Source organism: Providencia sp. PROV209, from assembly GCF_028479485.1.
In the GTDB taxonomy this organism is placed as follows: domain Bacteria; phylum Pseudomonadota; class Gammaproteobacteria; order Enterobacterales; family Enterobacteriaceae; genus Providencia; species Providencia alcalifaciens.
Genome location: NZ_JAMPNR010000015.1, coordinates 173,015 through 219,682, shown reverse-complemented (window position 1 = coordinate 219,682; position 46,668 = coordinate 173,015). Strand labels below are relative to the sequence as shown.

The 46,668-nt window shown below is 41.6% G+C and carries 45 protein-coding genes (1 of these 45 running past the window's edge); 21 read left to right on the top strand and 24 right to left on the bottom strand.

What is annotated here, in order from left to right; genetic code table 11:
* Positions 1 to 122: 122 nt before the first annotated feature.
* On the bottom strand, positions 123 to 2,156 hold the full coding sequence (locus tag PR795_RS12060; RefSeq protein ID WP_272516854.1) for a M13 family metallopeptidase: 2,034 nt from the start codon (positions 2,154 to 2,156) through the stop codon (positions 123 to 125).
* 287 nt (positions 2,157 to 2,443) lie between these two features.
* On the opposite strand from PR795_RS12060, the gene cysB reads away from it, so the two are divergent.
* The 3 genes from cysB to PR795_RS12045 all read left to right on the top strand — a co-directional run bounded on the left by cysB (position 2,444) and on the right by PR795_RS12045 (position 6,820).
* Positions 2,444 to 3,418, top strand: coding sequence for an HTH-type transcriptional regulator CysB (cysB, locus tag PR795_RS12055; protein WP_006659759.1), 975 nt, complete (start codon positions 2,444 to 2,446; stop codon positions 3,416 to 3,418).
* A gap of 93 nt (positions 3,419 to 3,511) precedes the next feature.
* On the top strand, positions 3,512 to 6,184 hold the full coding sequence (acnA, locus tag PR795_RS12050) for an aconitate hydratase AcnA (RefSeq protein WP_272516853.1): 2,673 nt from the start codon (positions 3,512 to 3,514) through the stop codon (positions 6,182 to 6,184).
* A 186-nt stretch (positions 6,185 to 6,370) separates the two neighbouring features.
* Positions 6,371 to 6,820, top strand: coding sequence for a hypothetical protein (locus PR795_RS12045; RefSeq protein ID WP_006661698.1), 450 nt, complete (start codon positions 6,371 to 6,373; stop codon positions 6,818 to 6,820).
* A gap of 94 nt (positions 6,821 to 6,914) precedes the next feature.
* Here PR795_RS12045 and hemB read toward each other — a convergent pair whose 3' ends face one another.
* Both hemB and ribA read right to left on the bottom strand, forming a co-directional pair.
* Entirely contained in the window at positions 6,915 to 7,892 is a 978-nt protein-coding gene (gene hemB, locus PR795_RS12040) for a porphobilinogen synthase (protein WP_006661699.1), read from the bottom strand.
* A gap of 247 nt (positions 7,893 to 8,139) precedes the next feature.
* Complete coding sequence (ribA, locus tag PR795_RS12035) at positions 8,140 to 8,736, bottom strand: GTP cyclohydrolase II (protein ID WP_006661700.1); 597 nt, start codon at positions 8,734 to 8,736, stop codon at positions 8,140 to 8,142.
* 214 nt (positions 8,737 to 8,950) lie between these two features.
* On the opposite strand from ribA, the gene PR795_RS12030 reads away from it, so the two are divergent.
* The 5 genes from PR795_RS12030 (at position 8,951) to yciH (ending at position 12,418) form a co-directional block, all read left to right on the top strand.
* Positions 8,951 to 9,661, top strand: a complete 711-nt coding sequence (locus PR795_RS12030; protein ID WP_006659764.1) for a phosphatase PAP2 family protein — start codon at positions 8,951 to 8,953, stop codon at positions 9,659 to 9,661.
* Between the two features lie 154 nt (positions 9,662 to 9,815).
* The gene (locus PR795_RS12025; RefSeq protein WP_006659765.1) at positions 9,816 to 10,133 is read left to right on the top strand and encodes a LapA family protein; all 318 of its coding nucleotides are present in this window, start codon (positions 9,816 to 9,818) and stop codon (positions 10,131 to 10,133) included.
* A 6-nt stretch (positions 10,134 to 10,139) separates the two neighbouring features.
* Positions 10,140 to 11,312: a lipopolysaccharide assembly protein LapB gene (lapB, locus tag PR795_RS12020; RefSeq protein WP_006659766.1), complete on the top strand. Its 1,173-nt coding sequence runs from the start codon at positions 10,140 to 10,142 to the stop codon at positions 11,310 to 11,312.
* Positions 11,313 to 11,357: 45 nt separating this feature from the next.
* Positions 11,358 to 12,095, top strand: a complete 738-nt coding sequence (pyrF, locus tag PR795_RS12015) for an orotidine-5'-phosphate decarboxylase (protein ID WP_006659767.1) — start codon at positions 11,358 to 11,360, stop codon at positions 12,093 to 12,095.
* Positions 12,092 to 12,418: a stress response translation initiation inhibitor YciH gene (yciH, locus tag PR795_RS12010; RefSeq protein ID WP_006659768.1), complete on the top strand. Its 327-nt coding sequence runs from the start codon at positions 12,092 to 12,094 to the stop codon at positions 12,416 to 12,418. The genes pyrF and yciH overlap by 4 nt, the downstream gene beginning before the upstream one ends.
* A 55-nt stretch (positions 12,419 to 12,473) precedes the next feature.
* On the opposite strand, the gene osmB is transcribed toward yciH, so the two are convergent.
* The 10 genes from osmB to PR795_RS11960 form a co-directional block, all read right to left on the bottom strand.
* Complete coding sequence (gene osmB, locus PR795_RS12005; RefSeq protein ID WP_006659769.1) at positions 12,474 to 12,680, bottom strand: osmotically-inducible lipoprotein OsmB; 207 nt, start codon at positions 12,678 to 12,680, stop codon at positions 12,474 to 12,476.
* A gap of 228 nt (positions 12,681 to 12,908) precedes the next feature.
* The gene (locus PR795_RS12000) at positions 12,909 to 14,852 is read right to left on the bottom strand and encodes an exoribonuclease II (protein WP_006661702.1); all 1,944 of its coding nucleotides are present in this window, start codon (positions 14,850 to 14,852) and stop codon (positions 12,909 to 12,911) included.
* Positions 14,853 to 14,973: 121 nt separating this feature from the next.
* Positions 14,974 to 15,615 (bottom strand): endonuclease III, encoded by a 642-nt coding sequence (gene nth, locus PR795_RS11995; protein ID WP_006659771.1) that lies wholly within the window; start codon positions 15,613 to 15,615, stop codon positions 14,974 to 14,976.
* Between the two features lie 19 nt (positions 15,616 to 15,634).
* The gene (locus PR795_RS11990; RefSeq protein ID WP_181480872.1) at positions 15,635 to 16,351 is read right to left on the bottom strand and encodes an electron transport complex subunit E; all 717 of its coding nucleotides are present in this window, start codon (positions 16,349 to 16,351) and stop codon (positions 15,635 to 15,637) included.
* The gene (rsxG, locus tag PR795_RS11985; protein ID WP_006661704.1) at positions 16,351 to 16,980 is read right to left on the bottom strand and encodes an electron transport complex subunit RsxG; all 630 of its coding nucleotides are present in this window, start codon (positions 16,978 to 16,980) and stop codon (positions 16,351 to 16,353) included. The genes PR795_RS11990 and rsxG overlap by 1 nt, the downstream gene beginning before the upstream one ends.
* 9 nt (positions 16,981 to 16,989) lie before the next feature.
* Complete coding sequence (rsxD, locus tag PR795_RS11980) at positions 16,990 to 18,069, bottom strand: electron transport complex subunit RsxD (protein WP_272516852.1); 1,080 nt, start codon at positions 18,067 to 18,069, stop codon at positions 16,990 to 16,992.
* Positions 18,070 to 18,080: 11 nt separating this feature from the next.
* Positions 18,081 to 19,991: an electron transport complex subunit RsxC gene (gene rsxC, locus PR795_RS11975; RefSeq protein ID WP_181480870.1), complete on the bottom strand. Its 1,911-nt coding sequence runs from the start codon at positions 19,989 to 19,991 to the stop codon at positions 18,081 to 18,083.
* A complete protein-coding gene (rsxB, locus tag PR795_RS11970) occupies positions 19,984 to 20,586 on the bottom strand; it encodes an electron transport complex subunit RsxB (RefSeq protein ID WP_006659776.1) in 603 nt (200 codons plus the stop codon). The genes rsxC and rsxB overlap by 8 nt, the downstream gene beginning before the upstream one ends.
* Positions 20,586 to 21,167 carry an electron transport complex subunit RsxA gene (gene rsxA / locus PR795_RS11965; RefSeq protein WP_006659777.1) on the bottom strand — a complete coding sequence of 194 codons (582 nt, stop codon included), beginning with the start codon at positions 21,165 to 21,167 and terminating at the stop codon, positions 20,586 to 20,588. The genes rsxB and rsxA overlap by 1 nt, the downstream gene beginning before the upstream one ends.
* A gap of 87 nt (positions 21,168 to 21,254) precedes the next feature.
* Entirely contained in the window at positions 21,255 to 21,695 is a 441-nt protein-coding gene (locus PR795_RS11960) for a DUF2569 domain-containing protein (protein ID WP_006659778.1), read from the bottom strand.
* A 128-nt stretch (positions 21,696 to 21,823) separates the two neighbouring features.
* Here PR795_RS11960 and PR795_RS11955 point away from each other — a divergent pair, with 128 nt between their 5' ends.
* On the top strand, positions 21,824 to 22,867 hold the full coding sequence (locus PR795_RS11955) for an oxidoreductase (RefSeq protein ID WP_006659779.1): 1,044 nt from the start codon (positions 21,824 to 21,826) through the stop codon (positions 22,865 to 22,867).
* A gap of 59 nt (positions 22,868 to 22,926) precedes the next feature.
* Positions 22,927 to 23,904, top strand: coding sequence for a bile acid:sodium symporter family protein (locus tag PR795_RS11950; RefSeq protein WP_006659780.1), 978 nt, complete (start codon positions 22,927 to 22,929; stop codon positions 23,902 to 23,904).
* 178 nt (positions 23,905 to 24,082) lie between these two features.
* On the opposite strand, the gene add is transcribed toward PR795_RS11950, so the two are convergent.
* From add to manA, 3 genes are all read right to left on the bottom strand, one after another.
* Positions 24,083 to 25,084 (bottom strand): adenosine deaminase, encoded by a 1,002-nt coding sequence (gene add, locus PR795_RS11945; RefSeq protein WP_272516851.1) that lies wholly within the window; start codon positions 25,082 to 25,084, stop codon positions 24,083 to 24,085.
* A gap of 134 nt (positions 25,085 to 25,218) precedes the next feature.
* A complete protein-coding gene (locus PR795_RS11940; RefSeq protein ID WP_181480868.1) occupies positions 25,219 to 26,859 on the bottom strand; it encodes a YdgA family protein in 1,641 nt (546 codons plus the stop codon).
* Between the two features lie 109 nt (positions 26,860 to 26,968).
* A complete protein-coding gene (gene manA, locus PR795_RS11935) occupies positions 26,969 to 28,144 on the bottom strand; it encodes a mannose-6-phosphate isomerase (protein ID WP_181480913.1) in 1,176 nt (391 codons plus the stop codon).
* A 178-nt stretch (positions 28,145 to 28,322) separates the two neighbouring features.
* Here manA and fumC point away from each other — a divergent pair, with 178 nt between their 5' ends.
* Complete coding sequence (gene fumC / locus PR795_RS11930) at positions 28,323 to 29,720, top strand: class II fumarate hydratase (protein WP_006661708.1); 1,398 nt, start codon at positions 28,323 to 28,325, stop codon at positions 29,718 to 29,720.
* Positions 29,721 to 29,781: 61 nt separating this feature from the next.
* On the opposite strand, the gene tus is transcribed toward fumC, so the two are convergent.
* The 3 genes from tus to PR795_RS11915 all read right to left on the bottom strand — a co-directional run bounded on the left by tus (position 29,782) and on the right by PR795_RS11915 (position 32,792).
* Positions 29,782 to 30,687 carry a DNA replication terminus site-binding protein gene (gene tus / locus PR795_RS11925; RefSeq protein ID WP_181480867.1) on the bottom strand — a complete coding sequence of 302 codons (906 nt, stop codon included), beginning with the start codon at positions 30,685 to 30,687 and terminating at the stop codon, positions 29,782 to 29,784.
* 157 nt (positions 30,688 to 30,844) lie between these two features.
* Positions 30,845 to 31,414, bottom strand: a complete 570-nt coding sequence (locus PR795_RS11920) for a lytic polysaccharide monooxygenase (RefSeq protein ID WP_006659786.1) — start codon at positions 31,412 to 31,414, stop codon at positions 30,845 to 30,847.
* Positions 31,415 to 31,529: 115 nt separating this feature from the next.
* Positions 31,530 to 32,792, bottom strand: coding sequence for an MFS transporter (locus PR795_RS11915; RefSeq protein ID WP_181480866.1), 1,263 nt, complete (start codon positions 32,790 to 32,792; stop codon positions 31,530 to 31,532).
* A 112-nt stretch (positions 32,793 to 32,904) separates the two neighbouring features.
* Here PR795_RS11915 and PR795_RS11910 point away from each other — a divergent pair, with 112 nt between their 5' ends.
* The 3 genes from PR795_RS11910 to bioD all read left to right on the top strand — a co-directional run bounded on the left by PR795_RS11910 (position 32,905) and on the right by bioD (position 35,951).
* Entirely contained in the window at positions 32,905 to 33,810 is a 906-nt protein-coding gene (locus tag PR795_RS11910; RefSeq protein WP_006661711.1) for a LysR family transcriptional regulator, read from the top strand.
* Positions 33,811 to 33,920: 110 nt separating this feature from the next.
* Positions 33,921 to 35,132 carry an ROK family protein gene (locus PR795_RS11905; protein WP_181480865.1) on the top strand — a complete coding sequence of 404 codons (1,212 nt, stop codon included), beginning with the start codon at positions 33,921 to 33,923 and terminating at the stop codon, positions 35,130 to 35,132.
* Between the two features lie 141 nt (positions 35,133 to 35,273).
* A complete protein-coding gene (gene bioD / locus PR795_RS11900; protein WP_006659791.1) occupies positions 35,274 to 35,951 on the top strand; it encodes a dethiobiotin synthase in 678 nt (225 codons plus the stop codon).
* A 69-nt stretch (positions 35,952 to 36,020) separates the two neighbouring features.
* Here the strand turns inward: bioD and PR795_RS11895 are convergent, their stop codons facing one another.
* Together PR795_RS11895 and ydfG are read right to left on the bottom strand one after the other, a co-directional pair.
* On the bottom strand, positions 36,021 to 36,392 hold the full coding sequence (locus PR795_RS11895) for a DUF1283 family protein (protein WP_006659792.1): 372 nt from the start codon (positions 36,390 to 36,392) through the stop codon (positions 36,021 to 36,023).
* Positions 36,393 to 36,482: 90 nt separating this feature from the next.
* The gene (gene ydfG, locus PR795_RS11890) at positions 36,483 to 37,229 is read right to left on the bottom strand and encodes a bifunctional NADP-dependent 3-hydroxy acid dehydrogenase/3-hydroxypropionate dehydrogenase YdfG (RefSeq protein ID WP_006659793.1); all 747 of its coding nucleotides are present in this window, start codon (positions 37,227 to 37,229) and stop codon (positions 36,483 to 36,485) included.
* A 168-nt stretch (positions 37,230 to 37,397) separates the two neighbouring features.
* On the opposite strand from ydfG, the gene PR795_RS11885 reads away from it, so the two are divergent.
* Positions 37,398 to 38,381, top strand: coding sequence for an SGNH/GDSL hydrolase family protein (locus tag PR795_RS11885; RefSeq protein WP_181480864.1), 984 nt, complete (start codon positions 37,398 to 37,400; stop codon positions 38,379 to 38,381).
* A gap of 112 nt (positions 38,382 to 38,493) precedes the next feature.
* Here the strand turns inward: PR795_RS11885 and PR795_RS11880 are convergent, their stop codons facing one another.
* The gene (locus PR795_RS11880) at positions 38,494 to 40,119 is read right to left on the bottom strand and encodes a mucoidy inhibitor MuiA family protein (protein WP_232373823.1); all 1,626 of its coding nucleotides are present in this window, start codon (positions 40,117 to 40,119) and stop codon (positions 38,494 to 38,496) included.
* Positions 40,120 to 40,422: 303 nt separating this feature from the next.
* Positions 40,423 to 41,544, bottom strand: a complete 1,122-nt coding sequence (locus PR795_RS11875) for a ribosomal protein uL16 3-hydroxylase (RefSeq protein ID WP_181480862.1) — start codon at positions 41,542 to 41,544, stop codon at positions 40,423 to 40,425.
* A 495-nt stretch (positions 41,545 to 42,039) separates the two neighbouring features.
* Here PR795_RS11875 and PR795_RS11870 point away from each other — a divergent pair, with 495 nt between their 5' ends.
* A complete protein-coding gene (locus PR795_RS11870) occupies positions 42,040 to 42,318 on the top strand; it encodes a VF530 family DNA-binding protein (RefSeq protein WP_006659797.1) in 279 nt (92 codons plus the stop codon).
* Positions 42,319 to 42,345: 27 nt separating this feature from the next.
* Here PR795_RS11870 and PR795_RS11865 read toward each other — a convergent pair whose 3' ends face one another.
* On the bottom strand, positions 42,346 to 42,516 hold the full coding sequence (locus tag PR795_RS11865; RefSeq protein WP_006659798.1) for a hypothetical protein: 171 nt from the start codon (positions 42,514 to 42,516) through the stop codon (positions 42,346 to 42,348).
* 204 nt (positions 42,517 to 42,720) lie between these two features.
* Between PR795_RS11865 and PR795_RS11860 the strand changes: the two genes are divergently transcribed.
* The 5 genes from PR795_RS11860 to PR795_RS11840 form a co-directional block, all read left to right on the top strand.
* Positions 42,721 to 43,083 carry a GNAT family N-acetyltransferase gene (locus PR795_RS11860; protein WP_232373821.1) on the top strand — a complete coding sequence of 121 codons (363 nt, stop codon included), beginning with the start codon at positions 42,721 to 42,723 and terminating at the stop codon, positions 43,081 to 43,083.
* Positions 43,080 to 43,502, top strand: coding sequence for a MerR family transcriptional regulator (locus PR795_RS11855; protein WP_006659800.1), 423 nt, complete (start codon positions 43,080 to 43,082; stop codon positions 43,500 to 43,502). Before PR795_RS11860 ends, PR795_RS11855 begins: the two co-directional genes overlap by 4 nt.
* Before the next feature lie 87 nt (positions 43,503 to 43,589).
* Positions 43,590 to 44,771 carry an MFS transporter gene (locus tag PR795_RS11850; protein ID WP_181480860.1) on the top strand — a complete coding sequence of 394 codons (1,182 nt, stop codon included), beginning with the start codon at positions 43,590 to 43,592 and terminating at the stop codon, positions 44,769 to 44,771.
* A gap of 322 nt (positions 44,772 to 45,093) precedes the next feature.
* Positions 45,094 to 46,221 carry a LuxE/PaaK family acyltransferase gene (locus PR795_RS11845; protein ID WP_181480859.1) on the top strand — a complete coding sequence of 376 codons (1,128 nt, stop codon included), beginning with the start codon at positions 45,094 to 45,096 and terminating at the stop codon, positions 46,219 to 46,221.
* 1 nt (position 46,222) lies between these two features.
* A protein-coding gene (locus PR795_RS11840; RefSeq protein WP_181480858.1) for an acyl-CoA reductase crosses the window boundary here: on the top strand, positions 46,223 to 46,668 show its start. The gene runs 1,960 nt beyond the window's last position; 446 of the gene's 2,406 nt are visible here — the first part of the coding sequence; the start codon lies at positions 46,223 to 46,225; the stop codon falls past the right edge of the window.

The following is a 46,668-nucleotide window of genomic DNA, read 5'->3' as shown; positions in this document are numbered from 1 at the left end:
TAAATTATTTAGAAGGAAGGCTCTGAGTTATCATTCTCGTTATTTAGAATGTATGACGGTATAACACCATCATAAAAAAAGGCGCTGGTTAGCGCCTTTATCTTATAAAACACCAAAAACCATCACCAAATCTTAATGCGTTTTTCTGGTGCGAGGTACAGGGCATTATCCTTATCAACGCCGAAAGTGGTATACCACTCATCGATATTACGGACAACACCATTGGCGCGGAACTGATTTGGGCTGTGAGGATCGGTGAGGATCTTATTGCGTTCAGATTCCTTATTCGACAACTCTTGCCATGTTCTTGCCCACGAAATAAAGAAACGTTGTAGACCCGTCATACCATCAATAATCGGAGGCTCGCCATTTGGGTAGTTCTCTTTAGCAAATTGTTTATAGGCACTTAGTGCAATGTTTAAGCCGCCTAAATCCCCAATATTTTCGCCGAGAGTTAATTCACCATTCACTTTCTGCCCATCGACAGCAAAGCCATTATACTGATCCACCAATTTGGACGTTTTCTCTTTAAAGTGCTCTTTAGCACTGTCACTCCACCAGTTGCGTAGCTGACCGGTTCCGTCATATAAGCTACCTTGGTCATCAAAGCCATGCCCCATTTCATGACCAATTACGGCACCAATGGCACCATAGTTATAAGCAGGATCGACATTTGGGTCGAAGAATGGTGCTTGTAAAATGGCAGCAGGGAACACTATTTCATTCTGTACCGGATTAAAATAAGCATTAATGGTCTGCGGAGTCATGCCCCATTCCCACTTACGTACAGGCTGTCCAATTTTGCTCATGGCATCATTATACGACCATGCTTCCACTTGCTTATAGTTGTCCATCAATGTGTTGGGTTTCAAATTGATTGAACTGAAGTCATTCCATTTATCCGGATAGCCCACTTTGACAGTGAACTGCTCTAATTTTTTCAGCGCTTCTTGGCGTGTCGGTTCATCCATCCAATCATTATCTTTTAGGCGTGCATTGAAGGTTCCCCGTACATAGCTCACCAAATCTTGGATTTTCTCTTTTGACTGTGGGTTGAAATATTTCTCCACATAGATCTGTCCAAGAGGTTCACCTTGCAATGCGTTGACAGTTTGCAGGGCACGTTCTTGGCGAGTTCGTTGTTTCTCAACGCCATTCAGTTTTTTCGAGTAAAAATCGAATCGAGCATCGGATAGGGTTTTGTTTAAATAACTCGCATGGTCATTCACATACTGGAATGTCAGGTAATCTTTCAAGATAGAAACGGGGGTTTTGGCAAAAATTTGTGCCGTTTTTTCTACTGCGGTATCATTTTCAACAACCACTTTAGCCAGTTGTTGGTCAGTTAATTTCCAGTGCTGAATAAAGCTATCCCACGCAAAACCATCGGTGAATTTCTTCATTTCGGCTAAGGTCATTGGGTGGTAATTTTTGATGGTATCGCGTCGTGCTTCAGGACTCCAATGGACTTCAGCAATGGATTTTTCGAGGTTAAAGATCTGCTGTGCTTTTTTCTTAACATCTTTTTCGCCCGCTAATTTCAAAATAGTCGCAATATAGGCAATATAGTTTTTGCGGATTTCTTTCATTTGCGGCGTGTCGTCAAGGTAGTAATTACGGTTAGGTAACCCAAGTCCACCTTGTCCAAGATACAAAATATAGGTATCTGGCGCCTTCGCGTCTAAATCGACCCAATAAGACAAGACGGAGGTATAACCTGGCAGTGTCATTAGTCGGCTAATATCGTTATGATCTTTCGCTTGAGCAATGGCTGCTAAATCTGCCTTTATCGGTGTTAATCCCGCTTTTTCAATACTGGCTTCATCAAGGTAGCTTAAATATAAATTACGAATATTTTTCTGATTATGATTCAAGCTGCTTTCTGGGGCTTGCTTCAATTCATCAATGATGGATTGCGTTTGTTTTTCGGTACTTAAATACAAATCCACGAAGGAGTTAATTCGAGGCATGCCGGTTGGGATCTTGGCGTTATTAATCCAATCATGATTCACGTATTGATAGAAATCATTACCCGGCACAATTGAATCGGATAACACAATTTTTTGCTGACCGTAAGATAGCTCTTTCGCTAATAAGTGAGGCGCAAAGGATAGGGTTGATAAACCGACCATCATGGCTAAAACTTTTATACGCATCTAGATAACCTCTCTGTAGTCTAAATAGGATGCTCACCGCAAAATGGGAATAAAATTCGCATGCTAATTATTCAAGCATAGTCGAAGAAAAAAATAATCTGACTTTGCAATACCTTACTTGGGACTGCCTTTTTTTATCAGTGAGATGAAATATTATCATCATACTGTTTATTTTGATTAGTTTGATGTTATATTGGTTATATATATATTAAACAATATTACTTTTTGTTATATGTAATGTTTTTTAGCTATAGCAAAAACGATTTTCTGTGAGAGGTGGGGCAAATATGAAGTTACAACAGCTGCGATATATTGTTGAAGTCGTTAACCATGATCTGAATGTTTCATCGACGGCGGAAGGGCTATTTACTTCCCAACCAGGGATCAGTAAGCAAGTCAGAATGCTAGAAGATGAATTGGGTATTCAAATATTTGCACGTAGCGGAAAGCATTTAACGCATGTCACCCCCGCAGGTGAAGAGGTTGTCCGCATTTCCCGTGAAGTACTTTCCAAGATTGAAGCTATTCGTTCGGTTGCGGGCGAACATACCATCCCCGATCGCGGTAGCTTAAAGATTGCCACCACCCATACCCAAGCACGTTATGCCTTACCTCCAGTCATTAAAACCTTTATAGAACGTTATCCTCATGTGTCTTTGCATATGCAACAGGGTTCGCCAACGCAAATAGCGGAAGAGGTTTGCAAAGGTAATAGTGATTTTGCTATTGCGACAGAAGCACTCCATCTGTATAGCGATCTGATCATGCTGCCATGCTACCACTGGAACCGTTGTGTCATCGTGCCTACAGGGCATCCTTTAACAGAGAAAAAGAATGTCACGATTGAAGATATTGCCGAATACCAAATTGTCACGTATACCCATGGTTTTACAGGGCGTTCGGAGCTGGATGTCGCTTTCCAAAAAGTAGGATTAGAGCCGAAAATCATTTTCACTGCAACGGATGCGGATGTGATTAAAACTTATGTGAAGCTCGGTTTAGGGATTGGAATTATCGCCAGCATGGCAGTTGATCCTGAAGTGGATAAAGACTTAGTGGTGATTGATATGCGCGATAAGTTTAGCTATAGCACCACGAAGATTGGTTTTAAACGCACCAGTTTCTTACGTAGTTACATGTATGATTTTATTTGGCGTTTTGCTCCACATTTGACTCGCGATGTGGTTGATAAAGCGATTGCTTTACGTAATAACGAAGATATTGAAGAGTTTTTCAAAGAGATTGAGCTACCGATCTTATAATTGGCACAAAATCTATAAAGGAATTGATTATGAGGACTATGATTAATAATACTGCGTAAAAAAATAAGGTGATAAAAACGCCAAGGAGGAGTTATGTCGTTGAGTTTGAAAGCAAACAGTGCAGCAACGCTGAATGTCGGTAACAAACAGTATAATTACTTCAGTCTTGCCCTTGCCGAAAAACAGTTGGGTAGCGGGGCAAGATTACCTAAGTCCCTCAAAGTTCTTCTCGAAAATTTGTTGCGTCATATCGACGGTAAATCCGTCGTTGACGCCGATCTCCAAGCCATCATTGATTGGCAAAAAAATGCCCATGCAGATAGAGAAATTGCTTATCGTCCAGCTCGAGTGCTGATGCAAGATTTTACGGGTGTTCCTGCGGTTGTTGACCTTGCTGCGATGCGTGAGGCAGTTAAATCGTTAGGTGGCAATGTTAATCAAGTGAACCCGTTATCTCCTGTCGATTTAGTCATTGACCACTCCGTGATGGTTGATGAGTTTGGTAATACCCAAGCGTTTGATGACAACGTTGAAATTGAAATGAAACGCAACCATGAACGTTACCTCTTTTTACGCTGGGGGCAAAAAGCCTTCAACCGTTTTAGAGTGGTGCCGCCGGGAACGGGGATCTGTCACCAAGTTAACCTTGAATACCTCGGTAAAGCGATTTGGCATGAAGAGGTTGACGGTAAATTAATGGCCTATCCGGACACGCTGGTCGGGACAGACTCTCACACCACCATGATCAACGGTCTTGGCGTATTAGGTTGGGGTGTTGGTGGGATTGAGGCAGAAGCCGCGATGCTTGGTCAGCCCGTTTCTATGCTGATCCCAGACGTTGTAGGCTTTAAACTAACTGGAAAATTGGCAGAAGGGATCACGGCGACTGACTTAGTATTAACTGTGACTCAAATGCTGCGAAAACAGGGTGTTGTGGGTAAATTTGTCGAATTCTACGGTGATGGTTTGGCAGATTTACCGTTAGCCGACCGAGCAACTATCGCCAATATGGCGCCAGAATATGGTGCTACGTGTGGTTTCTTCCCAATTGATGAAATAACATTGTCATACATGAAACTCACTGGACGCCAAGATGATGAAATTGCGCTGGTGGAAGCCTATAGTAAACAACAAGGTTTATGGCGTCATCAGGGGGATGAGCCAATATTCACCAGTACATTAGCGCTAGACATGGGGACGGTAGAATCTAGCCTTGCAGGCCCTAAGCGTCCTCAAGACCGTGTTGAGCTGAGCCAAGTACCAAACGCATTCCAAAGCGCTGTGGATTTAGAGCTCAATAAACAGGATAAACATGCACATCCGCGGGTTAATTATCAAGAGCACGAATTTGATCTGACTGATGGCGCAGTTGTGATTGCGGCTATCACATCATGTACTAACACGTCTAACCCGAGCGTTTTAATGGCGGCAGGGTTGCTGGCGAAAAAAGCCGTAGAAAAAGGGTTGATGCGCCAACCGTGGGTTAAATCTTCTTTGGCTCCAGGTTCTAAAGTGGTGACTGATTACCTCAAATTGGCAGGATTAACCCCTTATCTTGATCAATTAGGTTTTAACCTTGTGGGCTATGGCTGTACAACCTGTATTGGTAACTCTGGTCCGTTACCTGCGTCTATTGAGGAGGCAATTAAACAGTCTGATTTGACGGTCGGTGCAGTGCTTTCAGGTAACCGTAACTTTGAAGGACGTATCCATCCGCTCGTTAAAACTAACTGGTTAGCATCACCACCATTGGTGGTTGCCTATGCGCTTGCGGGTAATATGCACGTTAACTTAAAAACTGATCCATTAGGCATGGATAAACAAGGACAGCCTGTCTATCTAAAAGACATTTGGCCATCCAGCGCGGAAATTGCCAGTGCAGTTGAGAAAGTCAAAACGGATATGTTCCATAAGGAATATAATGCGGTATTTGAAGGGGATGAAGCATGGCGAGCGCTGAATGTGGAAAGCTCTTCAACGTATCACTGGCAAGGGAATTCGACCTATATCCGCCACCCGCCATTTTTTGAAAATATGCCCGCCCAGCCTAAACCTGTTGCTGATATTCATGGTGCGAGCATTCTCGCAATTCTTGGGGATTCGGTGACAACAGACCATATTTCTCCAGCGGGAAATATTAAGAAGGACAGTCCTGCTGGGCGTTACTTGCAGGAGCATGGTGTTGCGGTAGCAGACTTCAACTCTTATGGTTCCCGTCGTGGTAACCATGAAGTGATGATGCGAGGAACCTTTGCCAACATCCGTATTCGTAATGAAATGGTACCCGGTGTTGAAGGTGGCTATACCGTGCATATTCCAACGGGTAAACAAATGGCTATTTTTGATGCGGCGATGCTATACCAGCAAGAGAAGCGTCCATTAGCTATTATTGCAGGTAAAGAATACGGGTCAGGCTCTAGTCGAGATTGGGCTGCAAAAGGCACTAATCTGCTGGGGGTTCGCGTAGTAATAGCTGAATCTTATGAACGTATTCACCGTTCTAACTTAATTGGAATGGGGGTGATCCCATTAGAATTTACCGGCGGTGAAACGCGCAAAAGTTTAGGCTTAAAAGGTGACGAACGTATTGACGTGGTAGGGCTTCAATCTTTAAGTCCGAGCCAAGATCTTAAGGTGACAATTACGTATGGTAATGGTGAGGTGAAAGAGATTAAAACTCGCTGCCGGATTGATACGGCGACCGAAATGGAATATTACCGACATGGTGGGATCTTACATTATGTGATCCGCCAAATGCTCAATTAGCGTTCGTTTATAACGCCTGCGATTGTTATCGCGGGCGTTTTTTCTTTATTAATGCTTAATATTGTTATTTCTCAAGTTTTTTAGCCAGCTTCTCAGCTATTGTGGTAGTCAGTATTCAGAAAAAGTTCAGTAGTTTGATGGAATGATGTGACCGCATTTATCGAAAATAGCGTAAAGGAAATTAATATGGCGATTATCAATGAAACTGATTTTTTCAAGGGCGCATTGTGGGCAGCAGACATTTTATTAAGTACGACACATTGTGCCGGTGCTAATGATGAAGTTCGTGACATTTTAGAACATATTCCGAACCTATATTCCGTTGTAATGAGAACGCCAGAAACGGAAGTTCATGATTTAAGATTATATGCAGATAAAGAATTCCCATTAGGTCTAAATGCGGAATACACCGCAATTTCTATTGCACCGTTAAAAGATTTTTTTGATATTTTGCCTGTTACTGAGCATGAGCTTGATTGTGAAGCGATGGATATTGAAACGTGGGGCGTGGTGGCAGACCTTACGAATGGTAAAAAAGATCTCCTGATTGCTGGGTTATTATCTCCAGAAACGGCGCAAATGTATGCAGACCGTTTATCTGAGCAGCTTGCTTTTCAACAAAAGAAGGCGAGTTAACTAGCAAGTTGTTTAATAATTAAGCTAAAATGAACGAAAACGCCGATACTGTGTTTATATCCAGCATCGGCGTTTTTTCTATCTAAATAATAAATTATAAGATTTTATTTTCTGCTAATTGCAGTGCGAAATAGGTAAAGATTAAGTCAGCACCTGCACGTTTGATAGCACCTAAGCTTTCCAGTGTCACGCGTGTTTCATCAATTGCTCCCGCTTGGGCTGCAAATTTGATCATGGCGTATTCACCGCTGACTTGGTAAGCCCCGATCGGTAATTGAGTGCATTCGCGTAGGTCTCGGATGATATCCAAATAGGCACCTGCCGGTTTCACCATGAGTGCATCTGCACCTTCTTGCATATCGATGAGAGACTCATGTAGCGCTTCGCGGCGGTTCATTGGGTTCATTTGGTAAGTTTTACGATCACCTTTTAAGCATGAACCCGCTGCGTCACGGAATGGACCATACAGGGCAGAGGCGAATTTAGTGGAGTAAGACATGATTGCGGTATCTGTAAATCCAGCCGCATCCAGCGCATGGCGGATAGCGGCAACTTGCCCATCCATTGCTGCGGATGGCGCAATAAAATCAGCACCTGCACGTGCCGCAGCAACCGCTTGTAGACCCAAATTATGGATAGTCTGATCGTTATCAACAACGTCACCATGCATCACACCGCAATGCCCATGAGAAGTATATTCACAGAAACAGGTGTCTGACATTACAATCATTTCTGGGACTGTCTCTTTACAGATGCGAGACATACGTGCCACCAGGCCATTTTCTTGCCATGCATCGCTACCATTTTCATCTAAGTGATGGGAAACGCCAAATGTCATCACAGATTTAATGCCCGCTTTGGCAATACGCTCAATTTCATGCGCTAAACGTTTCTCTGGGATACGAACTACGCCTGGCATACTGGCGATAGGGGCGTAATCGTCTAAACCTTCTTCAACAAAGATAGGTAAACATAAATCATTAATGGAGAGATGGGTTTCTTGGAATAGGTCGCGGAATTGTTCACTTTTACGCAGTCTTCTCATGCGTTGGATGGAATGCAGGTTATTCACACTATCTCCTTGGTAGACGAAAAATAGACATTTCCCATTCGGATTATTATGTGGGAATGTTCCACTCTCATTTTTCGATGTATTAAATAATGAATGGTATTAAATTGCGAACAGTATAAACCTTATAAAAAGAATGTGAATATAACATCCGTCAAATGTTATGGATTCAAGTATTATGGTAACAATGGGAATTAAGACAAGATAATAGGAAGAGCGCGGAACACTCTTCCTGATTGAGATAGATTAATTATTGGTGCTTAAATAACATATGACCCATTTTTTGTGCTTTTACATCTAAATAATGTTCGTTGCTAGGATTTCGTCCAACAATTAATGGCACACGCTCAACCACATTGATGCCAGCTTCACGCATAATATCGATTTTTTTCGGGTTATTCGTCAGTAAACGGACTTCATTTATCCCCAATAATTTATACATATCAGAGCACAGAGTAAAATCACGTTCATCGGCTTTAAACCCTAATTTTAGGTTAGCTTCAACGGTATCTAAACCTTGGTCTTGCAACGCATATGCACGGATTTTGTTCAGTAATCCTATGTTGCGGCCTTCTTGGCGGTGATACAGGAGCACCCCTCGACCTTCTTCACTAATTTGCTTGAGCGCAGCTTCTAACTGAAAACCACAGTCACAACGTAAACTAAATAATGCATCGCCAGTTAAACATTCGGAATGAATTCGACTGAGTATTGGCGTTGCGCCTGAAATATCACCAAAAATGAGAGCAACATGGTCATGACCGGTTGCGATTTCCTCAAACCCTACCATTAGGAATTCACCGAAAGGGGTAGGTAGTTTGGCTTCGGCAATACGTTTTAGCTGCATATTTTCTTTCATTAGTTAAAGTAACTCTTGCTGAATTAAACACGTAAATCGATATAGTTATTAAAGTTAAATATATCGATGCTATATGACGTTTGCATATAGAGTCCGGCATTCTTTGCACACAGCCGACGCTGTACTACTATAACAGAGATATTACAAGGTCATGCGAAATTTGTTTATTAGGGAATAATTTAAAACTTAAGGATCATTCTAGATGAGAAAGAGTGCTTATATTATTGCAATAAGTGTTATTTTTTTGCTATTACCGCCGATAGCTATGATAGTGACAGGCTGGCACTGGTCGCCAGAACAGCAACCGTCGATGAAATGGCTTCTTTGGCTAACGGATAGCGCAGGGCTACCGTATAGCTATATTACCTTCGTGTTCTTAACGTTATTAACGCTGGTGGTATTTCGTCATCAACGAAGCCAATGGCTGAAACTGTTGGTCATCATTTTGCTCTGTATTCTTGGTGCGCAAGGTGTTAAATCTTTGATGAAAAGTTCTTTTCAAGAACCAAGACCTTATGTGATGTGGCTGGAGAAGACGGCCCAAATCCCTCATCAAGTCTTCTATAATTTAAAACGTGGGGAACGCGCGGATTTAATCAAGAATAGCGTGAAGTCGAATTCTCTGATTCCGAAATGGCAACGTCAGCATTGGCAAGTAGAAACGGGCTATTCTTTCCCTTCTGGCCATATGTTATTTGCGGCCGCTTGGGCGTTATTATTAATGGCACTGTTCTGGCAACAGCGTCAGTATATATTGGGGATCGGGTTATTGTGTTGGGCTGAAGGGATTGGACTCAGTCGGATGTTACTCGGTATGCATTGGCCAATAGATATTATTACGTCGACACTTATTAGTGCACTTTTTGCGCTTTTAGGCTGTTGGATATATCAATCTCGGTTATTCGAGAAATGAATTTCACGCCGATCGAGTTATCCTGATGAAAAAGGGCGGTTTTTAGTGCGATTGGAATGGCGAAGTTAATAATTTACTTTGTCTGAATGCGCTGAAAATGCTACCTTATCAGCGATATGTTTTGGAACGATAAGAACTGATAACGGGAAAAAATGTGAAATACTTTCTGATTTTATTACTAGCGGTCGCTGTTTTTATTGTGTCGATTACGCTAGGTTCAAGCAATGATCAGGTTATTACATTTAACTACCTGATTGCAAAAGGGGATTTTTCGTTATCCTCGTTACTTGCAACCTTGTTTGGTGTCGGTTTTGTGCTGGGGTGGCTGGTGTGTGCGGTGTTTTATTTGCGTACCATTGTTAGCCTTAAGAATGCACGTCGTAAAATTAGACGTTTAGAATCACAATTGGGTGCTGGAGAGAAGACCATTTCTGACTCAACCGAATTAGTGACAGCTCAGAACAAGGAATAATCCTCAATGTTCGAGTTGCTTTTTCTGTTGCTACCTGTTGCCGCTGCCTACGGCTGGTACATGGGGCGCAGAAGTGCTCAGCAAGATAAGCAGCAGCACGCTAATCGCTTGTCACGCGACTATGTGACAGGCGTGAACTTCCTATTATCAAATCAACAAGATAAAGCGGTTGATTTGTTCCTCGAAATGCTAAAAACAGAAGATAGCTCCGCGTTTGAAGCTCATCTGACGTTAGGTAATTTATTCCGTTCTCGCGGTGAAGTCGAGCGAGCTATTCGTATTCACCAGTCGCTGGTGGAAAGTGCCGCACTCTCATTTGAACAACGCTTGTTAGCAACTCAGCAGCTGGGTCGTGATTATATGACCGCGGGTGTGTATGACCGTGCTGAAAATATGTTTCAACAGCTTACTGATGAAGTGGATTTTAAACAGAGCGCGTTGCAATCATTATTGTCGATTTATCAATTAACCAGTGATTGGGGTAAAGCCATTGAAACGGCGACAAAATTGGTAAAATTAGGCTCAGAAGAGTTACGTGAGCAAATTGCCCATTTCTACTGTGAATTAGCCACTCAAGAATTGGCGAGTGATGATATTGACGAAGCTCTAAGCTTGCTAAATAAAGGTGAGCAGGCTGATAAAAATTGCGCACGAGTTTCGATTATGAAAGGGCGCATTTTTATTGAGCAAGGTAACTATGAGAAAGCCATTGCAGCATTAGTGCAGGTTTATCATCAAGACAGAGAATTGGTATCTGAAACATTGCCATTACTGTATGAATGTTATCGACATACAGGGCTGGCCGACGGCTGGGAAGCCTATTTACGACAATGTGTTGATGGAAATACTGGGGCTATTGCCGAGTTATATCTCGCCGATATTATCGTTGAAAAGCAAAACCACGAAGCCGCGGCGAGTTACATCAATGACCAAATTCAGCGTCATCCAACTATGCGTTTATTCTACCGTTTGATGGATTACCATCTGGCGGAAGCGGAAGAAGGTCGAGCGAAAGAGAGCTTGATCTTGCTGCGTAAAATGGTGGGTGAACAAATTCGAACCAAACCTGATTATCGTTGCCACAAATGTGGTTTTACCTCCCGTTCGCTCTATTGGCACTGTCCATCTTGTCGCTCTTGGGACACCATTAAGCCGATTCGTGGACTGGATGGTCAGTGACAGTGTCACTTTTAATTTCTGATAATATTCAATAAAGGCTATGAAATGAACTCCTCAACTGAGAACCTCGTTCGCGTTAACACTGACTCGCCTATCATTGTCGCTCTGGATTATGAAAATTCTGATGCAGCGCTCGCATTTGTTGATAGGATTGATCCGCGCGATTGTCGCTTAAAAGTGGGCAAAGAGATGTTCACATTTAATGGTCCTCAATTTGTAAAGTCACTCCATGACCGTGGTTTTGATGTTTTTCTGGATCTTAAATTCCACGATATTCCCAATACCGTCGCTCGAGCGGTTTCAGCGGCAGCAGAAATGGGTGTTTGGATGGTTAACGTCCATGCCAGCGGTGGCGCTCGTATGATGGAAGCCGCTCGTCAAGCCCTTGAGAGCTATGGCAAAGACGCACCTTTACTTACAGCCGTAACAGTATTAACCAGTATGGATGCTTCTGATCTTGCTGGCGTTGGAATTAACTTAACCCCCGCAGAACATGCAGAACGTTTAGCACTCCTGACCAAGCAGTGTGGTCTTGATGGTGTAGTCTGTTCGGCACATGAAGCCAAAGCACTGAAAGCAGTGTGCGGTCAAGAATTCAAGCTGGTGACTCCAGGTATTCGCCCTGTTGGGAGTGATGTGGGGGATCAGCGCCGTATTATGACGCCTCAACAGGCGCTCGAGGCGGGTGTGGACTACATGGTAATAGGACGCCCAATCACTCGGAGTGACGATCCTGCACTGACTTTAAAACAGATCAACCAATCAATCAGGGATATCGCATGAGTGACGCTAACAGCCGTTTAGTGTATAGCACAGACGTTGGACGCATTGAGGAAGAAAAGCCGAAAGCGGTGCGACCAAAAGGTGATGGCATCGTGCGTATTCGCCGTGAAACCTCGGGTCGTAAAGGTAAAGGGGTCTGTGTTGTCACAGGGCTAGATCTTGATGATGCGGAACTGGCAAAACTCGCAGCAGAATTAAAGAAAAAATGTGGTTGCGGTGGCGCGGTCAAAGACGGTGACATTGAAATTCAAGGTGATAAACGCGACTTACTAAAACAGTTACTTGAAGCAAAAGGCTACCAAGTCAAATTGGCGGGTGGTTGAACCAAAATAAAATGGGGGAAATTTCCCCCATTTATCATCATACTGTGTGTCAGAATTACTTCTTAACTTGATGTCCAATAATCCCACCGATAGCTGCGCCACCTACAGTACCTAGTGCGCTTCCATCCGTTAATATTGCGCCTCCAACAGCACCGACAGTCGCTCCAATCGCTGTGTTTTTATTCTGTTTTGACATATTTGAACAAGCACTGAGACCCAGTGCCACCGTTGCGATAATGACAAAAGAGAGGATGCGTTTCATGATGTTTACTCCAATCTATTTTTTATAATGATAATTACGTATCAGCATATAGCCAAATTAAAATATCACGAAAAACGAATAGACGGATCGGAATAATCAGAAATAAATGTTAAGAATCGCCAGATATTTAACATTAAATGCTAACTCATTCATTTTGAATGTAATTTGAACAAATAAAAAAGACCATTACCGCAAGATAATGGTCTCAATGGAAAATGAAAGGATATCTTACGCCGCTGGGCGAGCGACGATATTGCGAGTTTCCATGCGTACTTCTGCGATATTCACATCAATAATATCGTTTAATTGATAGGCTTTTTCGCCTTTGATCAATACACTGCCTGTTTCTTGGCTGCATTGAATCTCATCACGAACACTGTGTAAGAATGGCGCAGGGATAAAGGCAACAGCGCCGTTATCGACTAAACGTACGCGCACACCACCACGGGTAATATCAATAATTTCAGCGGGGAATTTGGTCTCAGTTCCTTCAAATGGTTTTAGGTAACGAGAGTATAACCAGTCGCCAACATCACGTTCAGCCATGCGGTTAGCACGGCGGCGTTCTGCTAATTTTATTGACAGTTCTTCACTTGGTTTTGCTGGCGTTGGCGCGCCTGCGATAATCGATTTCAACAAACGGTGGTTGACGATATCGGTGTATTTACGAATTGGCGATGTCCATGTTGCATATGCTTCGAAGCCCAGACCAAAGTGTGGACCTGGGTCCGCTTTCACTTCAGCAAAGGTTTGGAAGCGGCGAATGCGGCTGTCTAAGAATTGGGTTGGCTGAGAATCTAATAGGCGACGCAATTCACGGAAGCCTTCAAGCGTTAATAAAGCTTCACCATTGGCTTCGATGCCATTATCTTTCAGCGTTTGAACGACTTGTTCGATCTGCAACGGTTCAAAGCCCATATGGACGTTAAATACACCAAAACCTAATTTGTTTTTCAGGACGTTAGCGGCACATAAGTTAGCGGTGATCATCGCTTCTTCAACAATGCGGTTTGCAGTGCGACGACTTTCTGAAACGATCTCGACCACGTTACCATTTTCATCTAAAACAAAACGGTAATCCGGTCTGTCTTTGAACACTAATGCATTATCATGACGCCATTGCAGGCGTTTATCCGCCATTTCTTTTAATAGTCTGATTTGTTGTGTATCGGCATCAGATTGTGGCTTCCATGATCCCGTTTCTTCTAACCAATCAGATACTTCATCGTAGACAAGCTTAGTTTTTGATTCGACCCATGCACTGAAGAATTCGATATTGCTATCAATAGCACCATCTTGCAGGATTTGCGTAACGCAAACCAAAGCAGGGCGACGGGCATTTGGTCGCAGAGAGCACAAGTCATCAGAAAGTTGGCGAGGCAACATTGGAATATTGAAGCCAGGCAGGTAATTGGTGAATGAGCGAGCTAAAGCGAGTTTGTCTAATTCACTTCCTTCCTTGATATAGCTGGTTGGATCTGCGATAGCGATATACAGCTTCAGGTTACCTTCAGCCGTTTTTTCGATATACAGTGCATCATCCATATCTTCGGTGCTTGCGCTATCGATAGTGACAAAGTGTAGATGAGTTAAATCAACACGTTCTAAACCTTCGTCATCACGCTCACTGTCCACCATTGCCGGTTCTGCACGGTCTAATTGGTGACGGCGTAACGTTACCCACCACGGTGCGAAATGGTCGTCACCGTAGGTAATATATTCTGTAATTTCAGCATAGAAGCCTTTGTCACCCTTTAGTGGATGACGGCGCATTTCGGCAACGACCCAGTCACCTTGCTTGAATTCATGGGTAATACCGTTGATTGGTCGGCATGAAATGGCATCTTTTAACAGCGGATGGTCAGGGATGACAAACAGGCGATTATCGTTATCTTTTTTCTGAATTTTACCGACAAAACGGTTGAGAAATGGTTCGATTAATTCTTCAGGTTCAGCGAACTCGCGGTCTTTATCCGTATGAACGGCGGCAGAAATTCTATCTCCGTGCATCACTTTTTTCATTTGCGGAGGCGGAATAAAATAGCTTTTTTGTCCATCGACTTCTAAAAAGCCAAATCCTTTTTCTGTGCTTTTAACCAGACCTTCGACGCGAGGTGTTTTGGCATGCAACGTCTGTTTGAGTTGCGCTAGTAATGGGTTGTCTTGAAACATACTTACCGTTTATTTGATGTTGAGTTTGGCTCTATTGTTGCGTAAGACAAAGTCTTAGAGCAAGAAAAAAATGCGAATGACTTTATAACGATGTGGAAATTCGCATCTTAGGCTAACTTGATTAATTTTCAGGGTAAACTTTATCTTTAAACTCGCAAAGATCCTCAATAATACACGATCCGCAGCGAGGTTTACGTGCGATGCATGTGTAGCGACCGTGCAAAATAAACCAGTGATGACAATCAACTTTAAATTCAGCAGGGACCACTTTGAGTAACTTTTCTTCGACCTCAACAACATCTTTACCTGGGGCGAATTTGGTTCGGTTACACACGCGGAAAATATGGGTATCGACGGCAATCGTTGGCCAGCCAAATGCCGTATTGAGTACCACATTGGCGGTTTTACGTCCTACACCGGGTAAGGCTTCTAACGCTTCACGGTTCTCAGGAACTTGGCTCTGATGTTTTTCGATCAGAATTTGGCAAGTTTTATAGACGCTTTCTGCTTTAGTGTTAAACAATCCGATGGTTTTTATATACTCTTTGATGCCATCGACCCCAAGAGCAACCATTTGTTCTGGTGTATTGGCAACGGGATATAATTTTGCGGTCGCCTTATTCACACTGACATCGGTGGCTTGTGCAGAAAGCAACACCGAAATTAGCAACTCAAAAGGGGAGCTAAATTCTAGCTCCGTTGTGGGATGTGGATTGTTATCGCGCAGGCGAGTGAGAATTTCGATTCGTTTAGTTTTATTCATTGCTCACAAAGCTTCAAATTTAGGAGATATTTGTGCCACAACCTTGTTCTTTTTGGTATACACGTAGAGGTTGTTGACCTGATTTTAGCGCCGCGCGCTTTTTCATTTTTTCATCAATAAGGTATTTACCCGCCAACATTAATGCTAAGCCAATAAATGCACCCGGTGGCAGCATAGCGAGTAAAAAAGGTGAGTCAAGGTGTAAGACTTCAATACGTAGTGACTTAGCCCATGAACCTAATAGCAGGTCAGCACCATTGAATAAGGTTCCGTTACCTAAAATTTCGCGCATTGCGCCAAGTACAAACAATGCCGCTGTTGCACCTAACCCCATGGCGAGTCCATCCATAGCAGATAACGGTACTGGATTACGTGAAGCATACGCTTCGGCGCGTCCAATCACGATGCAGTTTGTCACGATCAGTGGGATAAAGATCCCCAGAGACTCATATAAACCAAACGCATAGGCGTTGATCAGCATTTGTACTGCACTTACTACTGAGGCGATAATCATTACGTAGATAGGTATGCGAATCTCAGCAGGAACCCAACGGCGAAAAGCAGAGACTGCCACGTTGGTACAAACCAGAACGAGGGTTGTTGCAAGCCCAAGCCCCAGTGCGTTAGTTGCTGTCGATGATACAGCCAGTAATGGGCATAAACCCAGTAATTGTACTAAAGCAGAGTTATTTTTCCATAACCCTTGTGCAAATAACTCTTTGGTTTCACTACTCATTATTCATCCCCACAAATTGGGTAATTTGCTAATTCTTCAGGTACAGTTTGAATAAATGCGGCGGTACGTTTTGTGGCATTGACAACTGCACGAGGGGTAATCGTTGCTCCTGTAAATTGGTCAAAATCGCCACCGTCTTTTTTCACTGCCCAATGAGGATCTTGGGCAGATTCCAATTTCTTGCCTGTAAAATGGGTGATCCAATCGGATATTCGGGTTTCAATTTTATCCCCAAGCCCTGGCGTTTCATGATGCTCTGTAACGCGTACGCCCAAAACTTTGCCATTAAAATCAGCACCAACCAATAAATGGATGGCACCAGAATAACCATCTGGTGCGGTACTTTCTAATGCCGCAGCAACAGGTTGACCATCCTTACGGGCAATATACAGATGTCGAGGGAGTTTATTTCCCAGTATAGCTTCATTGGTGACCAGATAGCACTCTTTGGCGAGATCATTGTCATATAAGGATTCAGGCACCACTTGGTCGAGCAATTTTTTCTGAACAAGGGCAGCTTGCTCGGCAATGATGTCTTTGGTTAGCGTATAAACTGCAGCACTGAGCGCAGTGGTTCCCGCAGCAAACAGAGCCAAGATTGTGCCATGACGGCGCATCGTATTTAACATGGAGGCTCCTTACTTATGTCCATACGCACGTGGCTGCGTATAGTGGTCAATTAATGGCACGGTAATATTCGCAAGCAAGACAGCAAATGCGACGGCGTCAGGGTATCCACCATAAACACGGATCACCCACACTAAGAAACCGATTAATACCCCAAAAATAATGCGTCCTTTTGGTGTTGTTGACGCTGTGACTGGGTCGGTGGCAATAAAGAACGCGCCAAGCATCGTCGCACCTGATAATAATTGGATTAATGGTGGTGAATAACGGCTATCGTCGATTAGCCAGCTAACCACAGCGAGCAGGGCAAGTGTTCCAATAAATGCCACGGGAATATGCCAGCTGATGATCCGGCGGCTGAGCATAATTAATCCGCCAGCCAGATAGGCAAGGTTTACCCACTGCCAACCGATACCGGCTAAAGAACCTTGCAAAATTGGTTGCTGTAGTACATCGGAAATGGAGTGGGTGAGTAAGCCCGTTTTAAAGCTATCAAGCGGTGTTGCTTGGCTCATCCCATCAACACCGGTACGTAATTGATCCAGCGTTATTCCCGTTGAGGTATGCCCGCTAAAGATCACCATCAAACTATCAAAACCTGAAATATGCAGTTGTTGCAATTCCTGAGGCGGCAACCAGTTGGTCATTTGCACTGGGAATGAAATCAGTAATACCACATAACCGACCATAGCAGGGTTAAATGGGTTTTGCCCTAAACCACCATAGCACTGCTTAGCAATAATGATGGCAAAGATAGTACCAAGAACAATCAGCCACCAAGGGGATAGTGGCGGCAAGCTCACACCGAGCAATAACGCGGTCACAATGGCCGAGTTATCTTTTAGTACAGGTAAAACAGGCTGTTTCCGCAAATGGATTGAAACGGCTTCTGTTAAGGCTGCCGTCACCATTGCAATAGCAATTTGATATAAGGTGCCGATACCAAAAAAATAGGTTTGCACGGCAATGCCTGGAATGGCCGCCAACAGAACCCAAAACATGACCTGACTCGTGCTTTGGTTATCATGAGTAAATGGGGCGCTAGCAATTTTTAAACGGCGTGTTTTGCTATCAAGCGGTCTAAATTTCATGTGGTTATCACTTACTCTGTGGTTGTTTGTTCATTTGGTTGTTGAGAAACAGATGATTGCGCGGCTTTCTTAGCTTTAACTCTAGCAATTGCCGCGGCAACAGCGGCTTTGCGTGGGTCGACTTCCTCAGCAGTTTCAACCGGAGCGTCGATAACAGGTTCTGAAGTCTGTTGTGCGGCTGCTTTCTTCGCTTTCGCGCGAGCAATGGCAGCAGCAACGGCGGCTTTGCGTGGGTCATCTCCCTCCGCGCCATCTGCAATCACGGGGTTGTCAGATTGGGTTTGCTCTGCGACTTTTTGCGCTTGTTTGGCGCGCGCTTGAGCTTTACGCGCTTCTCTTGCTGCAATAACAGCACTATTGTCAGGCAATTCACCTGAAATGATTTTTATTGGCTCAGCCGTTGACGCTTTCTTCGCTTTAACACGAGCAAGTGCCGCATTAACTGCGTCTTTATCTGCGGTATCCACTTGAACAGCCGCTTTCTTATGGCGTTCTTCACGGGCAAGTTTTTCACGTTCCATACGCTGTTGTTTAGCTTCAAAGCGCTGTTTAGCTTCGATGGAACGGCGTTCTTCTTGGTCTATTTCGCGAATTTCTGCTTTTTCTTGGCGATAATATTGTACCAGCGGAATATTGCTTGGGCAGACATAAGCACAAGCACCACATTCAATGCAGTCAAACAGATTATGTTTCTGCGCTTTTTCGTGTTCTTTACCTTTACTAAACCAATATAATTGCTGAGGTAATAAACTGGCAGGGCAAGCATCAACACAGAGACCACAACGAATACAAGCTTCTTCGACAGGTTTTTTGCCCATCTCTTCTTGGGTCGGGACCAGTAAGCAGTTGCAAATTTTGACTACAGGAACATTGAGATCGGGCAATGTGAAGCCCATTAATGGTCCCCCCATGATCACCATTTGCTCATTTTCAGGCTCAAAGCCAGATTGCTGAAGTAGATGTTTAACTGGCGTACCTAAGCGAGTCCAGAAGTTTCCTGGCTGTTTAATCGCTTCTCCGGTGACCGTGACAACACGTTCAATGAGCGGCTGACCATCAATGACTGCGCGCTTGATAGCGACGGCAGTACCCACGTTTTGCATCAATACGCCAATCTGGGAAGATCGTGCACCTGAAGGAACTTCTTTTCCCGTTAAAATTTTGGTCAACTGTTTTGCACCACCTGATGGGTACTTGGTGGGGATCACTCGGATAAAAATCTGTTTATCTATGGAGGTAAGGGCGCGTTTTAAGGCGCGGATTGCCTCGGGCTTATTATCTTCAATGCCGATTAATACTTGGTCGGGGTTTAACAGGTGTTGCAGAACGCGGCAGCCTTCAATGACTTCTTGAGCATGTTCTTGCATTAAACGGTCATCAGCAGTGATATAAGGTTCACATTCTGCGGCATTGATAATCAACGTTTTAATGGCATCTTTCCCGCCTGCTAGCTTAGAGGCTGTTGGGAAGCCAGCGCCACCTAAACCTGCAATACCTGCTTGCTCAATTTTGTTGAGCAAATCAGCCCGCGAAAGTTGTTGGAAGTCAGGTACGGGTTGTAAAGGAGCCCAAGTATCCAGACCATCTGCTTTAATTTTGACGCAGAGTTCTTTTAATCCTGAAGGATGAGCGGTCACCATAGGTTCAATCGCGGTGATAGTACCGGATGTTGAAGCATGCACAGGCACGGTACGACCTGTACCTTTCGTTAATGGTTGACCTTTAAGAACGGTGTCGCCAATGTTGACGATGAGTTCACCTTCCGGACCTAAATGTTGTTGCAGAGGGATGATTAGCTCATCAGGAACGGAAGCCACACGCATTGGCGTTCTGCTGGATTGTAGTTTCATCTCAGGGGGATGAATACCGCCATCAAAGTCCCAAATATTATCTTTTTTCAACCACTTAAATAAATTAAGCATGGGAACCCTCTTTGGCTGACAATAAGGATTCATCGGTAATATTTTTAACTGGGATGGTGTTTAAATCCCATTTCCAGTTGGCGGTAGTGGTTTTAACTGGCACCATTTCAATACAATCCGTAGGACATGGGGCAACACACAGGTCGCAACCCGTACATAAATCTTCAATCACTGTATGCATGGCACGAGTAGCGCCCACAATGGCATCGACAGGACAAGCTTGGATACACTTTGTGCACCCAATACAATTTTCTTCATCGATGATGGCAACTTTACGAACAGGGTTTTGCGCAGTTTCATCGCCATCAATGGGTTGAGGGTCAACGTTCATCAGCTCAGCAATTTTGAGCATGACTTGCTCGCCGCCGGGGGCGCATTTGTTTATCATTTCCCCGTTGTTGGCTACTGCTTCAGCGTAGGGACGGCAACCTGGATAACTGCATTGCCCGCATTGGCTCTGCGGTAAAATAGCATCCAGTTTTTCAACAATCGGATCTTCCTCAACTTTAAAACGTAATGAGGCATAGCCTAAGATCAGACCAAAGATCAGCCCGAAAACGGCTAATATGCCAATCGCAATCCACAAAGACATCATTAGAATTTCACCAAACCACTAAAGCCCATAAATGCGAGAGACATCAACCCCGCAGTGATCAGACCAATTGACGAACCTTTAAAAGGTGCTGGGACATTTGCTACAGCTAAGCGCTCACGGATGGCGGCAAAGAGAACCATAACAAAAGAGAATCCGACGGCGGCACTAAAGCCATATACCGCAGATTGCAAGAAACCGTGGGATTGATTGATGTTTAATAAAGCAACCCCAAGCACCGCACAGTTAGTGGTGATCAGCGGTAAAAAGATCCCCAATAGGCGGTATAAGGTTGGGCTGGTTTTTCTCACAACCATTTCAGTAAACTGTACTACTACGGCTATCACAAGGATAAAGCTCAGTGTACGTAGATAGACTAGGTCTAGAGGGATTAAGATCAACGTATCGATTAACCACGAGCTTATTGAGGCGAGGGTCATAACGAACGTAGTCGCAAAACCCATACCAATGGCGGTTTCTAGTTTTTTTGATACGCCCATGAATGGGCATAATCCCAAGAATTTAACGAGGACAAAGTTATTGACTAACACTGTCCCAATAAAAAGTAGAAGATAGTCGGTCATTTCATAGCCTGAAGAGAGAAAAAAGCCCAAAAACTGACCACAGTCAGTTTAACGGAGGCTATGATATCAAAGCTATTTTTGTGATGCTTATCGATCTTGTGTGAAAGTCATTTTCACTCGTTTAGACATTTTCAAATAAGGGACAAAAAATCCAGCACCTAATAGTGGCCATGCGAGGATTTGTAGGGCAGTTTGGTCATCAATAGGGGAAAATGCGAATGTTTTTAATCCGATTAACATTAATGCTAATAGCCATAGGGTAAAACGACGGGGAAAATGACGAGAGCGCTTAAACATCAGTTGTGTAACATGTACACTAAAAAGTGACATAGCTAGGCTGATTGCGAAAGACAAATACCACTGTGGGGTAATGAAACTACTCCAATTATCCACCGTGGTGACAATCTCATAAAATTTAATGCAGTACATCACAGTCATGCTACAAGCCGCAAACAATGTCAGCAGTAAATAGCTAGCAGGGGCTAATAACCAGCCGGTAATACGGTCAGTGTTATAAACAGAAGTCATAAGTAGGGATCCGTTATTGCTAAATAATCCTGATAATTAATAATCCTATCATAGATTTATTTGCTAATTGATTCATTCTGATGGTACTTTTTTAAAATAGCAAAATATGCCACTTATGTGAGGTCAATATGCCCAAACCAATTAAAGTCGGGATTGTTGGATATGGTTATGCCAGCAAAACATTTCATGCTCCATTTTTAGCCATGTTAGAAGGATTTGAGCTAACGACTATCTCCAGTAGTGATGCGAGTAAAGTTCATGCGGATTATCCTAATGTTACGGTAGCTAGCTCGCCCGAAGCATTGTTTGCTGATCCTGAAATTGAGCTTGTTGTGATCCCAACGCCGAATGACACTCACTACCCATTAGCCTGCAAAGCGTTAGCTGCGGGTAAGCATGTGGTGGTAGATAAGCCGTTTACTCTTGATGTTAAAGAAGCCGAAGATTTACAGCAACGAGCTGAAAAAGCCGGAAAATTATTATCAATTTACCATAATCGTCGTTGGGATTCAGGGTATCGCACCGTGAAAAAAATCCTGCAAGATGGCTGTTTAGGTGACATTAAATATTATGAATCTCATTTTGACCGTTTTCGTCCAGTGGTGAGACAACGCTGGCGAGAGGCTAATATTCCGGGAGCGGGAATTTGGTACGATCTGGGACCGCATATGATTGACCAAGTGCTGCAATATTTTGGTAAACCGCAAGCGATTACCGTTGATCTGGGGGCTATTCGTCCAGGCGCGGAAGCAGTAGATTATTTCCATGCAATGCTGGATTATGCAGATAAGAAAATCGTATTACATTCAACAACTCTCGCGGCAGCGCCGATGCCAATTTATACCATTCATGGTATGAAAGGGAGTTACGTGAAATATGGGCTAGATACGCAGGAAGATGCGCTAAAAAGTGGTGCTGTTCCACGAGGTGAACATTGGGGAGAAGACCCTAATCTGGGTGTTGTGACGCTGTCACAAGGCGATGATATGGTGAGTCAGTCATGGGCAAATGAGAAAGGCAATTATGGTGGATATTATGAAGCCATTTATGACGCTATTCGTTTCGGTAAGCCAAATCCAGTTACACCAAGCGAAGCCATCGATATTATGAAACTGATTGAAGCCGGTATGCAATCAGCGAAAGAAAAACGGACTATCGAAAATATTTTCTAAGGTTCAACGTTGAAGATAAAGCCAGTGTAAAAACTGGCTTTTTATTTGTGGAAAATCGAATGAATTTATTAGCAAAACTTAAAATAGACTCGTTTCTGTTGATCATGATTGGCGTTGTCATTATCGCCAGTATCTTCCCATGTGAGGGGCAGGTTAAAACTGTTTTCCAGCACTTAACAACCGCAGCGATAGCGCTACTGTTTTTTATGCATGGTGCTAAGTTATCCAGAGAGTCTATCGTTGCAGGGATGGGGCACTGGCGACTTCATTTATTAGTATTTGCCAGCACGTTCATTCTATTTCCTATTATTGGTATTGCATTGCGCTTTATGGTGCCACATTGGATGTCGCCAACGGTGTATATGGGCTTTTTGTATTTATGTGCATTGCCCGCCACTGTTCAATCTGCCATTGCATTCACCTCGGTTGCCGGTGGGAATGTCGCTGCGGCAATTTGCAGTGCTTCAGCCTCCAGTATTTTAGGGGTTTTTCTCTCTCCTGTTTTAGTCGGAGTGTTGATGGACACTGATGGCAGCCAAGCAATGGATACACTCAATGCGATTGGCTCAATTATGCTGCAATTGATGGTGCCATTTATTGTCGGGCATTTATGTCGACCGCTCATCGCTAACTGGATTAATCGCCATAAAAGGTTGGTCAATACCACTGACCGGTCTTCCATTCTACTTGTTGTGTATGTGGCATTTAGCGAAGCGGTGGTTGAGGGGATTTGGCAAACCATTGATGCTTATTCACTGTTTATCATTACGTTAGTTTCTTGTGTTGTATTAGTCGTGGTGATGGTGATTAACGTGATGTCAGCGCGTATTCTTGGGTTTAGCAAAGAAGATGAAATTACGATTCTTTTTTGTGGGTCGAAGAAGAGCTTGGCAAATGGTGTACCCATGGCAAATGTGCTATTTCCAGCCGCAACAGTAGGGATAATTTTGCTGCCATTAATGATTTTTCATCAGATTCAATTAATGGTGTGTGCAGTGATAGCTCAGAAGTACGCTAAACGGCTCGAAAAACACTAAATATCCACTAAGGCAGCGAAAGCTGCCTATACAAAATAACTAATTTAGTTACAACATACTGTGGGTGTTATCATGAAATAGATTAACGACTGAGAAAATTTGAACGTTTTAATGGGTTAAATAGGGCAGAACATGAGTCCTACCCTATAAAAAGATTTATTCGCAGTTAGCAGTTGAATTAACGGTTTGCAGCTTTACGCGCCAATGCCGCTTTCTCGCTATCAGAAAGGAATGCCATGGTGAGTCCATTGCGCTGAGCTTGTTCAATTTCAGCCTGTGTTAGGCCCGCTTGCGGTGCAGCAACATTATATTCATAAGGTAACTCGATGCCTTCAACAGCAGGGTCGTCGGTATTAATGGATGCTAAAACACCGTGGGATAAAAAGGTTTTCAACGGGTGCTGAGCCAGTGAAGGGACGGTACTGGTTTGAATATTCGAGGTTAAACAACTTTCAATACCAATGTTATTTTTCGCTAAAAATTCAATGAGCTCAGGATCTTCAATTGCTTTAACCCCATGTCCAATACGTTGAGCGCCTAAATGCTTGATAGCATGCCAAATACTGGCTGCACCTGCCGCTTCACCAGCATGCACGGTAATATTGAGTCCAGTATTACGAGCTTTGGTAAAATGTTCTTCAAATAATGCACCTGGGAACCCCAGTTCATCACCGGCTAAATCAAGGGCACATAATTTATCTCTATGTGCGAGAAGACCCTCTAATTCAATAGCACAGGCCTGCTGCCCAAAAGTACGGCTCAAAATACCAATCAGATTGATTTGAATGTCGTATTGACGGCAGCTCGCAGCAATACCGTCAATAACTGCACCAACAACGCCTTCAACAGGAAGTTGATGCTTCATTGCCATATAGTAAGGGGAAAAACGTAATTCAGCGTAGTCAATGCCCGCTCTAAAGGCATCTTCCACATTCTCAAATGCGACACGCTTACAGGCATCTAAATCAGCTAATACAGCAACACCCCAATCCAGTTTAGTTAGAAAACCAACTAAATCAGCTTCTTGTCCCATAATTTGCACGTGAGGGCGTAAGGCTTCAATTTCATCTGCGGGGAGTTGGATACGGTGCTGTTGTGCCAAAGAAAGAATGGTTTCTGGGCGAATATTACCATCAAGGTGGCGATGTAAGTCTGTTAAAGGGAGCTGTTTGTTTATCACGATAAATGATCCTTATAGATATTCTGCATCCATTTTGTATGTAATTGAATAAAAATCAATGATAAATAGGCTAAATAGAAACAAAAACGCCAGTCGAGGAGACTGGCGTTTAAGTAATTTATCTTAAGGATAAATTATTGTGCAGCTGGCGCTTCTGCTGGTTGTTCAGCTTCGATTGCTGGCTCAGCAACTTCAGCACCATCAGCAGGTTGAGCTTCTTCTTCGTAGCCCATTTCATCTTCTGGACCAGACATCATTTTCATCTTAGTCAGGAATTCAGCTAAGGTATATTTGTCACCGTTGAAGGTTAGGTCATTACCAGAGAATTTAACGGTCATGGTTAAATCGTTTTCGCTGTCGATCATCCAAGGATGTTTTTTCTCTTTCGCTTTCTCTGCGCGTTGTTCATCAGTCATGAACATTTCTTCGAACGGGTTAGAGAACATATCCGCAGTTAGCATTTGTTGAACACCAGCGAACTCTTCAGTTACTTGTTCTTTAACAACTTTCTTATCTTCCGCAGAAACTGCTGCACCGCCATCTAAGATCATGGCTTGAGTCATTGACTCGATGACCATTGGCTTATTCAGTTTCATGCTGAAATCGAAAGAAGTGATCAGTTGTTTGAACGCTTCATCCACTTTGTTTTGCATTGCTAACGCAGTAATTTCGTCTTGGTTCCATTTGTTGAAAGTAACGCTTAGGTCGATAGAGCTTTGACCTGCTTCGTTTTTCCAATAGAACGGGCTAACAGTAAATACTGGTTTGCTTTTCATCAGCTCAGGCAGAGTTGTGGTGATCATCTGCATTGCGATTTTTTCGCTTGCTTCAGTTGGGTTGCCTGTTGCTAAGCCTTCAGCCAACGCTTTGTTGTATTGCTCAACAAATTGACCTAATGCTTTCGCATCTAATTTTTCGATAGCCACTGTCAGCTCACCAGAACCTAAGTTTTGATCTAATGCTTTAACATCACTGATTTTGTAAGACAGGTTACCTTTAACATCGTCACCATTGATAGAGGTATCACTTGAAACGTTCAAATCTTTGAATGAGAACTTAGTTTCAGGGATATTAACATCGGTATCTGCGATAACGAAAGATTGGGTACCTGTATAGAAGCCATGTTGAGATTTCTTAACATTAGAAACCAGCTTCATGCCTTTCATTGTGATAGAACCTTCTTCTTTAGTGCTGCTGATCACTAAGCTATCAGTCACTAAAGATGCATCAACAGTACTTAAGTCTGAACCAGTTGCAATATCAAACTTAGCGCCGCTAAATGAGAATTTACCATCTTCTTTGGTGTATTCAAGAGGGATCAGCTCGATGCTAGAATCCACGTTTTTGCTGTAACCAATAACAGCAGAACCATGCATGAATGGCTTGCCTTTGGTTGCTTCAAACAGCTCTTTAGTCGCTTTCGTATTTGCTAATTCAACATTAACTGCACCTAATTTAGGCATCAGATTGAACTGAGCTACTTGGGATAATGGCAGTGGACCATGAGAGATATCCGCTTTAAAGACGATGTTTTCGTCAGCAGAAGCGGTTGAGGTAATGATGATGTCAGCTTGAGAAGAGAACACACCACGTTTGTAGTTTTCTAATTTAAAGACAACATCAGCACTTGGATCGTTAGCCGTGATAAACGCGTTTGAATTCGTAATCACTTTATTCAGTTCAGCTTCAACTTTTGAACCTGTATACCATGATGCGCCAGTCCATACTGCGCCCAGAGCAACGATAACACCTACCGCAACTAATGACTTTTTCATTATCAACATCCATCCTTTCAGTGCGCATAAAACGCACTTATGTATAAATAATATAAGTTTTTATTACCCGTTTGGCTGTGTGTACCAACGGCTAAATATAAAATATGACCTAAAAATTAAATACTCGGGCTACTTGGCCATTTCCTTGAATAGAAATGTTATCCTCATAAGCAGGTAAGAAAACAGATTCACCAGAATTCATGTTTAATTCTTGATTACCTGATCGCAATACTAACTTACCTTCAATACAAAACAAAATTGAAGCTGTATGATTAGTTAGGGATAACCCAGAGCAGTCAATAGAATATATTTTAAATGAAAAATCTTCCACTGGGATCTTATATTTCCAGACATTTCCAGATTTTTCGGGAATATTGAACAAATCATCAGCTTTAATTGACTTAAAATCAATATTATCAACGAGTTCTTTTACATCAATATGTTTGCTCGTTAAGCCTGCACGCAAGACGTTATCTGAATTAGCCATCACTTCTAACCCAACACCCTCTAAATAAGCGTGAGGGGTTCTTGCTGCTAAAAACATGGCTTCACCAGGTTGTAATTCAACGATATTTAGCATTAAAGGCGTAAATAAACCATTATCATCTGGATATAAGCTCACCATTTGTTTAATGGAATTCCACGGCTCACTTTGTTTGCTATTCAATGCTGCTTTTAATACACCCAATGCAAGCTCTTTTTGCTCACCAGTCAAATTAAGAATCTGTGCAAATAATTTTTTTAGTTTATCTTCACTTGGGGATTGAACAAAAAATTGAATTTCAGGATGGGCTGCTGCAATAAAGCTAAATAACTCGACAATTTCTGCTATAGGACGAAATGCATTCATTGCTTTAAAGGGGGTTAAAGCATAAATCAGCTCTGGTTTATGATTATTATCCTTATAATTACGGATAGGGGAGTTCAATGGGATCCCTTGTGCATTTTCTTTTTTAAAACCGATTTCCGCATCGTGTTTATTTGGGTGAACCTGAACGGATAATGGCTGAGCTGCGCATAGCACTTTGAATAAATAAGGAAGTCGGCCAAAACGTTCGGCGATATGTTTACCCAATATTTTTTCTGGGTTTTCCTTAATGAAAGCATCTAACGAGATTTTCTGATGTGTTAAGGGTGATATAACCTCAGAACTGGCTTTGGGGTGAGCCCCCATCCAAAGCTCAGCCATTGGTAAATTATCCGGGTTAGGGTAACCATACAGTTCGCTGAGGGCGGTTTTACTTCCCCAATCATAGTGTTGGATTTGGTTCATCATTTTTAGCATATCAAAACTCTCTTTTTGCAAAAATCAACTGATTTCCTTTTTACTACAGCACAATAAGCTCGACCAAGTCTCATAATTGAAATTCAATTTGTGGCATTATACTGCTCGGTTATTTGCTTACCTGCAAGCAGATGATTCTAAAATTAATTATTCTGAATATGTACCTAAGGAGCTAGTAATGGCAGCCACTCGCATTGAAAAAGACTCAATGGGACCAATTGAAGTACCTGCTGACCACTTATGGGGCGCGCAAACGCAGCGTTCTTTAGAACATTTCCGTATCTCTGTAGAGAAAATGCCTGTTGCTCTGATCCACGCATTAGCGGTAACTAAAAAAGCGGCTGCAAGCGTGAATATGGATTTAGGTTTACTGCCAAAAGATCGCGGTGATGCGATTATCGCTGCGGCAGACGAAGTCCTTGCTGGCAAGCATCCAACAGAATTCCCTCTCGCTATCTGGCAAACTGGTTCTGGTACTCAAAGTAACATGAACATGAACGAGGTGCTAGCTAACCGTGGTAGCGAAATCCTCGGTGGACAGCGCGGTAACGACCGTCTAATCCACCCAAATGACGATGTTAACAAGAGCCAAAGCTCTAACGACGTCTTCCCAACAGCAATGCACGTTGCAGCCGTTGTTGCGATTCGTGAACATTTGCTGCCAGAATTAAAAGTTCTGCACAAAACCCTCGATGCGAAAGCAAAAGAATTTAAAGACATTGTTAAAATTGGTCGTACACATCTACAAGATGCGACACCATTAACATTGGGTCAGGAAATCTCAGGTTGGGCGGCAATGTTAGCCCACAACGAAAAACATATTGAAAACGCAGTGCCACATATTTGTGAATTAGCATTAGGCGGTACTGCGGTGGGTACAGGTCTGAATACTCACCCTGAATATGCGGTTCGTGTCGCGAAGAAAATTGCTGAATTAACAGGTCAGCCTTTTGTCACATCACCAAACAAATTTGAAGCATTAGCGACTTGTGATGCTTTAGTGCATGCTCACGGTGCATTGAAAGGTTTAGCGGCATCATTAATGAAGATCGCTAACGATGTTAGATGGTTAGCATCAGGTCCTCGTTGTGGTATTGGCGAAATCTCGATTCCTGAAAACGAACCGGGTAGCTCTATTATGCCAGGTAAAGTTAACCCAACGCAGTGTGAAGCATTAACCATGCTGTGTGCTCAGGTCATGGGTAATGATGTTGCTGTGAATATTGGTGGCGCATCAGGTAACTTTGAATTGAACGTATTCCGTCCAATGGTTATCGACAACTTCTTACAATCTATCCGTTTATTAGCAGATGGTATGCGCAGCTTCAACGAGCATTGCGCTGAAGGCATCGAACCAAACCGTGAACGTATCGAAAAATTACTGCACGAATCTCTGATGTTGGTAACAGCGTTAAATACCCACATTGGCTATGATAAAGCGGCAGAAATTGCGAAGAAAGCGCACAAAGAAGGTCTGACTCTGAAAGAATCTGCACTGAAATTGAACTACTTAACTGAAGCTCAATTTAATGAATGGGTTCGTCCTGAAGATATGGTTGGTAGCATGAAATCATAATTATCCATCTCTTGGATAATGAATGTTAAGCCCCTGCATTAGAAATAGTGCAGGGGCTTTTTTATCGTTCAATATATAGGTTTAAACGCGGGATCAATAATTCGACGGGTTTTGCTTTTGGGCGATTACGCAGGGCGATGTTATCTTGATGATAATCCGCTAACTCACCAAGCTTGATATCGCTTAATTCTTTATCAATGGCGAAAATCAACAGCGGTGTTGCACAAGGATATTGTGTTTGCTTTTGTGTTTCTTTGTCCCAAACTCGCGCGATAGGTTGAACTTTAACGGGGCGTTGAGTTTTCAATACACAATCATGGGGAAGAGAACGAATTAATTGGATTTCATTTTTTAATTGCAATATCCAGTGCTCACGTTGTAAATGAGAGGGGGTTCTCCCACTTTCTAGGCTCGCCTGTAAGCGATTGAGCATCTCTTCTTGAGTCACTTTGTTGATGACTTTCTTATTTGCCCAACCGAATCGAATGGTATCAGGATCAACAACAGAAGTGAGGGTACGATAGGTATTTAGTGTTAACAAACCATGCAAGCTTTCTCGAATAAATTCAAACCGATGGGCTTCATCAATGTGGGTTACAATCTGCTTTATTTCTATTTTTAGTTGATTGATCTCGAAGAGTAAATGCTGGAAGCGTTTATAGTCTGCCAGAGAGGGCGCAAGACAGATAGCACCAGGTAATCGAATAGCGGCTTTATTGCTCACTAACTCTGATTTTTTATGTATAAATAGCAATGTAAAAAGGTCTATTGCTCGTGTTAGCGCATCTGAACCAGTGAGTTTATCCACTAAGATCGAGCTAACTTCATTATTCTCATCACCTTTTAATGTTTCCGGTAAGCTAAATACAGCGGCTTTAACATTTTGCTGAGTTTGAAGTAATTGGCAAAGAAGGTTGATATTTGACTCAAGCTGATTGAATGAACTCACTAACTGCTGTTTTGACATAACATCTTTAACCTTATATTTAGTTACAACATTCTAATGGCTCGAATAACTAAATTAACATTAACATTTGAGTTTTTCAACACGCTTACTAGTGAATCTAAGGGATAGCCGATAGAGTATTACATACTATCCCTATTGTCTGGTTTACTGACAATTATTATTTATAGTCAATTTCCAAATCAATTACTTGATAAAATGCATTAGCGGTATCATCGATGGTCCAAACACCTAAAACAACATGATAGCCTTGATAATCTTTTGGAAGATGACAAGTATGCATCACTAAACTAGGTGGCATTTCGACTTTCTCGAACTTACAAAATGGCGTTAACTCAAATTGGGCGCGGGTTAAAGACTTGCTGGGATCCCAATCTTTACGTGTAATAAAATATTCCCACTTAGTTGTTCGGTGAATGGCAGTTAGGCGCCAGAAAAAATCGAAAGTCGAGGTTTCTATTAACATCCGAGTCCAACGAAACGGTTGTTGTGCATCAAGCGGAGAGAAAGAGGCAATATTCGCACTCGCAATTTTACCGTCTGCAGGACCTTTTAGCGGAAATCCCTTTAAACCTTCAACTGATTGTGGTTCGTATTGAACAGCGCCACAATTTTGGTTGCTTTGCAGTTTACAGAGATAGGCTCGACTGGCAGGATACTCGATGTAGCCATGAGGTAATGCAAAATAGCTATAGCAGAGTAGTAAGGGAAGTAATAATAGTTTTTTCATTCAATATCCTCATCATTGATTAATTTATAGATTTTCTATTAATTATGATGAGGATGTGAATTCTAACCTTTAGCAGGAGTTAATTTATTAAGTTAATTAGGTAACCTAGAAGCGATTAACATTTTGTTTTTAACTTATAAGCAATACCGACGCCGAGTAGCAACAAACTTGCGATAAATAACGCTACGCCATTCCACCCATAGGAAGCCCAGAATACCCCACCTAATGTACCAGCAATACTGGAACCTGCGTAATAACTAAATAAATAGAGTGAGGATGCCTGACCCCGTGCTCGTTTCGCTCGACGTCCAACCCAACTACTGGCGACAGAGTGTCCTGCAAAAAAACCCGTTGTCAGTACAGTCATACCCAGCAATATCACCCAGATATTACTATGTAGGGTCAGAATGACGCCCATCAACATCATCGCAATTGCGGCGATCAGAATTCGTCCAAAACCGTATTTTTGTGTCAAACTTCCTGTCTTTGTCGCGCTGTAAGTTCCTGTTAAATAAACAATAGATAAGAAACCCACAACAGATTGACTAAAATTATAAGGCGACTCAAGTAAGCGGTATCCAATGTAGTTATACATCGTTACAAAACCGCCCATTAAAATGAACCCCTCAATGAATAACCACGGTAAACCGGTATCACGCAAATGTAAGTGTAAGTTAACCCAAAGGTTTTTAGGTTTTAATGAGCTGGCTCGGAAATGCTGAGAAGGGGGCAATAATCGCCAAAAACCAATCGCGGCTAACAGTGCCAAGGAGCCTAAAATAACCACAGCAACTCGCCATGAATAATAATCGGCAATAACGCCTGTCATTAGGCGTCCGCTCATTCCACCAATAGAATTACCACTAATGTAGAGCCCCATGGAAAGTGCAACATAGCTGGGATGAATTTCTTCACTTAAATAGGTCATCGCCACCGCAGCAACGCCACTAAGGGAAAGTCCCACTAAAGCGCGAGCAATTAGAATTCCTTGCCAACTTTCCATGATTGAACTCATCAAGGTAAAAAGCGCTGCGCAAGTCAGGGAAATCACCATAACATTTTTACGACCAATCGCATCGGAAATAGGTCCAGTGACCAATAATCCTAATGCCATTAATCCAGTACTTAATGATAACGACAAACTCGCGGTAGCCGGTGAAACATTAAAATCAGCCGACAACATTGGCAAAATAGGTTGGACAAAATAGAGCAAGGCGAAGGTCGCAAAACCCACAGTAAAAAATGACAGCGTAACGCGCAGATATAAGGCGTCATCTCGTTGAATATAGTGTTTTTTCGGTGGGGTACTCGTCAAGGCTGCGTTTGGTTTTCCTTGTAAAGATGAACTCGGTGAGAGGCTTTTTGACTGCTGTTCCATGTAAATTCCTTGACGACTAAACGGACTTGATTTCGATCAAAGAATAGAAACTTTCTATTTTTTTGTCTAATATATTAATAATACATAATGATACATTTAAAATATCAATCTGATGAACATTGAATTACGCCATTTACGTTATTTTATTGCCGTTGCCGAAGAGCTGCATTTTGGGCGTGCGGCTGAACGTTTGCACATGTCTCAACCTCCATTAAGTCAGCAAATTCAAGCTCTTGAAGAAATGGTTAATGCGAAACTATTAGAACGCAATAACCGTAATGTAGCATTAACCCCCGCAGGGGCGATGTTTCTAAAAGAGGCGTACCAAATTTTAGGGCAAGTGGATGCCGCAGCCACAAAGGCGGCTCGAATGGAAAAGGGGGAGCTAGGTGAGCTTTCCATTGGGTTTACCTCAACAACGCCATTTATGCATAAAGTCACCATGAGCTTGCGTCAATATCGAGAAGCTTATCCTGATGTTTCTATTCATATGCATCAGATGAATACGAAGCAACAAATCCCCCCATTAGTGACTGGGCGCATAGACATTGGCATCATGCGCAATACAATATTACCTGAACAATTGGACTATCAATTATTGTTCAGAGAGCCCTTTATGCTTGCCGTCTATGAAGGGCACCCATTATTGGCTTATGAAGAAAATGGTGTGGATATTAAGCAACTTGCTGCTTATCCATTAGTTTTTTTCGAGCGAGAAGTCGGTACAGCGCTGTATGATGAGATAAACCAATTATTAGCATCTGAAGGGATAGTTCCCACTATTTCTCAAGAAGCTGGGGAAGCGATGACTATCTTAGGCTTAGTCTCTGCGGGAATGGGAATTTCAATTATCACGGAATCCTTTACTCGCATGAAAATTGACGGCGTTAGATACCTCAAGCTGGCTAATATTCAAGCCACTTCTGAAGTTTGGCTAGTTTACAATACGCGCAGAACAGCACCTGCGGCAGCGAAAAAACTCACAGAGTTATTATTGCATAACATTGTTGGTGTATAGCCTTGAATGATTAACGCGATTAATATCACGTTTTTTATGTAAATGAAGCCTAATTTTCATTTATATAGGGCATAATCAATTATAATTTATAACGATTTCTGAGTGTTAAGATGACAAACCAAACGGGGAATACTGACCAAATCAAGCAATTGAATACTGGGCTTGTGTACCGAATTATTGCACAACATGGTCCTATTTCCCGTATTGCGCTATCAAAACAATCTCAACTAGCACCTGCAAGCATCACCAAAATCACGCGTGAATTGATGGATGCACATTTAATTCAAGAACGTGAGTTTCCCGTTTTAGGCTTAAGAGGTCGTCCCGCTGTTGGATTAGTGATAGAAAGTGAAGGCTGGCAATTTTTAGCCATTCGAATCGAAGATCAGCAGGCGATTATTTCGTTAAAAGAAATTAATACTAAAACATTGGCGGAGCAATGCTACCCCTTTGATGTAAAAGGTAACCAACAATTTAGTGATCGGTTATCGGAACTCATCAGCCTTTTTTTCGAAGAGAATCAAGCTTATTTAGAAAGAGTTACTGCGATCAGTATTTTACTGGATGGTATTCTAGATTCTTATTCAGGAGTTATCTATAAACTCGCGCATAGCGACGTTCATGAATTAGCCATTGGCGAAATATTGACAGAGAAAACAGGATTACCTGTCTACCTTTATCCACCAGTTAATGCTCTGGCCTTAGCTGACCATTTAAAATATTCTGAGACTCGAACATCCAAAAATATTATTTATCTACAAATTCAAGATGTCGTTAATATCGCAGTGATGAATCATGGTTATTCATTAGATGTCATGACTCGGCAGCCCAATTTATTTGCCCATACTCAAATTGACCTATCACAAACTCAATCCTGTTATTGTGGTGGTAAAGGCTGCTTAGAAACGCTGATTTCAATTCCAGCAATCATCCAGCAAGCAAAGGAATTACTTGCAGATTATCCTGAGTCAGTATTACATAAAGAAAATATTAGTATTAACACAATTAGCCAAGGCGCAGTAGAGAATGACCCATTATGTAAGTCATTACTTGATAATGCGGCTCAACGACTTGCTTATCCATTAGCAATGATAATTAATTTATGCGGTTCTGAATTAATTTTGATCAATTCGCCATTAAATGATGAACACCATTATTGGTTCACTCGGGTACAACACTTTGTTACGTTATACGGTAACCCACGCTATAGTTCAAAATTAATATTTGAAAAATCAGCCAGTTCAATTAAAGAGTGTGAAACTGCGCTAATCCAAAATGCGCTGTATAACGGCTCATTGTTGTTGCAATTACTGCAAGGCTAATACAATTTGATAAACTTCTCATTATCTTACACAAAATTGAGCTAACGCAAACTTATCATTTCCCCATTCCCATAAACTGAATTCATATCATTTTTATAGCATTTTGCTGATCACAGTCTGTCACTTCAGGATAGAACAACCATGAACAATCTATTTATTACCGGGACAGATACAGATGTCGGGAAGACGGTATCAACGCTAGCAATATTACAAGCACTGAATAATCAAGGTATTAAAGCCGTAGGATATAAACCTATTGCAGATCAATGTATCGATACACCGGAAGGAAAGCGCAATAAGGATGCACTTCTTATTCATCGTGTATCACAAGATCTTGTCTCATATGATGAAGTTAATCCTGTCAGACTGGGTGATAATTATAGCCATGAGAACAGTATCGATTTTACTAAAATCAATAAAGGGCTAGATCACCTCCATGAGCACAGTGATATGGTTGTCATCGAGGGGAACGGAGGTTGGCGCTATCTTCTTGATGATAATACTTTTTATGCCGATTGGTTAAAAAAACAATCCGTCGGTGTGATTTTAGTGGTTGGTATTCAACACGGGTGCGTCAATCATGCGTTATTAACGGCAGAAGCAATCCGTGCTGATGGATTACCTCTTGTTGGCTGGCTCGCAAATAGAATTAACCCAGGTCTAGCGCATTACGCCCAAATAATTCAGCGCGTGCAACAGCACATTAATGCACCATTATTGGGAGAGATCCCTTATTTGTTGCGCCCTGAAGAAAAAGAATTAGGGCACTATTTGGATGGGGAAAAACTGCAAGAATTTGTCTCCGTACCGGTTCTTTAAACTTTATTCTTCCTAATTAAAAGGGCGCAGATAGCGCCCTTTAATATGCTGATTGGAATATACTTTCTATTATGGATTGATAATCGGACGTCCTGAATTCACATCTAGACAACGCTGAGTATTGGGTTCCCAATAGGCATTAAGATTCAAGCTTTTCTCGCATTTATCTTTTGCATCGAATGCAGCATCAATTTTATCAAACTCTTTTTCAGTACGGCGGTTCACTTTAGAACGTAGCATTTTAGTTTCATCCCACTGTTCTTTATCTTGGCGCGCCTGTTCTTTATTCAACGGGTCATTACTACCATTACCAACAGAAACACAAGTGCTACCCGCAGCGCATGATGTATTTGCTGCTTGCGCCGCATTAACCCACATCAAAGGAAGGCAGAAGCAAATTGCAGCCAGACCATTTTTGATAAATTTTTGTGACGTGCTCATGTAATTTCCTTTTGTTTCAATACTCAATATATAACCAGAGTATAGCTAAAAAATAATAATGCCGTCTTTATAGAATAGTACGAAATTTTATTATTGTTTATGTACGGTTAAACCTGCAAATGTTTGGCACACGGGCATTAATTCCAATGTGTTTACATTCATATGAGCAGGCAGCGTCGCAACCCAATAAACTGTCTCGGCGATATCATCAGCGGTAAGGGCATCGGCGCCTTTATAGGTATTTGTGACTTTCTCGTCATCACCTTTAAAACGAACATTTGAAAACTCAGTTCCGCCCACTAATCCAGGTTCAATATCTGTCACTCGAATTTTTTTACCCACTAAATCTGCACGTAATCCTAAGGAGAATTGCTTCACAAATGCTTTAGTTGCACCGTATACATTACCGCCTTTATAGGGCCAAGATGCTGCGGTCGAACCAATATTAATAATATGTCCGTGGTTTTTTTCTACCATACCTTGCAAAACTTCATAAGTCATATTGACCAAACCTTTGGTGTTCGTATTGATCATGGTTTCCCAGTCATCAGGATTAGCATTAAATGCAGGTTCCAGACCCAATGCAAGCCCTGCATTGTTAACCAAAAGGTCGATATTTTTGAGATGAGTAGGGAGGTTTGCAATGGCGTATTGAATGGCTTTTCTATCTTGAACATCTAATGTTAATGGGTAAAACTTATCTCCCAATTCTTGATGTAAAGCATTCAATCTCTCGGTTCTACGTCCAGTGCCAATCACTGTGAAATTATGTTGAATAAATTTACGGGCGATGGCTTCACCAAACCCTGATGTTGCGCCAGTTACGAGAATAATCATTAGGTACCTCAGGTCGTTATCGTTGTTTATTTTGAGTCATTCTAACTTTATAGCTCAGGCTCTTCCCAGAACCTTACGCATACTAGAATACCATCTTTTTTTTAAAGAAGTAGTAGCTCTATGAATATAGGATTATCTGCAAATTTATTATACTTCAAGGAGTTGGTTATGGCTGAAATTAATGCTTCACAATATTTTATTAACCCTAGAAATGGCATGAATCCTAAATCATATATTGGTGTTGAGTATGGTTTATATAAGTATCATTTTGATAAGGATTATTATGATACCCTGTTGAATAATCATATCGATAATGTTCATAACACCCATCAAAAATTAGAGACAATCCATGGTTTAAAAGTTTTTGGTGATAGCCTATCCGATACTGGCAATATGTATGAAAAATCCTACAGAACATTTCCCTCCACTGATCAGCATCACGAAGGGCGCTTTACCAATGGGTTTACCTGGGTTGATAGTTTATCTCGACCAAATGGTCTATTTTCTTGCTGTGTAAATAAATCAGTGGGAGGTGCTGTTATAGGAAATTACAAATTGAAAGATGGATTAAAATCATCATTGATGTCTAGCCTTAAGAAACAAATTTCTGAGACTGAGATTAATAGTGATGATTTAGCCATTGTCTTTGCTGGCGCTAACGATTATATGACGCTACATAAATATAACACAGAAAAAGTCGTGGCAGATCAACGGGAAAACATTAAAACTTTAATAAGAAAAGGAGCTAAAAATATTGTAGTCGTTGGTACTCCAGATATGTCATCAACCCCTGCAGCAGCACGGCGTTCTCACCAACGACAAACTGAATTAGCAGTACTAACAGATACTCATAATGCTAGAACGAAATTGATGATTGAAAAACTAAATTCTCGCAATAAAAACAGCGATATTCGCATTCATTACTTTGATATTGGTGAAAAGATGAAAGTCATCATAAATGAAGCTAATCAAATTTCTGATTACAACACCAAAGAAAGCTTCTATAAGAAATGGTATATCAAACTATTTAAAAATAAAAAAATGGTAATTAATCATAAATATATTTTTAATGACAAAGTACATCCCTCACAAGAAGTACAATTTATTCTTGCTTATGAAATGGAAAAATTTATCAAATCAACGTTTGCATAAGCGATAGAAAATGAACACCAAGGAAGGGAGCACCATTTTTACACTTACGTTAAGCGGCATAATATTGAGTTGAATAAGCAAAGTGCTATATACACCTTGCTTATTCCGTTAACTACAGCCCATTAATTTGCTTATTTTTAGGGTACTTCAGTGTGTAACTTAATGGTAATTCAACAGCTTCTTGAGGTTTAAGCGTTAAATCCCACTCAATTTTGTTTTCTTTCTCATCCAATTTTCCGCCTGTGAATTCAGGATTAAGTACCTTAATATCTGTATCGCGGCTGATAGGCAATTGGTCATAAACAGACAATTTAATGTCATTATTCCGTGTGTTACGTACTTTAATTAAGAAACTTTCTTTTTGTTCAACGCTAGACCCCATAAATGAGGGCTTGCTACGTACACTGGCATTGTTGACTCGAGAAATTTGAATATTATCATCCACGCCAAATGGAATATCCAATGTCTCAGTTAATTGATTGGAATTGACATAAAAATTCCCCACATAGCTATTCATAAAATAGATATTGGCGGGACCATTAAGTAAATTCAGCCTATCCCAATCATCAATCTGCCCCTGCAAATAGACCTCTTCAGCAATTTTAGGTGTGGACGTATAACGATACTTTGCATCCACATCCGCTTGTTTGATGGTAATGGATTTTGCTTTAGGCGTAGAGGCTAGGCTGAATGGCAATGCAATGTCATAGCTAAGATTGACGCCATTAGTATTTGTCGAGACGTAGTTTGCCATACCAGGGCTGCGTTTTTTTACTGCGGAAATTTCATCAACGGGGGCTGCGGGCATCGCCATATCCATGGAGGCTGACATTTTGTTATTCGCATAGCTTTGATTGTATTCATCATAGATAGACAATAGCCACGGCGTTAAAAATGGCGGGGTGATATTGCGAGTTGGGTTTGCAGAGGAAAGGGTGAGTTTTACCTTATCCCAATCCAGTCCCGTATTTTGGATAACGTCAGCTTTGTAAGTAATATTAATTGGTTTATCAATACTTTTTGCACGAATATCGTAACTCGGTGACCAGCCAGCATCAGGAGTCACGTACGACACTTGCATGTTGCTGGTCAGGTTCTTGGGCGTTTCGATATTCAGCACAATTTGAGTTTGCTCGCCAATATTACTGGGAATATTCTCCTCAAATTGAGTTTGTAAGAGTCCTTGTTTTTCTGTCAATGCTTCAATCTGTTGTTGATATGCTAGGTTTTCCCCCAAGATAGTGGACATCTGTTTACGGATAAATTCCAGCTTAGAGGCGGATTGTTCGAGGGATAGTGCCGTCGTTTCCCCAAAAAAACGTTGGTCTTTTAGTAAGGCAAGTTGATTATCGCCTACTTTTATCTTGATATTGAGTTCCGCTATTTGTGTTGTTATTGCCTCTATTTGTGCTTTTAAGTTTGCCGCTTCTCCCGAATAAACTGGATCTACCGCCACGGTTTGCACATCAATAGAACGAATTAAAACATCATCATTATCTAAGCTAATTGAGAGACTTTTTTGGTCAATATGGTCCGCAACATGTGTAAAAATGATCTGACTTTCACCTTGTGGCAAATTTACGGTTGCACTATTTGTTAACTCTGCACCACGTAAAAAGACAGTAGCTTGATTTAATTTAAGGGGATGAAGGACAGGCGTAGATTCAGCAAATGCTTGCCATGACGCTAACGCCGAAACGAATAAAATCCCTTTAGTGAATTTATGTATGACAAACATGCGAATACCCCATGACTTAAATAAATATATTTTATAAATCATATTGGATTTTGATTCGCGGAGATAACAGAATAAGCCTAAAGTACAGTGATTATCCTAACCGTTATTCGTAACGGACCTTTTTGAAATGATTTTTAACTTCAAGGGTTTACTTAAAAAAAAGGGGAGATAGTAGGGTTGTCAACATATTAAAATGTCATTCGGTTCAATTATACGAAAGATGTAGCAGCAACTTTTGGTAACCGAGTGACTTGAGATAGAACCCCCGTCAACAGGTGTTCTATCTTGTCAGTCTGATGCCACTTATTCGTCGAAATACCAATATCCCTGATTGATAAATTCTGTTAACTCCGCAACAAAAATTGGGTTCTCCAGTGCTTCACCGAGTTCATTTATTCCGGCTTCTGTAAACTGGCACAATGCGTCGGCAGCCTTTATTTCTGTGGTATTCCAACCTTCTGAATTAACGAAGAAATGATCTCCGATTCTCATAACACGTAGCCCGCTCAGTCGTATCAGTTTTTCACCGGCATTTAGAGCGCTCAGTACTTCTTCCGGCTGATACACCGGTTCAACAGGCGCAATATCCAGTTCATGGCGTGGAGTGGTTGCAAAACGACCTAACCATTGTTCAAAATCACCAGGCTTGCTGATCATTTCAATCATCATAGCTCGTAGGCGTTCCACCTCATGAATCTCCATGGTTCCCGCATTTTTGGTCACTTTCAGGTCAGGGTCGCCATAATTTATCCCACCCAGATCCTGTTCTAGCGCATAGTCTGCAAAACTGCTCAGCAGATCGCGTCCGGTCGGACCGCGAAAGCCGACAGAATAGTTCATGGTATCTTCAAAGGTGAAACCATCGTGAGGAAATCCAGGCGGGATGTACAGAATATCTCCCGGTACCATTTCCACGTCAATAATCGGTTCAAATGGCTCGACATGCAATAATGCCGGATGTGCGCAGAACTGACGCATGGGAAGGGCGTCACCCACGCGCCAACGGCGACGTCCCATTCCTTGGATGATGAATACATCATAATTATCAATGTGCGGTCCAACACCACCGCCAGGCACCGAATAAGAAATCATCAAATCATCTAGACGCCACTCAGGTAGTACCCGAAACGGTTTGACCAGCTCAGCGGCCGGTATATGCCAATGGTTAACAGCTTGCACTAGCAGTGACCATCCTTTTTCGCCTAGTTCGCTGTAGTCCTCAAACGGACCGTGACTCGCTTCCCATTTATTGTCAATAAAGCTGACTAGGCGGCTGTCAACTTCCGGTTCCATCGCCAAACCAGCGAGTTCATCCGGAGTGATCGGGTCGACAAAATCAGGAAATGCATTTTTCAATACAACGGGTTTTTTCTGCCAGTATTTTTCTAAAAATTCAGGCCAGTTAAGATTTAGTTTGTTAACCATGTGACCACATCTATATGAGTAAATAAGCCTGTCATTATAGAAGTAATACACTGTCATATTTTTGTTTGGCATCAAACGTCGGTTAATAACTTTTGAGGGAATATCTGAAGCATGAGAACTAACAGATGCCATCAGTAGATTGTAGGAATCACTTCAAAACAAAAGATTTATAAGGTCGAGCTGAGTTTATAGCTGAAAAAGAACCAACACGATTAACCAGCCAGAACACTGGATTTCTTTATTTCATACATAGATTCGCATAATGCATATTATGTTAAATAGAATGAATGGACTTAAATATCGATGCCTGAGAACATATTATGGTGCACCCCTTTCTTTTATCTCCCATGATCTAAAAGTCCAAACACCTGATAGTCAACTTTGTATAAGCTGACTTTTATTTCATGACCAATCTTGTATCGATTGCCTCTATCTTTTATTTCTTGTAATCTTCGCAAACTTTAAAAATATGAAGCATCCGTTAAGGTAATAAAAATGAATGAGCGCCTTTCTAAAGATCCCTTGCATGGAATTACACTTGAAATGCAAGTAACCGCATTGGTAAACCACTATGGATGGTCACAACTAGGTCGTATTATCAAAATTAATTGTTTCAACAAAGACCCGAGTATTAAATCCAGTTTAAAGTTCCTTCGTAGAACGCCGTGGGCACGGACTGAAGTTGAAGCTCTCTATCTTGATATGCTAGAAGATGATTCTATTGAAGAAGCTCAATTGCCTTCCACTGATCCATGGGAAAATCACCGCAAATAGCCGTAGAGATCCCAATGTGTTGACAGCTTAATTATGTCTAACGTCACGCTCACCTATAATTTTAACTAAACGTAATAAATAACCGTCAGGATCTTGTACTAAAAATTGAATTTGCCCATGCTCAATATCATCCGCTTGGTACCAAACCTCTTGTGGCTCAGAAAATAGTGATATATTTGCTTCTTTTAATGATGCCAAAATGGGTTCAATTTCATCGACTTCAATTTGAAAATTAATACCTCGACCAAATATTGATGCCCTATCCTATCCATTCCTGTACTTTAAAATAAGTAGCCTACCGTTAATGGACAACCTTTATTCATTGAGAGAAAAAGATATTTATGATTATTCGCTCCGCTTGTTTATCTGATGTCACCACATTAACTATGTCTTGATACCTGCGTGGTAACAGATCTTACGCGTGTTCAGCAAATTCAAAATTGGGTTGAAAATAAGCACTGTTATCTTGCCGAGGAAAACGGGGAGGTTTTAGGATATGGTGTATTGAATTACCACTTTTTTGGCTGTGGGTTTATTGAAATGATCATGGTTGGTAAACAATTTCGCCACCAAGGTATTGGCAATATGTTATTAAACGCCTTAAAGAACCATTGCCAACATCCTAAATTATTCACATCCACAAATCAATCGAACCTATTGATGCAACAGTTGCTATTAAAATCTGGCTTTATTCCTAGTGGACAAATTAATAATCTTGATGAAAATGATCCAGAACTCATCTTTTACATAAATAAAATATTATGAAAACACTCTCTATCAGCCAAGTCTCTGACCTTACAGGTCTCACTGCCGCTACGATCCGCTTCTATGAAAGTAAAGGTCTAATTAATCCTATCGGTCGTAAAGGGCTTACCCGAATGTATAGCCCTGACGTTCTTACTCACCTTTCATTGATTATTCTGGCAAAACAAGCACAGTTTTCATTAGATGAAATCGTTGGAATACTCGGTAAGCTTGCAGAAAAAGGCATTGAACGCCCTCTTCTTCGGTCAAAAATAGATGAAATTGATCAGAAAATTCAAGAGTTACAAAAACTCAAACAAGGATTAATACACGTTGAACAGTGTACAGCAGAGAATCACTTACAGTGCCCTAAATTCCAGAAAATTTTATCCGTAAGCTTAAAACACAATATCGCAAAGCTGACTAAAAACACCCCTTGACTTAAAGTTAACTTGAAGTTGTATCATCCGGCATATTCATTTTTACCCTCTACTTTGACTTGTTTTAATAAACAGTAAGGAATGATTATGCCTCGTTCTGTTTTTTGGCTTGCTGCCGCTTTGGCGCTATTTACGACAGGAAATGCACTGGTATTATCTGTCGCCGTTTTAGTCGGTTCACAACTTTCTGCCGACCCTGCCTACGCGACAGTCCCGCTTCTCGCACAATATATTGGACTAATTCTTACCTCCGTTCCCATGGCACACTTTATGATGCGATTTGGTCGGCGGTCAGGATTTATTCTTGGAAATATGGGGGGATTAGCTGGCGCATTATTTGCCATTATTGGTGTTTATACGCAAAGTTTACTGCTTTTCTCTATTGGCACATTTTTTACCGGTATTGCTATCGGTACAGCTCAGCAATACCGATTTGTCGCATTAGAAGAAACGCCTATTTCATTACGTTCAAAAGCCATTGGCTTAACCATGAGTGGTGGAATTATCGCTGTATTAATTGGTCCATCACTTGCCGTTTCAACTCGAACAATAATCGCCAATTACCCATTTATGGGCACTTTTGGTGCCCTGTCCATTATCTATATTCTTGCATTTATTCTGTTACTATTTTTACCGTTAAAACCGCACCAAGTTCAAATAAAAACAGAGTATACCTTGGTACATCGCTCATATCTGCAGCTATATTCTCAACCACTATTACGGTTAATTGCTGTAGTCAGTGCCATGGGTTATGCCTTAGTCGTATATATGGTCGGAACATTTCCATTGGCAATGAAAGCTCAAGGATTTGATTTCGCGGCTATCACCTTTGTATTTCAGTGTCATATATTAGGTATGTTTGCCCCTTCATTTTTTACAGGGCAGCTTATTAGTTGTTTTGGTGTAAAAACCTTCGTTTGGTTGGGAGCAATGTGTTTAGTCATTGCCAATATTATTGGTTTCACTGGCTCTAGTTACGCACATTTTTTATTCACAATGACGCTGGTAGGATTAGCCTGGAACTTTATTTTAATCAGCACTACGCATTTATTACCAAAAACTTACCATGAGCATGAAAGAGCCAAAGTTCAGGGTGCAACAGATTTCCTGATTTTTGGTTTTGGCGCTTTTGGTAGTCTAATTGCAGGATTTGCTTTTTATTTTATGGGATGGGACTTCGTTAATATCATGGGATTAGCTATAGGAGTTGGCATTATTATAGCGATGGGATTATTACGAAACAGCCTGAATGAAAAATCGTTCAATTAACCATCATTAATTAATGGCAGTCATATTCTATTTTTGACCGCCATTACAATGATAGCTCACCAACAATATCTTCCTTTTAACCGTAGCCCCCTCCTGCATAACTCGCTTATTTTGCTGTTACTGTCTAACAATCTTAATAATTTTGTTTTTTTTCCATCCGTTTATCATCCTCTAATGGTATTAGGCAGCTATTGTAATGTTGACATACCTCACGCACTAATATCATTAATTAATTGAAATATAAAAGAATAATGAAAAACATCCTAAACTGGATACTTTCTGAGTATTCCTTGGATGTAACGATTTTTAAAGGAAATATCTCATGATATCAGTCCCTGCTGTGGACGAGTTATGTAAACTACAGCACCCTTATCATTGTACAGCGGCAAGTGAATTATTGTTCAACAACGCGATGCGAGAACTCACTGCTTTTCATGTCAAAAACACACCCAAATATGCGCAATGGTTAATTCATCATCATATTGACCCTGAATCTCCACAGCTCAGCTCATGGAGTGATTTACCCCCAATCTTTGCTAACTATTTCAAATATAACCTTTTACTCAGTCATACGGGTCATAACGCACTGGAGCTAACATCTTCAGGCACGATGGGGCAAAAAAGTCGTATGCGTTTTGATGAACGTAGTATTAAATCTCTACAAGGTATGTTAGACCACATATTTCAATATTATGAATGGGTTACCCCAGAAACACCGTGTAATTATCTTTTGCTCAGTTACGAGCCTATTGATGCCATCACACTAGGCACAGCCTATACCGATCAATTTTTATGCAAGTACGCACCAATCAAACAGGTTGTTTATGCTTTGCGTCATACAGGAAAAGGTTATGAATTTGATCCATTTGGGGTAATTCAAGCACTGCAGCACTTTGCTCTCGATGATGCCCCCGTACGTATCTTTGGCTTTCCTGCTTTTATCTGGTTTGTGCTTGAAATGATGAAAGAAATGAATTTACCACCGCTTGCTTTACCTGCTAATTCACTAACACTTTTCAGCGGTGGTTGGAAAACATATGCAGACCAAGAAATACCGAAAACCATACTCTATAAAAGGCTTCAAGAGCAATTCGGGATCATTGATGAACGTTGTCGAGATGGTTATGGTGCCATTGAACATGGCGTTCCTTATATTGAATGTATTCATCACAATTTCCATATTCCGGTATACGCCAAAGCGTGGGTCCGCGATACCTATTCCTTTGAAATTAAAGGATATGGAGAAAGTGGCTTTTTACACTTTGTGTCTCCATATATCACCTCTTGCCCAGCACATAGCATCGTAATGAGTGATTTAGCCATCCTCCATCAAGCCGCTGAGTGTGGATGCGGCATACAAACGGATTGGTTCCAACTGATTGGGCGTGCAACTCAACATGAAACACGAAGTTGTGCATTAGCCGCTTCAGAGTTACTGCAAGGAAAATAATATGTATTTCATTTATGGAAAATATTACCCTAGCTTTAATCCCGAGCAGTCCCTTAACATATTGACTGATATGTTACCTATCACGTTGGGGCAACTTTTACCTCTCGATGCCCTATTGGCTTGTGCTGAACGTTTTATCACTCGATTAGAAGAGCGCTCTTTTTTGCCTCAAGTTGATGAAATACTTCGAAAAGAAATTAGGCAATTGTGCCATCCCCAAGCATTGCGCTTTAAACTCGAACATGAACTGGGGAACGACCCCTTTTCTTTACGACGTTTCCATTTATCTCAGCCTCAATTTGAAAGTTGGCGTCCCCTTGGCGTAGTGCTGCATATCACGCCAGCAAATGCCACATTACTTCCTTTTCTGGCAATAATAGAAAGTTTGTTAGTCGGTAATATTAACTGGCTGAGAACAAGTACAAGTGAACAAGGTGTGACGTTTAC

Bases quoted from the DNA above. Each gene is read 5' to 3' on its own strand.
- PR795_RS11940 (WP_181480868.1), bottom strand. From the start codon at position 26,859: ATGAAAAAGTCATTAGTTGCGGTAGGTGTTATCGTTGCTCTGGGCGCA.
- rsxD (WP_272516852.1), bottom strand. From the start codon at position 18,069: ATGAAATTTAGACCGCTTGATAGCAAAACACGCCGTTTAAAAATTGCT.
- PR795_RS11895 (WP_006659792.1), bottom strand. From the start codon at position 36,392: ATGAGCACGTCACAAAAATTTATCAAAAATGGTCTGGCTGCAATTTGC.
- PR795_RS11915 (WP_181480866.1), bottom strand. From the start codon at position 32,792: ATGGAACAGCAGTCAAAAAGCCTCTCACCGAGTTCATCTTTACAAGGA.
- PR795_RS11905 (WP_181480865.1), top strand. From the start codon at position 33,921: ATGACAAACCAAACGGGGAATACTGACCAAATCAAGCAATTGAATACT.
- rsxA (WP_006659777.1), bottom strand. From the start codon at position 21,167: ATGACCGACTATCTTCTACTTTTTATTGGGACAGTGTTAGTCAATAAC.
- PR795_RS12045 (WP_006661698.1), top strand. From the start codon at position 6,371: ATGGCGATTATCAATGAAACTGATTTTTTCAAGGGCGCATTGTGGGCA.
- yciH (WP_006659768.1), top strand. From the start codon at position 12,092: ATGAGTGACGCTAACAGCCGTTTAGTGTATAGCACAGACGTTGGACGC.
- nth (WP_006659771.1), bottom strand. From the start codon at position 15,615: ATGAATAAAACTAAACGAATCGAAATTCTCACTCGCCTGCGCGATAAC.
- PR795_RS11910 (WP_006661711.1), top strand. From the start codon at position 32,905: ATGAACATTGAATTACGCCATTTACGTTATTTTATTGCCGTTGCCGAA.
- PR795_RS11875 (WP_181480862.1), bottom strand. From the start codon at position 41,544: ATGGTTAACAAACTAAATCTTAACTGGCCTGAATTTTTAGAAAAATAC.
- tus (WP_181480867.1), bottom strand. From the start codon at position 30,687: ATGTCAAAACAGCAGTTAGTGAGTTCATTCAATCAGCTTGAGTCAAAT.
- rsxC (WP_181480870.1), bottom strand. From the start codon at position 19,991: ATGCTTAATTTATTTAAGTGGTTGAAAAAAGATAATATTTGGGACTTT.
- ydfG (WP_006659793.1), bottom strand. From the start codon at position 37,229: ATGATTATTCTCGTAACTGGCGCAACATCAGGGTTTGGTGAAGCCATC.
- PR795_RS11920 (WP_006659786.1), bottom strand. From the start codon at position 31,414: ATGAAAAAACTATTATTACTTCCCTTACTACTCTGCTATAGCTATTTT.
- ribA (WP_006661700.1), bottom strand. From the start codon at position 8,736: ATGCAGCTAAAACGTATTGCCGAAGCCAAACTACCTACCCCTTTCGGT.
- osmB (WP_006659769.1), bottom strand. From the start codon at position 12,680: ATGAAACGCATCCTCTCTTTTGTCATTATCGCAACGGTGGCACTGGGT.
- PR795_RS12000 (WP_006661702.1), bottom strand. From the start codon at position 14,852: ATGTTTCAAGACAACCCATTACTAGCGCAACTCAAACAGACGTTGCAT.
- PR795_RS11880 (WP_232373823.1), bottom strand. From the start codon at position 40,119: ATGTTTGTCATACATAAATTCACTAAAGGGATTTTATTCGTTTCGGCG.
- PR795_RS11990 (WP_181480872.1), bottom strand. From the start codon at position 16,351: ATGAGTAGTGAAACCAAAGAGTTATTTGCACAAGGGTTATGGAAAAAT.
- PR795_RS11950 (WP_006659780.1), top strand. From the start codon at position 22,927: ATGAATTTATTAGCAAAACTTAAAATAGACTCGTTTCTGTTGATCATG.
- rsxG (WP_006661704.1), bottom strand. From the start codon at position 16,980: ATGTTAAATACGATGCGCCGTCATGGCACAATCTTGGCTCTGTTTGCT.
- bioD (WP_006659791.1), top strand. From the start codon at position 35,274: ATGAACAATCTATTTATTACCGGGACAGATACAGATGTCGGGAAGACG.
- fumC (WP_006661708.1), top strand. From the start codon at position 28,323: ATGGCAGCCACTCGCATTGAAAAAGACTCAATGGGACCAATTGAAGTA.
- acnA (WP_272516853.1), top strand. From the start codon at position 3,512: ATGTCGTTGAGTTTGAAAGCAAACAGTGCAGCAACGCTGAATGTCGGT.
- lapB (WP_006659766.1), top strand. From the start codon at position 10,140: ATGTTCGAGTTGCTTTTTCTGTTGCTACCTGTTGCCGCTGCCTACGGC.
- PR795_RS11845 (WP_181480859.1), top strand. From the start codon at position 45,094: ATGATATCAGTCCCTGCTGTGGACGAGTTATGTAAACTACAGCACCCT.
- PR795_RS12030 (WP_006659764.1), top strand. From the start codon at position 8,951: ATGAGAAAGAGTGCTTATATTATTGCAATAAGTGTTATTTTTTTGCTA.
- cysB (WP_006659759.1), top strand. From the start codon at position 2,444: ATGAAGTTACAACAGCTGCGATATATTGTTGAAGTCGTTAACCATGAT.
- PR795_RS11885 (WP_181480864.1), top strand. From the start codon at position 37,398: ATGGCTGAAATTAATGCTTCACAATATTTTATTAACCCTAGAAATGGC.
- manA (WP_181480913.1), bottom strand. From the start codon at position 28,144: ATGCTAAAAATGATGAACCAAATCCAACACTATGATTGGGGAAGTAAA.
- PR795_RS11870 (WP_006659797.1), top strand. From the start codon at position 42,040: ATGAATGAGCGCCTTTCTAAAGATCCCTTGCATGGAATTACACTTGAA.
- rsxB (WP_006659776.1), bottom strand. From the start codon at position 20,586: ATGATGTCTTTGTGGATTGCGATTGGCATATTAGCCGTTTTCGGGCTG.
- PR795_RS11855 (WP_006659800.1), top strand. From the start codon at position 43,080: ATGAAAACACTCTCTATCAGCCAAGTCTCTGACCTTACAGGTCTCACT.
- pyrF (WP_006659767.1), top strand. From the start codon at position 11,358: ATGAACTCCTCAACTGAGAACCTCGTTCGCGTTAACACTGACTCGCCT.
- PR795_RS12060 (WP_272516854.1), bottom strand. From the start codon at position 2,156: ATGCGTATAAAAGTTTTAGCCATGATGGTCGGTTTATCAACCCTATCC.
- PR795_RS11955 (WP_006659779.1), top strand. From the start codon at position 21,824: ATGCCCAAACCAATTAAAGTCGGGATTGTTGGATATGGTTATGCCAGC.
- PR795_RS11960 (WP_006659778.1), bottom strand. From the start codon at position 21,695: ATGACTTCTGTTTATAACACTGACCGTATTACCGGCTGGTTATTAGCC.
- PR795_RS11850 (WP_181480860.1), top strand. From the start codon at position 43,590: ATGCCTCGTTCTGTTTTTTGGCTTGCTGCCGCTTTGGCGCTATTTACG.